Genomic DNA, 57,671 nt, shown 5'->3' with positions numbered 1-57,671 from the left:
CATTAAACTATCTGAGTATTTTGCTTATCAACAAAATAAAATGGTCACTTACCGAATCGTCCCTCACACGTCAGTGACCAATAACAGCAATTCAAAAATGTGGAGAGTCCTCCATAATATGTACGAAATTTATGATAAAATGCCATCGAGAATCAGCAGACAAGGATTCAAATATACGTATCGAGAAAAAGATACCGTTTGGTTTGACGTGATATTCAAACAGGAGAAAGATGAAAAACGCATTGAATTCTATGTTAGTACTACAGAAATATGGGTAAAAAAATTCCGTGAAATTCTTGGAAATTACATGAAAGTTACTGTCGAAGAAGTGGAAACAAAAGTATTGGAAATACCAAATAGTGATAAAGTTGTGCTCCAAGAGATTCGTCTTTCTAGGCATGATATATTTTCCCTCAGAGTAAATTCTACCGAACAAACTTCACCAATTGCCTCACTACTAACCGCACTAGATGATATTTCAATGGATGGAGACTTTGCAAGATTATCGATTTGTACAGAAACCTACGACCGAAAACAGTGGGCCCAGAACAGTCATTGGGCCAATGAAAAATTACAGAAGGGGGTAATTCCTGTTCGCTCCAGAATTACCTCCAGTAAATTTCAAAAAGCATTTAAGAAAGGTATAGGGACCTTTGCTAATGAAATTTATGACGTTCTAAACGATGTTATGAATGCTGTTGGCAATACCTTCTTCAAAAGCGACAAACCATTTGAGAAAAAGAAGATCATTGATAAGAAATCAGCTCTTATCGATGAGCTAAATTCAGGTAAGCTTAGCACTAAAACATTAGATAAGTTGAACGAGCCTGTATGGAAGACTTGGGTTCGAGTTGCAGCATATTCTGAAATGAAACTTCGGGCAGATCTCCAGGTAAATACGATTAGCAGCTCCTTCACAGAAATTGCGGGCGACAATGAATTATTACCTTATAAGGTACGCACAAAATGGAGGAGACGTGAAATCATTCAGGAGTTGAACACACTTCATTTATCTAAAACCACAAAAGCTGATGGAGACGTATCTTTATTATCCTGCGATGAGATCGCAAAGGTAGCCTTACAGATGCCTACTTCTATCATCCAGCAACGGTATGAAAATGAATTGTCTGTAAACAAAAAAGTGGAGACTGAAATCCCATCAATTTTTATCCACAAATTGTCCCCAGCTCATGTGAATATCAATGGTATTAAAGTAAGTATCGGAAGTAACAATATAAAACTGCTTTGTAAACCGTTAAAAATCAAAGCCCAGATGAGCAGCGGAATCTTAGTTGGTCATGCAGAATTAAAAGGCGAGGAAAAACCAATTCAAATTCCTCTCAATAATCCCGAGGAGACATATAAAGGGTACGTCGCCATGGGAGGTATGGGTAGTGGTAAAGATACCTTTATTCAAAATTTCGTGACAGAGGCTTCTTTAAATCACAATATTAGCTTTGTGGTGATTGACCAGGTGAATAAAGATGGATTACAAGGCATGGCAAACGGTATCCGAGATAGCCTTCCACCTGAAAGGATTATTGATATCGACTTATCAGATGAGAATTATTTACCACCACTAGATCTAACCGAGGTCATGGCTAAAATTGGCCGTAAAGGTGCAGATCGTTTTGCCAATGAGCTTATAGACTTTTTTGGAGATGTGGAATCGATGGGGCAAAGCCGGAAGATTTTAAGAGCCTTTGCCCAGGCATCGAACGGCAGCTTATACAATATTAAACGATTGCTGGAAGAAGAATCATTTAGAGAAGAAACAGCCAAACGATTACGGTTAGAAGGTAAGCCGAGGATCGCAGAAGAGATTGAAATTTATTTAAGCAAATATGAGTTAGTAGAAAAGAAAAATAACAAAGGGGAAATCACGTCGACCGAAATGAAATGCACGAAAGATGGCCAAAAGTCACTCGATGGAAAAGCGGGATCCATTCTGAATAGGCTAGATGAGTTTATGGGCGACTCCACTTTATTCGAAATATTTGCACAGCCCCCTAAAGCGGAAATGAACCTGGAGCAATGGATGAAGGAAGGCAAAGTTGTTATCTTTAGAGTGCCAGATCGGATTCTATCCACTGTTGCTGTACGGACTTTAGTACACTGGATTACCTTAAAAGTACTAATGACAAGGATGTTAATGACGGTAGAAGACCAAGGAAATGGTGCATTTATTGTTTATAACGAGCCTCAGACGTATCTCTCTGAAAATCCAGGTCTTGCTAAGCTGCTCTCGAGAATTGCCGTACAGGGTAGAAAGGAGCGTTTAGGGAGCATCTTTGCCTGCCATCATTTGGGTCAGTTAAAAGAGATATCGGAGGACTTAATTTCGGGCGGGGTGAATTGGCTGCTGTTTAAAAATGACAACGAAAATACCTTTAAAAAATTAGAGACTCAGCTGCAGCCGATCTCTATTGAATCTGCCTTAAATATCCCGAACACGAAAACCACGAGGCACGCGATCTGCGTCTTAAATTTTGGAGGAGAGCGCAAGCCAGCCTTTATGGTCCGAATGCTAAAACCGTCTTATGAAAGATACAAACCTTATGACAATTCATTTATCACTAAACATCACTCGAGGTTATACGGAAGGCATTTTGAAGAAATTGAAAGGATACTAGAAACAGCTTAATACAAGATTTACCGCATAAAATCCTTTTTTCAGCGCAAAATAGGGAGCTATTTTATTTGCATGTTTCGCTTTCCTAAAGTAATATAAACTTAATTGAATAATTAAACGACCGCATCGGTTAAGATACGGTCGCCTTCGGGGTCAGGTGAAATTCCTAACCGGCGGTGATGAAGCGATGCTTCTTAGTCCGTGACCCGGTTAACATATTATTGTTAAACGGTGGATCTGGTGAAACTCCAGAGCCGACAGTTAAAGTCTGGATGGGAGAAGGAAAAGACGGGATTAATTGTAGGGTGTAGTGTACCTATTTTTAACCCTTTATTTTCTATTGTCTTTTATAGGACCCTGAGGACTTATTGTCTTCAGGGTCTTTTTCATTTTAGGGTAAGAATTTAAGTGGAACCATAGTAAGGAGAAGGAAATTATGTTTACTGGAATTATTGAGGAAATTGGGGTAGTCGCGAACATCCAGCGGACTGGCGAGTCGTTTGTTTTAGCCATTGAGGCAAAAAAAATACTTAATGATGTTCACCTTGGCGACAGTATTGCGGTCAACGGGGTATGTCTTACGGTGACATCCTTTACGGGTAAGCTGTTTACGGTAGATGTTATGCCCGAAACGGTCAAAGCTTCAAGTTTAAATATGATAAAGCGAGGTTCCAAAGTAAATCTTGAGCGGGCGATGGCAGCAGGTGGAAGGTTTGGCGGCCATTTTGTCTCAGGACATATCGATGGAACAGGCATAATTAAAAGTAAACAGTCCTTCGAAAATGCCGTCTACTATGAGATTGAAGCAGAGCAGGATATATTAAAATATGTAATCTTAAGAGGGTCTATAACGGTAGATGGGACAAGTTTGACTGTTTTTGCGGTAACGGAAAATAGTTTTACACTATCGATCATCCCCCATACATTGTCGGAAACGATTTTGGGACTAAAGGGGTCAGGGGATATCGTTAATCTAGAATGCGATATGATTGGTAAATACGTTGGCCATTTTATCAATAACCTTTCAAGTGATACAGCGCAAAAGCGTAAGACAGGGATAACGGCACAATTTTTAGCAGACAATGGCTTTAATTAAATTTTGGTTGGAAAAGTCTAGTTTTAATTGGTATGTAATTTTGAAAGGAGAGATGTGGCGTGTTTAATACGATTGACGAAGCTCTTGCTGATTTAAAAGAAGGAAAGGTTGTTATTGCCTGCGATGATGAGAACAGGGAAAATGAAGGGGACTTTATTTCTCTTGCTGAAAAAGCAACGCCTGAGGTTATAAATCTTATGGCCACTCACGGAAGAGGTCTAATCTGTGTTCCTATTGACGAGGCATTAGCTCAAAAGCTCGACTTACATCCAATGGTTTCCAAGAACACGGATCCAAATCGAACAGCTTTTACCGTAAGCATTGACCATAAATTTTCTACCACGGGCATTTCTGCATTTGAACGTTCAGCAACGGTGTTGAGTATGGTTGACCCGGAATCAAAAGCATCTGATTTTTTAAGACCAGGGCATATGTTTCCATTAATTGCTAAAAAAGGCGGAGTCTTGAGCAGAACAGGGCATACAGAAGCAGCTGTAGACCTTGCAATTTTATGCGGTGCCAAGCCTGCTGGTGTCATTTGTGAAATCATGAATGACGATGGCACGATGGCACGTGTCCCACAGCTGCGCAAAATTGCTGATAAGCTAAACATTAAAATGATAACGATTAAAGATTTAGTAGAATACCGAAACAACAAGGAAAATTTAGTTAAGCGGGAAGTTTAAAACAAATTTAGGAGGCATACTCATGGGTAATATTTTTGAAGGAAATTTAGTTGGCTCAGGATTAAAAGTTGGAATCGTGGTTGGACGTTTTAATGAATTCATTACAAGTAAACTATTAGGCGGTGCACAGGATGCACTTAAAAGACATGGCGTCAGTGAGACAGACGTAGATATTGCCTGGGTACCAGGTGCATTTGAGATTTCATTAATCGCCCAAAAAATGGCTAATAGTAAAAAATATGATGCAGTTATCACGCTTGGCACAGTCATTCGCGGCTCTACTCCTCATTTTGACTTTGTTTGTAATGAAGTGGCAAAAGGGGTTTCCGCAATTAATTTAAGTAGTGGTATTCCGGTTATTTTTGGTGTGTTAACCACGGATTCTATTGAACAGGCAATTGAGCGTGCTGGGACTAAGGCGGGTAATAAGGGATGGGATGCCGCTTCGGCTGCAATTGAAATGGCCAATTTGTGCAGAACGATTGAACTATAAAATTATAGCAAAAAAACATGTACAATTCATGTCAACTTTTCTATAATGAATTTAACAAAAAATATTTTTAAAAATTAGGTGCTAAAATCTTTTCGAGAGATTTTCAGCTTAAAAGGGAAGTTTGGTATAAGCCAACGCGGTCCCGCCACTGTAAATGAGAGCAACCTATATGGTGCCACTGTCGACTACGATGGGAAGGCATAGGAAGCGATGATCATGAGCCAGGAAACCTGCCTAATACTTGTGCGCCAATAAACCTACGAGGATGGGACGGTGTTGAAGGCTAGACTCCCTTTACTTATTGCTAGTAACCTGAATCTAATCATACCAACATCTCCATTACTTAGTGGAGATGTTTTTTGTTTTTATCCAAGCCATTTTGTTTTTGCACAAGAAGATTTATTTTTTGTTACATAATATTTATTACACTGAAAGTAGGGAGAAAAATGAAGAAATTGTATTCATTGCTGTTAGTAGTATTATTAACAGTAGGAGTTTTAGCAGGTTGTGCTGAAAAGAAAGACCAAGTTAAGGAAGAGAATAAATCCAGCGTTGAGAAGAAAACAGCGGAAATAACCTATCCAGTTACACTTACAGATGCTACCAAAACTAAAGTTATTATCGAAAAGAAACCTGAAAAGATCGTTTCATTAATTCCAAGTAATACAGAAATTGCATTTGCATTAGGACTTGACAAAGAAGTGGTGGGCGTGTCTGATTTCGATAATTATCCGGAAGCCGCGACGAAAAAAGAAAAAATCGGCGGACAGGAAATAAACTTAGAAAAAATCATTTCCTTAAAACCAGATTTAGTGCTAGCACATGCATCGTCTGCTCATAATTCTGAAGCAGGGCTTCAGCAGCTTAAAGATGCCGGAATTACCGTTTTGGTTGTTAATGATGCGCAAAATTTTGACCAAGTTTATGATTCCATTGATATGATTGGGAAAGCTACCGGTGAAACAGCGAAAGCCGATGAAATGATTACAGGGATGAAGGATAAATTGGCTGAAATTAAAGCAAAGGCTGGGGAAATAAAAGAAAAGAAAAAGGTATTAGTTGAGGTTTCACCGGCTCCAGAAATTTATACACCTGGAAAGAATACCTTTATGGATCAAATGCTAAGTTCGATTAATGCTGAAAACCTTGCAAATGATCAAGAAGGCTGGATTAAAATTGATCAAGAAGCGATGATTAAACGGAATCCTGATGTTATCGTCACAACATACGGGTACTATGTTAAAAATCCGGCAGAACAAGTTTTAAGCAGAAAGGGCTGGGAAACGGTCAACGCTGTAAAAAATAAGCATGTAGTCGATGTGGATTCTGATCGCGTGACTCGCTCAGGCCCTCGGATCGTTGAAGGAGTAGAAGATCTTGCAAAGGCTGTCTATCCTGAGATTTTTAAATAATAAGTATTTAGCCTATATAATAGCTGGAATGTTCCTTGTTCTAGCTTTTTTATTAGGGATTTCAATTGGAACAGTTTCGGTTCCAATCTTAACAATTATTAAGATTATCAGTGCGAAAGTTTTTGGGGTTATTTCATTGGAGACAATTGACCCTATGTATTCAAGTATTGTCCTTAACATTCGCTTACCTAGAGTGATTTTATCAGGTCTTGTCGGGGCTTCTCTTGCAATTGCAGGGGCAGCCTTTCAAGGACTGTTAAGAAACCCGTTAGCAGATCCTTATACACTAGGTGTATCCTCCGGGGCGTCTGTTGGAGCGGTGTTGACACTGTTTTTCCATCTATCGATTCCTTTTATTGGTTCCTTCACATTACCATTGCTAAGTATTTTATTTTCCTTTTTAACCATCTTTTTAGTCCTTTCTTTCGCCAGTAAAATAGAGCGCTCGATGAGAGTGGAAACGATTATTTTAACAGGGATAATTTTTAGCTCCTTCTTAGGGGCAATTATTTCGCTGATGATTGCACTGACTGGGGATGAGCTCCGGCAAATTATTGGCTGGCTATTAGGAAGTGTATCGATGAGAGGCTGGGAGTACATAAAGATCATTTTGCCATTTTTTATCATTGGCTCAGGCCTGCTGATTTTTAATGCAAAGGAACTAAACGCCATGTCGTTTGGGGAAGAGCGGGCACAGCATTTAGGAGTCAATGTTCAAAAAAGAAAGCTAATTATTTTAACAGCTGGCTCCATCTTAACAGGAGCGGCGGTTGCGGTGTCAGGCACCATTGGCTTTGTCGGGTTAGTGATTCCTCATTTATCTAGATTATTATGGGGACCCGATCATCGGCATCTCCTTCCTTTATCGATCATAACAGGAAGCGGTTTTTTAATCTTAGCTGACTTAATTTCAAGGACAATCATATCTCCTACTGAATTACCGATTGGTGTCATCACTGCTTTAATTGGTGCACCTGTATTTGCAATAATCCTGCTCCAAAGAAAAAGGATGGAAAGAAGTGGTTAGAGAATGCTTAGTGTTCAACAGGTTTCCGGTGGATACTCGGGTGAAGCCGTTCTGAAAGACATTTCTTTTGATGTGAAAAAGGGAGAATTATTTGGGATATTGGGGCCAAATGGAAGTGGAAAGACAACCCTTTTGAAAATGCTTAGTGGAATTTTGCCTATCCAAAAAGGTGAGATTTTTATCAATCGGAAACGGCTGCAGGAATACAAAACAAAACAACTGGCCCAAATGCTTGCCGTTCTTTCACAACATTCATCACAATCATTCTCTTACACAGTAAAAGAAACGGTCTCGCTTGGCCGTTATGCACATCAAAAGGGGTTATTTCAAACCTGGAATAAAGCCGATGAAGAGGTTGTCCAGCGAGTAATGAAGCAAATTGGTGTTTCCAGATTCCAAAATAAAAATATTCAAGAATTATCAGGCGGTGAAAAACAAAGAGTATTTCTTGCCCAAGCTTTGGCCCAAGAGCCTGAAATACTTTTGTTAGATGAACCCACGAACCATTTGGATTTGTCGTATCAAAAGGAATTATTAGATTTCTTAAAACAATGGACGTCAGAAAATGGATTAACAGTCATCTCTATTTTTCACGATTTAAACCTTGCCGGGCTTTATTGTGATCGATTGCTCCTTCTCGAAAATGGAAGAATTAATATCGATCATATTCCGAATGAGGTGCTTCGGGAAGAACGAATAAGGGATGTGTATCATACAGACATTCAAAAACATCCCCATCCTAAAGTAGCTGCACCGCAAATGGTTTTACTGCCAAAAGTGAATAAGGAAGTTGTCGATTTTGAACTAGATGAGTCGATGCTGCATATTTCAGAAGAATATATTGAGTTAACATCCCCCCTGCCATTAAGGACGATGTCATCTGGAGTGATTGGTTCGGGAACAGGCTGGCACCAAACATTTGTCAACCGTCATGTTCACAAGGGTTACAGCTGTAGTGACCATCGCTCAGAAATGGCTTCATTTTTAAAATCAAACGGGTTTGAACCCTCGGAAACTGTTGGCATGATGACCGCAGTTGTCCTCGAAGATGTAGTATACAAGCGGTTTGAACATAATAGTTTCTCGATATTTGCAGTTGTGACAGCAGGAGTAGGAAATGCGATTGATGCTTCGAAAAGTGAACAGCATACATTTGAAATGACACCCGGAACAATCAATACCTGGATTTTTGTGAGCGGAGAGCTGACAGAGGAAGCTTTTATTCAAAGTATCATGACCGCAACTGAAGCGAAGGTTAAGGCATTGAATGATCTAAAGGTAATCGATGAAGTCACCGGAACGATCGCCACCGGTACATCGACAGATAGTATCTTAATTGCTGCTACTCAAACGGGTGAAGTATTAGAATTTGCGGGTACGATTACCCCGTTAGGCAAGCTTATTAGCAAGGCAGTTTATCAGTGCACGATCGAAGCGATTCAAAAATCCAGCAAGAGGAAATGCAAATGATCGTCCATCATTTAATCTCAATCACAGTTGCCTATATTATTGACCTGTTTATTGGGGATCCACCCGATTGGCCCCACCCTGTAAGATGGATTGGAACGATGATAACATTTTTTGAAAAACGTTGGAATAATGGCAAGTCTAAGCGGTGGAAAGGGGTGGCCATGCTCCTTTTTATATTACTCTTAGTTTTTTTCATCGTTTTGGTATTAGTTCTAATTGGATATAGGCTTCATCCTGTTGTTGGTGTTTTAGTGGAAAGTATGATTATTTCTACTTGCATTGCTCAAAAAAGCTTGAAGGTGGCTTCTCTAGAAGTCTATCGTCCATTAATAGAAGGGGACCTTCCTGAAGCAAGGAAAAAACTATCCTATATTGTTGGCCGTGATACAGATTCCTTGGATGAGAGTGAAATCGCTCGCGGCACGATTGAGACTGTGGCCGAAAATACTAGTGATGGAGTGACGGCCCCCTTGTTTTGGGCACTGATTGGCGGAGCCCCGCTGGCGATGGTTTATCGCGCAGCCAATACTTGTGATTCGATGGTGGGTCACATGAGCGCTAGATATAAAGAGTTTGGCTGGGCGTCTGCAAAATGGGATGATGTGATGAACTGGGTTCCAAGTCGATTAACTGGGATCATCATGCTGATAGGAAAACGTCCCGTAAGGATGCCTTATAGAAAAGCTTGGGCGATTTTATTCCGTGATGCGAAAAAGCACCCGAGCCCGAACAGCGGCTGGGGGGAAGCGGCTGTCGCAGCTATTTTAGGGATACAGCTTGGCGGAATCAATTATTATAAAGGATTGATATCGAACCGGGCAAAAATGGGTGAACCCATTCAGACCATCCAAGCGGAACATATCATCACGGCCAATCAAATTCTTAGCAAAACGGTCTTTTTATTTTTACTATTTTTATGGATAGGGGGAATAGTCCTTGAATTGGCCGTCACATGGCTCGAATCCTCAATATTTATATGAGGCAATGGGCCTTGCACTCCCGTTGCAGTTTATTGATTTTAGCGCAAATATCAATCCACTTGGTCCGCCATCTGTGTTAAAAGAAAAATGGCCGGATTTTTTTCAAGAAATTAATGTTTATCCAGATCCCTATGCAACACAGCTGAAGGAAAGGATTGCAAAATCGGAGCAGACCCCGATCGATACAATCCTAATTGGAAATGGAGGAGCAGAGCTTATTACGCTGCTTGCCCGTATGCTTGCCGGCAAAAAAGTCGGCATCGTGGAACCCACTTTTTCGGAATATGAACAAGCATGTCGGGCAAACAAATGTGAAATTGTCTACCATCAACTAGTGGAGCCCAACTTTGAATTGAATTCGGTCAATTTACACTCGAATTTGATGGATGCAGATGCTTTGTTTTTGTGTAATCCAAACAATCCAACAGGTATTTACTATCCGGCCTCTAAGATTATTTCGATCATAGAGGAATGTGAAAAGCGGGATTGCCTTGTCATCTTGGATGAAGCATTTTTTGATTTTTTAATAGAATATGAATCATTGGTTCCATACATAAACAAGTTTTCAAATTTAATTATTATTCGCTCACTGACAAAAATGTTTGCGATTCCAGGAATACGCTTGGGATATTTAATCGCTCAGCCAGCGATTGTTTCGAGCCTTAGCCAGTTGCAATCACATTGGAGTACCAATACCATTGCGTTATTAGCAGGGGAACTTTGTCTGCAAAATGAATTTTTTATTAAAGAGACACAGGCATATATTAGTCATGAGCGGAAAAGGCTGTTTGCCTTTTTTACACAGAAAGAATTTGTGGTTTCGTCTTCCAACGTGAATTTCTATTTATTGAAGGATCCGCATTTCAAAGATCAGTTTGCGTTGTTTGAGTTTCTTCTACATCAAGGCATCATTCCAAGGCATACCTTTAATTTTCCTGGTCTAGAGGGAAGATGGCTTCGGTTTGCCATAAAAAGTAATCAAGAAAATAATCAACTAATGGAAGTGTTGGCGAAATGGCGTCATCATCATTAATCTTCATAACAGGCGGAGTAAGAAGTGGGAAGAGCAACTTTGCTGAGAGGAAAGCAGTAGAGATCGCTCGTAAGACAGGCTGCAAGCTTACCTATCTGGCAACCGGTGTTCCTTCTGATCAAGAAATGAAGGAACGAATTGAAAAGCACCAACGCGATCGAGATTCAGCGAATTACCGGTGGAAAACGTTTGAACAGTCTGTTCAAATTGGGAAAATTGCTGATGACTTTCATGGCGAGGATGTTATTTTGTTGGATTGTGTCACAACTCTATTAAATAATGAATTGTTTTCTTCTGAGCAAGCGTGGGATGAACGTTTTTTAGAAACGGTTAAAGAAAATGTGATTACAGGGATTACTTTGATAAAAAATCGTGCTCGGACAATAATTGTCGTCAGTAATGAAGTATTAAACGAGCCGTTACTTGGCAATGATCTGGTGTTTACCTATGGCCGCTTGCTGGGCCAAATCCATCAATATTTAGTCAAGGAAGCGGAGTTAGTGTTTTTAGTGGAGGCAGGGATTCCTATTGTAATGAAGGGAGTAACGCAATGAAAGGAATCATGATTCAGGGTACGGCTTCAGATGTGGGCAAAAGTCTAATCGTAACGGCGTTGTGCCGAATACTTGCCAATGAGGGAGTAAAGGTCGCTCCATTTAAATCTCAAAACATGTCCAATAACTCATACGTGACACAAGACGGTAAAGAAATTGGCAGAGCACAAGGGATTCAGGCGGAAGCAGCTAGAGTGGAGCCAACCGTTTGGATGAACCCTATTCTATTAAAGCCAAAGTCAGATCAGCATGCAGAAATTGTTTATCTAGGAAAAGCGATCGAAACCCTTTCGGGACGAGGATATCGGGATCATTTTTATGAAAAAGGGGTAGAGGTAATTAAGAATTCTCTACATCAGCTGGCCGATGAATATGATGTAGTGGTGATTGAGGGAGCAGGCAGCCCGGTTGAAATCAATTTAAAGGACCGCGAGTTGGTCAATATGAAGGTAGCCGAACTAGCCGATGTACCAGTTATACTGGTTGCTGATATTGATCGCGGCGGGGTCTTTGCTAGTATTGTTGGCACACTTGAATTATTGGAGCCTTACGAAAGGCAACGAGTTGTCGGTGTAATTATCAATAAATTCCGCGGAGATATCAACCTATTTGAAGATGGAGTTCAGTGGCTGGAAGAGAAAACGGGTGTACCTGTATTAGGTGTATTACCGTTTGTGGAAAATCATATGATTGATGGTGAGGACTCATTATCGATTCGCAGCCAATTTTCTAATCGGAATGAAGGGACAATTGATATTGCCGTCATCCACCTGCCGTTTATTTCAAATTACAGTGATCTGGAACCATTTTTATTTGAAAAAGATGTTTCGCTCCGTTTGGTCCATCATGCGAGTGAGTTTGGACAGCCAGATGCCGTTATTATTCCGGGTACAAAAAGTACGATTAGCGACTTGAAAAATTTAAGAGATAAACAGTTAGATATCTTAGTCCAAGCATACGTAGCAAATGGCGGCTATATTGTTGGGATTTGTGGCGGGTATCAAATCCTTGGCGGATATTTGATCGATGAAGTTGGTTCCGACACTGGGATACGGAACCACAAGGTGAAGGGGTTAGGAGTGATTCCTGCTGCAACCACTTTTTATAAAGAAAAGGAAACAAATCGAGTCACTGCCCAGTATCACAAGCGGATAGAATTACCAATTCACCAGCCAATCGTAGGGTATGAAATCCATTTAGGAAAGACTATCTTTTCTAAAAAAGGATGTCCATTTTTAACATTAGCAAACGGGGAAGACGAAGGCTATTTCGCAAATGACGGTCAAATCATTGGAACGTACCTTCACCATCTATTTCATAATGATGAGTGGAGAAATCACTGGTTAAACATGATTCGGAAAAGGAAAGGACACCCTGCTAAAGAAATCCATTCAATTAGCGAGTTTAAAGACAAAAGATTTGATTCTATCGCTGCCGAAATGAAAAGTCATCTAAAATGGGATCTGATTAAAAAGATTATCAATCAATGGGGTTCAAAAACATGAAGTTCTTGAAAGGTTTCTTGATTAATATTCAATTCTTTACAGCAATCCCTATCACACTCGAGTTACCAATGGATAAAGACCATCTTAAAAAGGCAGTCCAAGCCTTCCCACTCGTTGGATTAATACAAGGGATCATTTATTCAGCGGTATTTTATCTGAGTCTTGAATTTACTCCTTTTTCCCATCTTGCCTGTGCATTCTTGCTTTGGCTGGCAACGATTCTCCTGACCGGAGGAATTCATCTGGATGGCTGGATGGATGCAAGTGATGCTTATTTTTCCTATCAAGATCAAGGGAAAAGGCTGGAAATTATGAAGGATCCAAGAACGGGTGCATTTGGTGTTCTCTCCATCCTTGTTTTATTAAGCTGTCGGTTTCTATTTATGTATGAGAGTACAGCAAAGGTCGAAAACACACTATTTATCATGATTGCTGTCATCCCTTTTTTAAGTAAAACCGTCATGGGTGTTCTGTTGTTAACGGTAAAGTCCGCCAAGAATGAGGGGCTGGGCGCGTTATTCCAGAGTGCGGCGAAACCGCAGGCCCTTTGGCCGTATCCTATTATTTTAGTTGGTGTTCTAATTCTGGTTAGTTTATTCATAAAAGGATTCTTCTTAATAGGTTTATTGATTTTGGCTGCAGCCTGCTGTTTATTCCTTTTTCGTCGGAAAGCTGTGAAATGGTTCGGTGGAATTACGGGGGATGTATTAGGTGCGGCTGTTGAAGGGACTGAGTTAATCCTGTGGATGACGGTGTGGTTATTGCATTATTTCGTCATGGTGTAACAGAAGAAAATAGACGAAAAGCCTATCTAGGGTGGAACGATTCGCCGTTATGTCCGGAATCAAAACCTATATCGGTAACAAACAGCTATCAGCGCTATTTTTCTAGTGATTTGCAAAGATGTACTGATACAGCAGAAATATTATTTCCAAACTCTAGCCCCTATTTATTAAAAGAATTACGAGAAATGAATTTCGGTCAATGGGAAGGGAATACGTACGAAGACTTGAAAGAAAATAGACATTATCGGCAATGGCTGGCAGATCCTGTTACGCATTGTCCGCCCGACGGTGAATCATTTGATGAGTTCACCAAGAGAGTTGATGCTGGCTGGGCTAGGATGATTGAAGAGGTTCTCTCTTCCAGATTGCAGAGTTGTGCAATGATCACTCATGGCGGGGTGATTAGATATCTTTTATCTAGGTTTGCCCCACACCAAAAAGAATTTTGGGAGTGGCAGGTTAATCATGATCAGGGGTTCGAACTCATATTTGAAAAAGAATCTTTAAGGAGGGGGACGCGGTGCACTTTATTATTGGAGGTGCCTTTAACGGCAAACGGGCTTGGGTAAAGAATACCTACACTGTTTACGAGAATAAACAGTGGGTCTCAGCTTATGATAACCATTCTCTCCCGATAAATTTAATTGATTTTGGCAAGGATGTGATGATCCTTGAGGGTGTAGAAATATGGTTGAAAGATTTAACTGTGACATATGATGCCGACAAGTGTCGAGAGATTTGGAATAAATGTCTCGAGAATTGGCTTTCTTGGGAGCAGGAAGCTCTACATCGCCAATTAATTGTGATTGGGACGGATATTACAAAAGGAATTGTGCCATTGGAAGTAGAAAATAGATTGTGGCGGGATGTAACAGGATGGGCCTATCAAGATATCGCCGCAAAATCAGCTAAGGTTGACGTCATTTGGTATGGATTAAATCAAACGATTAAGTAAAGGGGAGAAGTTTCAATGAAAATTTACACAAGAACAGGTGACAAAGGAAAAACAAGCATAATTGGTGGCAGGGTAGACAAAGATGATACCCGTGTGGAAGCCTATGGAACGGTAGATGAAGTGAATTGTTTTGTCGGTCAGGCGATTCAAGAGCTTAACCCCAAATTATTTAAGGACGTGCTTGATGATCTGGAGAAAATTCAACATGAATTATTTGATTGTGGGGGCGATCTTGCTAATGTGACTGAGAAGCGTGTAATAAAGCTGCAGCAAGAATCGATTGATTACCTTGAAAAGAAAATAGATGAATATATTAAAGAGGCACCAGAGCTTGAACGGTTTATTTTACCGGGTGGTACCAAGCCATCGGCATCGATTCATATTGCTAGAACGGTGACTAGAAGAGCGGAAAGATTAGTTGTTAAGCTAGTCAAGGCTGATTCGAAAACACCTGAATTAGCCTTAATGTACTTAAACCGCTTATCAGATTATTTCTTTGCATTGGCTAGAGTTATAAACTTTCGATTAAATGTCAACGACGTTGAGTATGTGCGCAGTGCAAAAGTATTCAGGGATGGGAAGCGTAAGGAGGAAAAGTAGTATGAAGGGAAAAGTGGTGAGCGGGCTGGCCATGTTAACAGCATTGTCAGTTGTCGGAGCAATGATTAAAATTCCAGCCATTGTCGGCAGTGTCGCATTGGATGTTTTTCCTGCGCTATTGGCAGCAGTCCTGTTTGGAGCGAGGGCTGGAGCAGTTGTGGCTGCATTTGGTCATCTGCTATCCGCTCTAATAGGTGGTTTCCCATTGGGTCCAATGCACTTTTTAATTGCTGTCGAAATGGCAGTGCTCGTTTGGATGTTTGGACGTCTTTATAAAAACAATAAGGTTTTAGCAAGTGTGCTCTTCATTATTGGGAATGCATTTGTTGCTCCCTTACCATTTATGTTTTTAATGAATGTCGGTTTTTATTTAGGAATTGTCCCTTCATTGCTAATCGGTTCGGTCATCAATATTGTAATCGCATTGGCAGCAATTCCACGGCTTTCTTCATTGGACACTTTTGGCTTAGCGAAGCGGGAAGAAAAATTATGAGAGATATTATAACCATTCCTTTTAACGATACGGACTCCCTCATGATTGCTTGTGATAATAGCGGAGCCATTGGGATGAAAGAAAAAGACCTTGTTCATGTCACATACGAAACAGTAGCTTATTATTCGTTTAGAGTTGCTGCTATGGAATGTATGGCAGCAGGCGGGGAGCCCGTTTCAGTGGTGCTCCACAACTTCTGCGGAAATGAACCATGGGACGAGTTAGTTTCAGGAATACAAAAAGGGCTGCATGAACTAAATTTATCGGATGTACGGATAACTGGTAGTACAGAAAGTAACTTTTCACTCATGCAATCTGCTCTTGGTTTAGTCGTTCTAGGGAAAAAGTCTATTGCTCGAACGACAGAGCTAGCTTACTCTAACCAATTGAAAGTTGCAGTGGTAGGCAGGCCTCTTGTTGGAAACGAAGTGATTGAACAAAAGGATCAAGTTGCCCCTCTTTCGGTTTTTCAGGAGGTCAGCATGATTCATGATGTAATGGTCTGGCCGGTTGGATCCAGAGGGATTTTATATGAGATCAATCAGATGTTCCCTATTGAAGGATTTTCACAGGAAATGATCATCTCAAACGTGGATATTATAAAATCTGCTGGTCCAGCTACCTGTTTTTTGGCCGTGTATGATCCAGGACAAGAAGAAACAGTAATGAAAACAGCAGGAAGATTTTTCAATCTATTGGAAATAAAAAAATAGCACGCATCGATTGCGTGCTATTCACCACTATTCTTAACTTTTTCAGCTAATGAATTTACGGCCTCGCCGAGCTTATATAAAGCTTTATCCAAGCCCTTTTTCCATCCTGGGGCTTGTTCTTTTATGGTTTCACCTAGTTTTTGTGCATTTTCATTTAGTTCCTTGCTAATCTTCTTCGCCTGTTCATTGAATTTTAAATTAGGCGGAGCTTCACCGGCAAGCTGTGCATTAATTGAAGAAACTTCGAATCGTTCTTTCGGAAGATGCTGAATAGATTCTTTCATCATCTCTTTAAAAATCGGCACCACATTGGCCGAACTCGCACTTGGCAGGTAATGCTGCCGGTCGGTTTGGTCAAATCCTAACCAGATTGCCCCGACAAGATTTGGAGTATATCCAACCATCCATTGATCCTTTGTTCCACTGACATCCTTAAATGGTAATTGGGTAGATCCAGTTTTTCCGGCGAGTTGCACTCCGGAGATTCGGGCGCGTCTACCCGTCCCGGATTCTACTACATTTAAGAGCATCGAAGTCATTTCATCCGTGACCTCTTCTGACGTCACTTTTGTGGTTTTCGCTTCCCGCTCTGCTAAAACATTTCCAGTCGGCCCAACAATTTTAGTAATGAAGTGGCTATCTTCACGCTTCCCGCCATTTGGGAAAGCTGAAAAAGCGTTTGCCATTTGAAGGGGGGAGACCCCTTGACTCATCCCTCCCAGTGCGATTGCCAGGTTTTTATCTTCTTTTGTAACAGGGATGCCAAACCTTTTTAATGAATCGATCCCTTTATCTAGGCCAATCTTATTTAACAGCCACACAGCCGGGATATTCAGCGATTTCTCAAGTGCCTTATACATTTCAACCTTTCCTTCATATGTTTTTGAAAAATTTTCTGGTTTGTAATTTCCGAAGGTGGTTGGTTCATCGACAAGCTTGGATGAATAGTTGTATCCTTCTTCAAGAGCAGGTGTATATACTGCCAATGGTTTGATCGTTGACCCAGGCTGTGCACGTAATTGTGTTGCTCGGTTAAAGCCTCGGAATACATGCTCACCGCGGCCTCCAACAAGGGCTAGTACTCCCCCTGATGCTGGGTCCATTAGGACGGAACCGCTTTGAACTAATTTACCCCCTTGGCTCCTTGGGAACAAGTAGTTTTTACTATAGACCTTTTCAAGTCCAGACTGAAGATCTTGATCCAAAGCAGTATATATTCGATAACCTCTTGTTAATATTTCTTCCTGTGTTATACCGTATTTATTGATAGCTTCATTTAAAACAGCATCGACATAATAAGGGTATTTTCGTTCAACAAAGCTCCCACCGCCATCGTGAAGACGAATCTTTTCTTTTTTAGCCTCGGTATACTGTGAATTATTAATCATACCTAGTTCTTTCATTTTTGCTAAAACAGTATTTCGTCTCTTCATGGCTAAATCATAGTTATTATAAGGGTCCAGATAATTTGGTGAATGCAATAGTCCGGCTAGCATTGCTGCCTCACTGACCGTGACATCCTCGATATTTTTATTAAAATACTTTTTTGATGCATTGCTAATACCCCAGGCACCGCTCCCGAAGTAAACCTGATTGATATACATTTGCAGAATCTCGTTTTTGGTATAAACCTTTTCGATTTTTACCGCTAAAAATAATTCCTCAGCTTTTCGTTTATAGGTACGTTCTGGTGAAAGAAGGGCATTCTTCGTTAGCTGTTGCGTTAAAGTACTTCCACCACCCGTAATTCTTCCCGCAAACAAATTACTGAAAAAGGCACGGGCAATTCCTTTGATATCAAAACCACCATGCTGATAGAAGCGTTCGTCCTCAATGGCAACGACAGCATTGGGTACATACTTTGGCAAGTCCTCAATTTTTACGCCTTTTGTCCGATTAGTAGCGACATTGCTAGCTACTTTTCCATTTTTATCATAAATAACTGTCGGTTGACTGAGACCCTGCTTTAATGATTGAACATTTGCTCTCATCGCGAGCCAGCCGAAATAGAGGATGGTCGCTAAAACAACCACTAAGATCATTAATAAGAATATTTGTGTTAAATGTTTCTTTTTCCAGAAACGAACGATTTTTTCCCAAAATGGATGCAATTTCTCCATGTGATCTCCTTACTTTAAAAGAGTAATTTTTAATTCTTTTATTATAAATTTTATCGAATTAAAAGACTAGTAAAAACCATTTGGCTATTATTATTCCCCCTTGGAACAAATAAAACTTAATTACGTCTAACAAGTAGATAAAAAAATATTTTAAATTTGTGTAGGGTTCATTAAAAAAACTTCGTCTATTAGGTGTAATGAATGGGAAACAGGAGGAAATAATGATTACGATAAAAAATTTAAGCCATGATTTTGTGATTGGAAAAAAAGGAAGACAAACAATTATTCCGGTACTTAGAGATATTTCTTTGACGGTCGAAAAAGGTGAAATTGTTACGATTGTTGGCAGGAGTGGTTCTGGGAAATCGACGCTTCTTAATTTAGTGAGTGGCTTCATTCATCCGAAAGAGGGTGAAATTTGGATCAGCGGGGAAAAGGTATCAGATCTGAATGAAACGAAATTTGCAGATTTTCGGATTAATAATCTAGGATTTATTTTTCAAAGCTTTCAATTGATTCCGAGCATGACTGCCTTTCAAAACGTGGAGCTGCCGCTAATATTAAAAGGTATTAACGAAAAGGAACGAAAAATCCAAACGGATGAAATGCTTAAAAAAGTTGGTCTGCTAGATTACCAGGATCATTATCCAGGAGAATTATCAGGCGGGCAGCAGCAGCGGGTAAGTATCGCCCGTGCCTTAATTGTTAATCCCCCGATTATTCTTGCCGATGAACCGACCGGCAGCCTTGATAGTGAAACAGAGGAAGAGTTATTGAAATTCATTAAGGAATTAAATACGGATTTAGGAATCACCTTTTTGATTATCACCCATGATGATAGGGTGGCCGATATCGGCAACCGAAAGATTGAGTTAAAAGATGGCCGCATTGTCGAGGGGGTGCTGTTATGAAGTTAAAAGATCAATTCCGCTTCGTCCGCCAGAATATGAAGAAAAATAGAACGAGAGTATTTATGACGATTCTTGCGACAGCAATGGGTTGTGCCTTCTTAATTGTTCTCGCCTCCGTCGGGTTTGGCTTACAGAAATCAGTGGTAAAGGAAATTACAGAACGCAGGGTAATCACCCAAATCGATGTTCACGGCAAAGAAACAAAAGATCAAGGGGTTTTTCGTCCTTTAAACGATAAAGATATTCAAATTTTTGAAAAAGTTAAAGATGTTAAAGCAGTCACAAGAAGGAAAATGTTACAACAGGAAAGCACCTATACGATTGGGAATTATCAAGAAGGAACGCAAACCTTTGTGGCAAATTTTCCGGCAGAGATTAAAGCTGGTTTTGAATTATCCGCAGGCAGGCTGCCAAAGGGGAAAGATGAAGTGGCTGTAGGCTATAATTTCCTAACTAATCTTGCAGATAAGGATGCTGGCGATGATTTGTACGATGAAAAGGGAAAAGTTAAAGCAGAGTATATCTATAAAGGCGAATTGCTTGGCAAGGAAATTAAGTTAACGATCAGGCAGTTTAAAGAGGGCAAACAAGTAGAAAAAACGATTCCATTGAAGGTTGTTGGCATCTCTAAAAAGCCAACGAAAGAATGGGCAGAAGACCGAAGTGTCTTTATTTCGGATGACATGTTAACAGAAATTGAGACGTTTACTGGAACACCAAAAGGGTTTCTCCTTGATGCAAATAGTGAAGTTCCTGGCGACCTCAATGATCATAAAAATTCTTATGATGAAGTAAAAATCTATGCCAAAAACATGGAAGCTGTCCAAAGTATCTCTGATCAATTAAAAGAAAAGAACTATGCTTCGTATTCTGTCGTAAATGAACTAAAAGAGGTAAATATCGTCTTCATGATTGCAAAAGCAGGACTCATATTTATTGGAACGATTGCCATTTTAATCGCTTCTATCGGAATTTATAATACGATGACGATGGCGGTGACCGAGCGGGCCCCTGACATTGGAATTATGAAAGCAATCGGTGCGAATCCAAAAACGATTAAACGAATTTTTCTGCTTGAAAGCAGTTATATTGGGTTAATCGGTGCACTCATTGGTACAGTCGTTTCCTATGGGATTAGCTATGCGGTGAATTTTGCGATTCCATTAATTATCAAACAGGCATTTGGTCAAGAATCGGACTTAGACTTAATCTTTAGCGACATCCCGCTTATTTTACCAATCATTTGTATTGTAATTTGTTATGGTGTTACGATTATCTCAGGATTTCGACCAGCACAGCGGGCAACAAAAGTTGATGTATTAAAAGCAATGCGGAGAGAAGTTTAGTTACGAGGTTATCCAATGAAATTCCGCACCATTCGTGGACAACCAATTCCTAGTCCAAGCATATGTTAATAGAAAGATTGTTTAACATAAAGGAAAGGGCTGGGGAAGATGATTAACTGGAAGGTCCGATTAAGAAACCGAAACTGGGTTATCGCGTTTGTATCTCAAATTATGATTGTTGCTCAAATGGTGTTTGCCTGTTTAAATTCCTTTGGGATCATTGATTTTCAACTCACTGATGCTATTCAAAATTCTGTGTTAACCTTTTTAAATGCTGTATTTGTATTGCTGTCTATGTTAGGAATCGTACAGGATCCAACCACCAAGGGCTATGGGGACAGTGAACGGGCATTAAAATACAAGGACCCAAATTAATCTAATGAAAACAGGCTACCTGCATAGCCAAAAAGATAAAAAATGCCTCTGGTGATGAAAACCAGAGGCATTTTTCATATCTTCACTTCTGGACTCTTGACCCAAATGCTACATTTATTACCAAAATATCTACAATTTGCTAAATATTTGTTAAAATAAGAATTAGAGATATGGTAAGGAGGAAAACTTAGGTTTGACCCTTGGTAGTACTTCTTTGTTGTTTTTGGAATAGAATTAATGATCCATTGGGAAAGGGGTCCTTAAAATGTGGTTTTGGATTACTATTTCTGCTTTATGTTTCGTCCTATTGCTGATTGTAGAGGAATTCATCTACTATTTTTGGAACCGTTATGTGTATGGTGCAAATTATGATAGAAAGAGGAGATGGTGGAGTAGACTGTCTGTTGCAGTTGTTATATTTAAACGGTTGTTTCATAAAAGAGAAAAAGAAAGATCGAATACTAATTCAGATAAGGGCTTGCCATTATAAGGTAAGCTCTTATCTTTTTTATATTTCCAAGAAATATGAAACCCTTCTTATTTTTACGTTTTAGTTAGATGAATTCCCTTTTTTCTTATTTAAATATGCACCGAAGGAATCAATGACGAAAAACAATATAAATAATAAAACAATGATATATTCAGCTGCCTCCATTACCCTAAAAGGGTTAATGGCCTTCCAAATAATTCCTGAAATACTTACGCCCATCAAAAGATCCAACGAAATAATTAGTATTAAGCTGCCAACCGCCAGCAGGGTCGTTACAAACAATATTTTCAACCTCACCACACCCTTAGGAATTATCTTGTTTTTATTGTTCTTTTCTAAGCTGTTCCTTATTCTAACCTGTATATTTTAATTATGGTTGTATAAAAACCACTTTCAATGGGATAAAGTGATATACCTTGGGCAATATATCCAGTATTGGGAGAAAAGTGTTCAAATAATTTTTAAGGAGGCCGGTATTGTGTCGATTTTGTCTAAGATGCTTAAAAATAAACAAAAAAAGAGACAGGATGATAATTATAGGCAAAAACAAGATCCGCAAAAACCGGAGGACTTGCCGATTTTAAGAGACTATCAAGAGAATATATCTCGTCTAAAAGAGGAAGTTGGCAATAGTACAGACATTAATGTTCGCGAGTTTAAGATTGGTGCATATAAAGGTGCTCTTGTTTATGTTGACGGATTGGCTAGTGTTATCGCAATAGCCGACTATATTTTAGAAACAGTTATGGAGACAGAAGTACCCGAAGTACCAGTCGATATATTTCAATTCATGTTGGATAAAACAATGGCACTAGGAAGTGTCAAGACCATTGAGAATTGGAACCAAGTATATGATTCATTGTTCTCAGGAGATACGGTCATCTTTTTACAGGGATGCAATAAAGCTATCAGTGGTGAAACAAAAGGATGGGAAAGGCGTTCGATTACGGAGCCTACCACACAATTATCAATTCGAGGTCCAAAAGATTCGTTTACGGAAACACTCCGTACGAATACGGCTTTAATTCGCCGCCGTATAAAAAGTCCAAATTTACGGGTGGATTCCATGAAACTAGGGTCTGTTTCCCAAACTGATATCGCCATTATGTATTTGGAAGGAATTGCCAATGAAAAAATTGTTGGAGAGGTCAAAGAAAGGCTTCAACGAATCAATATCGATTCCATCCTTGCTTCTGGATATATAGAGCAATTGATTGAAGATCAAACTTGGACAACATTTCCAACCACATATCACTCAGAAAGGCCAGATGTCGTGACATCACATTTACTAGAAGGGAGAATTGCCATAGTAGTCGATGGGACTCCGTTTGTTGTTACAGTTCCAGCTATTTTTATTCAATTTTTCCAAGCACCGGATGATTACTATTCACGATTTGACATATCAACAGGAGTTCGATTGTTAAGAATTTTAGCATTTCTTATCGCAGTTATTGGACCTTCTGTTTATATTGCTGCGACCACCTTTCATCAAGAGATGATCCCGACGACGATGGCGATTGCTATTGCCGCTCAACGGGAGAATGTTCCCTTTCCTGCTTTTGTTGAGGCATTAATCATGGAGGTTACATTTGAAATTTTAAGGGAGGCGGGGCTTAGGCTTCCAAGGGCTGTTGGTCAGGCCGTATCCATTGTCGGGGCCCTCGTAATTGGTCAGGCAGCCGTACAGGCTGGTTTCGTCTCTCCTGTAATGGTTATTGTCGTTTCAATTACTGCAATCGCAAATTTTTCCACACCCGTATTTGCTATGGCGATTGCGGCAAGATTAGTCCGCTTTGTCCTGATGGGATTAGCAACAATGTTGGGCTTTTATGGAATCATGTTAGGGCTGATGTTCATGTCACTTCATTTATGTTCGCTGCGCTCGTTTGGAATTCCATACATGATGCCGCTCGCACCTTTCAACATCCATAATCAACAAGACGCATTTGTTCGCTTTCCAGTCTGGGCTATGAAAAATAGACCGATGTTTATTAGCAAAGGCAATATGAAGAGGACAGGAGATCATCAAAAGCCTGGTCCACCTAAACCAACAGAAAATCAACCTAAAAATGGTGAAGAATGATGAAAAAATGGTTCATTATTATTTTGATCTTAATCATGTCTCTGCCGATACTGAGTGCTTGCTGGAATCAGAAAGAGTTAACTGATTTGGCCTTTGTGATGGCACTTGGTATTGATAAAGGAGAGGACGAATTGTACCATGTTTCGTTTCAGTTGGTTAACCCCGGGAACGTTACAGCTGGGCAAGGTGGAGGAGGAGGCCAGGGGCTGCCGATAGCCGTTTATAAAAGCACTGGTAGAACCATTACTGAAGCATCTAGAAATGCAACTAAAAAGGTTTCGCGCCGTTTATATTATGCGCACACAAATGTAGTCGTTGTTAGTGAAGAAGTGGCAAGTGATAGAACTCTAATGCTTAATATGTTAGATGCCTTTGCAAGGGATCCTGAGTTTAGAACAACTACAGAGTTCGTTATCGCAAGAGATTCGACGGCAGAGGAGATTGTCACTACTCTGACTATTCTCGATAAACTGCCTGTTACCCTGATTACAAAAGAAATCGAATCTACTGAAGCTATGAAAGGAGAAAATATAAGTATAAATATAGATGATATCATTGATGGAATTGTCGGCAGTGGGAAAGAGCCTATTGCAAACGGTTATCGACTAATTGGTATGAAAGAAGAAGCCAATAAAGCAGCTAATTTACAAAAAACAACAACCGATGCTTACCTCTCAGCTGATGGCTTAGCGGTTATTAAAGACGGTGAATTGATCGGTTGGATTGAAAGTAACAAGGCACGTGGAGTGATCTGGGTCTTGGATAAAGCGAAGAGCACAGATATAACTCTTAATTGGAAAGGGAAAAAAAATGCCATTAGTATGGTGCCTATTAGGTCAAAAACCAAAGTTTCAACTATCGTTAAAAATGGAAAACCTGTAATAAATATTAAAATTGAGAATGAGGGCTGGATTAGTGAAGCGAATATAGCAATTGAATTGATGGATCCAAAAACAATTGGAAAAATTGAAAAGTTAGTTGAAAAAGAGATTAAAAAGGAAATACAGTCTTCAGTAAAGGAAGCCCAGAAACTAAAATGCGATATATTCGGGTTTGGTGATGGTGTTCATAAAGCTAACCCTGAATTATGGAAGAAGCTAAAGGGGAATTGGAACGATTATTTTGCAGACCTGGAAGTGAATGTTAAGGTAGATTCTTACGTGCGGCGTGAAGGGGTTCGGACAAATCCTTTTTGGTCAGATATTAATAAATAACCCTTAAAAAGGGGGGACAAAAGTAAATGGAAAAGGCAAAAATAAGTGGCTACCAATTGTTCGTGCTGATTGTTTTGTTCGAAATGGGTAGCGCGATTCTTCTTGGTCTCGGATCAGAAGTGAAACAGGACGCCTGGATAGCTATATTGTTCGGTTTAGCTGGGGGAATCATTGTCTTTTTTATTTATTACCGCTTATATATGTACTATCCTGACCTGCCCTTAACTAGTTATCTTCAAAAAATTTTAGGAAAATGGCTTGGCCGGTTTATTGGGGTATTATATATTGTCTATTTTATTTATCTTGCATCAAGGGTATTGCGAGATTTTGGAGAGTTATTAACCACAACGATTTATAATAGCACTCCGCTATTTGTTGTCAATACCTTAATGATCATTACTATTATCTATGGGATCCATAAGGGGTTTGAAGTTTTAGCCCGAGTTGGAGAAATTTACTTTGGAGTTATCTACCTGACGGCGATTTTAGGCATGCTGCTAATTACCTTTTCGGGTTTAATTCATTTGAGTAATCTAACCCCGATCTTAGAGCATGGATTGAAACCTGTTATTAAAACATTTTTAACCACAACCATCACCTTTCCCTTTGGGGAAATGGTGGTCTTTACGATGCTGCTCCCATTTTTAAATGATAAAAAGAAGGCTAAAATAGTTTGTTTGGGTGGGATGATATTAGCGGGTATAAATATTACAATAACTGCTGTAATAAATATTTCTGTTTTGGGGGTGGATCTCTTTCATCGGTCCACTTTCCCCTTATTAAGCACAGTAGCAAGAATCCAAATTGCCGATTTTATCGAACGTTTAGATGTATTATTTATGCTCTATTTAATCATTGGAGGTTTCTTTAAAATTGCCATTTATTATTATGCTGCAGTGGCCGGGGCTGCTGATATCTTTCAATTTAAAAACCAACGTAAGCTGGGGTTTCCAATTGGAATGATCGTTTTATTTTCATCAATAACGATTGCATCTAATATTGCAGAATTTATAAAGGAGGGGCTCCTTGTTGTGCCGATTTATTTGTCTTGGCCTTTTCAAATATTCATCCCCTGTATCTTACTAATCATTGCTTTTTTTCTTAATAGGAAGAAACAAACTAGCTCCGCTTAAATAAATAACCCTTTTTAAGGGGGGATCAATCGTATATGGAAAAGGCGAAAATAAGTGCAACCCAATTGTTCGTCCTGGTCGTTTTGTTTGAAATGGGAAGTGCTATTCTTGTTGGGATTGCATCAGATGCAAAACAGGATGCTTGGATAGCCATTTTGTTCGGTTTAACTGGCGGTATCATGATCTTTTTTATTTATTACAAATTATATATGTACTATCCTGACCTTCCCTTAACGAGTTATGTTCAAGAAATAACTGGAAAATGGCTTGGACGGTTGATTGGGTTCTTATATATTGTCTATTTTATGTATCTTGCAGCAAGGGTATTGCGAGATTTTGGCGAGTTATTAACAACGACAATTTATAATAGTACTCCGTTATTTGTTATCAATACCTTGATGATCATTACTATTATCTATGGGATTCATAAGGGGTTTGAAGTAATAGCCCGAGTTGGCGAAATTTACTTTGGGGTTGTTTACCTGACTGCGATATTAGGAATGCTGTTAATTACCTTTTCTGGCTTAATTCATTTGGGAAATTTAAAACCGATTTTAGAGAATGGGTTGAAACCGGTAATAAAGACATTTTTAACCCAAACCATCAACTTTCCTTTTGGAGAAATGGTTGTCTTTACAATGCTGCTCCCGTTTGTAAATGATAAAAAGAAGGTTAAAATAGTCTGTTTAAGTGGCATGATATTAAGCGGAATAAATATTACCATTACAGTAATAGTAAATATTTCAGTATTAGGGGTAAATCTCTTTAGTCAATCCACTTTCCCACTATTAACGACCGTAGGGAAAATTCAAATTGCCGATTTTATCGAACGTCTCGATGTCTTGTTTATGCTCTATCTAATCATTGGAGGTTTTTTTAAGATTGCGATCTACTATTATGCTGCAGTTGCTGGTGCCGCTGATATCTTTCAATTAAAAAACCAACGAAAGCTCGGGTTCCCACTCGGAATTATCGTCTTATTTGCATCCGTTACGATTGCATCTAATTATTCGGAACATATAAAGGAAGGGCTGGTTGTTGTACCCACTTATTTACATTGGCCCTTTCAAATTATCATTCCTTCCATGTTATTAATTATTGCTTTTTTCCGAAATCGGAAGAAAAAGAAAAGCCCGTCGTAGTGGACGGGCTAATCACTTATTCATTTTACACTCCTTCAGGAATCGAGCGCTGGTTGTTTTTAGGGTCTTTTTGCTTGATCGGTAATGAAATTTGAACAGATGTCCCTTGATTTTTCTGACTATCAAAATGGATATTGCCTTGATGGGATTGAACAATCTTGAAACTAACCGTTAAACCTAACCCAGTCCCTTTTTCTTTAGAAGAGTAGAAGGGTTCGCCAATTTTCTCTAATCTTTCTTTAGAAATACCGCAGCCATTGTCTTTAATGGAAATTAACACATGACTATTTTCTATTTGCTCTAGAATAATGGAAACTTTTCCGCCATTTTGGCTTGCTTCAATCGAATTTTTAATCAAATTGATAAACAATTGCTTGAGTTGATTTGGTTCGCATTCAATCCATATGTCGTTTTCTGGAAAAAGAGATTCAATTTGAACATTATATAAACTGGCTTCGGTGTTTAATAATGATATGACGTCCATTAATAGCTTCTGAAGATCTGCTTTGGTATATTTTAAAAGCTGAGGCTTTGCCAATAACAAAAGCTCACCAACAATGTCATTGATACGATTTAATTCGTCGAGCATAATTTGATAAAAAAATTGATGCTTCTCATCTTCCATTTGTAAAAGTTGGACAAATCCTTTTAATGACGTCAGCGGATTCCGAATTTCATGGGCAACGCTGGCAGATAATTCACCAACGATTGATAGCTTTTCTGTCCTGCGAAGACGTTCTTCTGCATCCCTTAAGGTGGTCACATCACTGCCATAGCCAATAATTCCAGCGATATTTCCATTAATAATGATCGGAAGGGAAGTACATTGTAAGATAATCCGATTCCCGTTTGCATGTGGTATATACAGCTCATACATGACCGGTTTTATTTCTTCCACAACAGTGGAAATGAACTTTGGAAGATATCGTTTATACCTTTTCGGTAATAATTGTTTTACATTTTTCCCAATCGCTTCTTCCCGTTTGAAGCCTGTAATGACATCATACTGTGGGTTTAAGTTGGTAATAGTTCCGCCTAAATCCATCATATAAACAATATCTGGACTATATTCAAATAATGACTTATATTGTTGCTGACTCTCTGCTAATTTTAATGCCATTTCCTTTTTTTCGGTAATATCACGTCCAATGATAACCAAACCTTGTCGACTGCCATCTTCGTGAAATAGTGGTACTTTAATGGTGTCAAATATTTTTACTGATCCATCTGGAACAGGAAGGACTTCCTCTATTCGAGTGATTTCTCGATTATTCCAAGCTTCTTCATCAGAAGTTTCACAAAATCTGAGAGCATCACCGTAAAAGTCTGTATACTCGGCTAATTCCGAATCCTTTTTCCCCCGATAATCCACATTCTCAAGCTGGAACAATTGTAAACCAAATTCATTTGCTTCAATCCATCTGCCCTCGCCGTCTTTAAAGTTAACAAAATCAACCATTGAATTGATTAAAGTAGATAGACGTTTCTGATCTTCCTGGGAAACATCTAACTCCTCTTTTTTACTAATGAAGAAATAAATGAACCCTCCAGTCATGGCAACATAAAAGATCTCTTTTGACCTTAACACCAGCTCAATAAGTGAAGAAGGCACATATTGTTCGATTACATAATTGGACCCATATATCCAAATAATACTTGTAAAAAAGTAGAGGATGATGATCTTTATTTTATTCATGGAAATCTCCAGTTCTCTTCAAGGAATAAAGTTTATTAAAAACAAGGAGTAGTGAGTATTTATTACTCCTTAGTCTATAGTACTAGATAATCCATTATTTTGGAATAATGCAACGCTTGAAATATTAATAACTATAAAAACTTTTGCTACATTATTATCTGATTGCCTACATGGAAAAGGCTTATGGAGTGTATTCCATAAGCTATCTGTTCTTCGATTTCAAGATTTTTAGAAGAGTCTTTTTCCAAGGATAATTAAATCACGTTCAATGCCATCGAGCTCAGCCACATTCGGAAGCTGTGCCCATTTTTCAAATCCAAAACTTGAGAAAAGTTTAATGCTAGGTTCATTATGACCAAAAATAAAACCTAGTAAGGTTTTGATTTGTAGACTTGGACAGGCATCCATGGCTTTTTGGATTAAATATTTACCAAGTTTCCTGCCTCGAAAATCGGGATGAATATAGATACTAATTTCTGCAGTCGCATTATAGGCAGGCCTGCCGTAAAAAGATTGGAAACTAACCCATGCGCAAATTACTCCTTGATTTTCTACAACCCATAATGGACGAAAGGTTGATGAATGTTCGTTAAACCATTGAACTCTGTTTTCTACTGATATTGGTTCAAGATCGGCTGTAACCATCCTACTTGCTATGGTTGTATTGTATATATCAACAATTACAGGCAAATCACACATATCGGCATCTCTAATCGTAAAGTCATCAAACATGTCATGCACCACTCCTGTTTTTATTCCTAATAGATTTTATGATATCTTTTGGAACAAACATTATCAATATTGAAATAACAAATTACTTAGAAAAAGAAAAACCTTTTCTCGAAATTGCTATTCGAGAAAAGGTCATTTCTAATGACAGTAATTGTTTATGCTGCCATTACTCGTTTCTTTTCCTAAGCCTTACCAACGGTGGGCCTTGGCATTGCTCCTTAAGATGATCGTGTTATGCGTCACTTGAGTTTGCCCATTCACTTGTGAATTTTGACGTTTTGGACGCGTCGTATGTTGGTGAAAGAGCTCTGAGTGCGGATCTAAATGGTCTTTATAACTCATCTAAAATCACCTCATCAAAGGATTTGAAACGACGATATTCTAATGAATATCACCATTATCTTTTGTAAAATGACAGGAAAATAGTCATCAAACTTGAATTTAATGAGAAATCTCTTCAAAAACGTTAATAAAACGTTGACATGGCATAGTCATAGAAATGAGTTAAAATGAATACATCGAATTATTGTGATTCAATTCACAAAGAAAATTATTTTTAACAGCATGTCAAAACAATAAAAGAGGCGAATTTAAAATGGTTAGTTTATTACTTGGCGGACTGCTTCTTCGATTCCTATTGGGAGGTCTAGCTGTAGTTGCCTGTACTGTCGTAGCAAAGAAGTTAGGGGAGAAAGCCGGTGGAATATTTGTGCATTTCCTGCTTTTAGTATCATTCTAGGTCTCCTATTTTGGCTTGGAAGTTCACTTACTATTTCCACCTTGAGAGAGCGGGCAGCATGAAAAGTAGTTAGTCATGTATATAGTTAACAAAAAATTCTTTGGCGCCATAGCTAGAGAATTTTTTTTAGGAAAATATTAACTTGTATTATCTGAAAGTTCGGAATAAAATAAAGGTAACATACCAACCGGTAGGTATGCCTACAAACGGTTCAGCATATTATATTTTAACGGCATTAAATTTGATGTTAAGAATAAGAATGGAGTGAATGGTATGTATTTACGATTGACTGATGAACAAAAAATGGTACAAAAAACAATTAGAAGATTCGTAGAAAAAGAACTTATTCCCCTTGAAAACGATGTACTCCGCAATGAACGAGAAGGTAAACCGAGTCTACCTGCAAGTAAACTAAAAGAGCTGCAACTTAAAGCGAAGGAAGCTGGTTTTTGGGGAATTAACACTCCAGAGGAATATGGTGGTGCAGATCTTGGTCAAATGATGATGGCAATTGTGTTAATGGAAGTGTCAAAAACCTTTGTCCCATTCCAGTTCGGCGGTGGTGCAGATAATATTCTTTACTATGGTAATGAAGAACAAAAGAAAAAATACTTACTTCCGACGATTAATGGCGAGAAAAAGTCTTGTTTTGCAATGACCGAGCCAGGTGCTGGTTCTGATACCAGAAATATTAAAATGACAGCAGTGAAAGACGGCAGTGAATGGGTTCTAAATGGTGAAAAAACATTTATTACTGGAGGAAACGAAGCGGACTTCGTTATGGCGATAGCGATTACCGATAAGGAACGACATCAATCAACACAAGGCCGCGAAGGGGTTACATGCTTTATTGTCGATCGCGATATGGGCTGGAAATCAGAATATATCCATACAATGGGAGAATGGGGTCCAGCCGGCTTAGTTTTTGATAATGTCCGTGTTCCGGAGGAAAATATCCTGGGTGAATTACACAAGGGCTATAATCTTGGTCTCGAGTGGATTGGGTTTGCACGCTGGGTTGTTGGGGCAAGAGCAGTCGGTGCCGCTGAACGCTTGCTGCAAATGGCGATTGATTATGCCAAGGAACGGGTCACATTTGGGAAACCGATTGCTGAAAGACAAGCAATCCAATGGCAAATCGCAGATTCTGCGGTTGAAATTGAAGCGGCAAGATGGCTAGTCTTGAACGCTGCCTTTACTCTAGATCATGGGGAAGATAATCGACACGTAGCATCGATGGCAAAATTATATGGTGCAAATATGGGCAACAATGTCGTCGACCGTGTCCTTCAAATTCACGGGGGGATGGGGTATACAAGAGAATTACCAATAGAGCGCTGGTATCGTGAAGCAAGACTATGGAGAATTTACGATGGCACAGACGAAATCCAACGAATGATTATCGCACGTAACCTGATTAAAGGTCATGTGAAGATCGGTCAATACGTGTAATAAATTAATGTAAGCGCAATCTAAAAATTTATTAAACTCAGGAGGAATAGAAATGGCAGGCAGATTCACGGGAAAAGTTGCTTTTGTTACGGGTGGAAGCCGTGGAATCGGCAAAGGGATTGTCGAGCTTTTTGCACAAGAAGGAGCAAAGGTAGCTTTAATAGATTTGAACGAAGAGGCGTTAAGTGAAACAACCAGTGAATTAAAAGAAAAAGGTTATGACGTTTATTCAAAAGTTGCAAACGTCGTTGATGCCGAGCAGGTTGAAGATGCCATGAAAGAGGTTTATGAGAAATTTGGCTCCGTAGATATCCTCGTGAATAATGCCGGGGTAATCCGCGATAATCTATTTTTTAAAATGACCGATTCAGATTGGCAGACCGTTATGGATGTGCACTTAAAAGGATCATTCAATGCGGCCCGCGCTGCTCAAAAATATATGGTCGAAAATAAATATGGGCGTATCATCAATATTTCTTCGACATCAGCACTTGGAAATCGCGGTCAAGCTAATTATGCGGCGGCAAAGGCCGGCTTGCAGGGCTTTACAAAAACACTCGCAATTGAGTTGGGAAGATATGGGATTACAGCAAACTCAGTGGCGCCTGGATTTATTGAAACGGAGATGACGAAGGAAACCGCTGCCAGAATGGGCATTCCATTTGAGCAATTAATTCAAGCGAGTGTGGCACATATTCCAGTCGGTAGAAGTGGCAAGCCAGAAGACATTGCCAATACAGTTGCCTTCTTTGCTGATGAAAAATCGTCTTTCGTGAATGGCCAAGTAATTTATGTTGCCGGCGGACCAAAATGTTAATTAGGTGAGGTGAAGATGAATTGTTTAAAGACCAGATAGGCAAACAATCAAACAAGGTTAAAAATGAAGTTGAAAGAGGAGCCGTCAAAAAATTTGCGGAGGCGATTGGTGACCTTCATCCCATTTATTTTGATGAAGAAACTGGAAGAAATTCAAGAAACAAAGCCAACATTGCACCTCCTACCTTTCCAAGAACTTTTGATTATGGAGTCATCGAAGGATTAAATCTTCCCAATAAAGGTTTAATCCACGGGGAACAAACATTTCATTACGAGCGGCCATTAAGGGTTGGCGAAACAATTTACTGTTATACCAAAGTAAAAAGCTACTTTGAGAAAAAAGGAAACTTTGGGGAGATGGGATTCCTGGTTGTGGAAAATTACGGTGAGGATCTATCCGGCGCTTTAATTTTTAGCTCATCCTCAACGATTGTCATCTCTGAAGCTGTGAGGAAGGTGTTGGCACGATGAGTACTCTTACTGAATTACAAGTTGGAGAATCGGTCAAAGAAATTCAATTGGAGCCTGTTTCGCGTCTTGACTTAATCAAGTATGCGGGTGCTTCAGGAGACTTTAACCCAATACACACGATTGATGATGAGGCGAAAAAAGCGGGATTACCAGGAATTATTGCTCATGGAATGTGGACAATGGGGAACCTTGCAAAGCTTTTTACTGCATATTATGAAGAAGGCTTCGTACAGGATTACTCGATCCGTTTTAAAGGAATGGTATTTTTGAATGATGTAATTACGCTGAAAGCGACTCTGAAAGAGAATGAGGAACAAAATCTGCGCTTTACGGTCCAAGCAGTCAATCAACAAGGAAATGAAGTATTAAAAGGTGAGGTAGTCTATAGACAATATTAATTTCATGAAGTTTATTTAGACCCGGCACCAAGAAGAAAAAAACCTTCTTGCTGCTGGGTTTATTGTTATTAAGTTGGATGTTGAATATTATGAAAATTTTGATATTATATGAAATATCTACATACTAACTGGTTAGTATTTAGTGGTTGTTTATAAAATTGAGGGACGTTTAGGAAGATTTCACCGGATTCGGTGGTAACGGGCTCAATGAACAATGATGCTTAATAATAGGGGGAATGATTAATGAATGTGAAAGAGTTGTTTGATTTAACGGGAAAAGTAGCTATTGTCACAGGCGGCGGCAGGGGACTTGGCCAGCAAATAGCTGAAGGCTTTGCAGAAGCAGGTGCAAATGTAGTGGTTTGTTCAAGAAAATTGGAAGCGTGTGAGGAAGTAAGTGAAGGTTTAAAAAGACTTGGTGTGGAGAGTTTTGCCTTAAAATGTGATGTTACCAGCCCGGAAGATATCAAGAATGTCGTCGAGCGGACGATTAAACGATTTGGGAGAATTGATATTCTCGTAAATAATAGCGGCGCCTCTTGGGGAGCACCGGTCGAGGAAATGCCGCTCGAAGCTTGGAAAAAGGTCATGGATGTCAATGTTACTGGTACCTTCTTAATGTCACAGGCGGTTGGAAAAGTGATGCTCGAACAAAAATCAGGGAAAATAATTAATATTGCATCAGTGGCTGGTTTAAAGGGCAGTAATCCAAAGTATATGAATGCAATTGGCTACAACTCTAGTAAAGGGGCTGTGATTACTTTTACTAAAGATTTGGCTGTCAAATGGGGTCCAAGCGGCATTTATGTAAATGCCATCGCTCCAGGATTTTTTCCAACGAAAATGTCAAAAGGGTTGCTGGATCAGGGGGGAGAAGCAATTCTTGAAGGCACCCCATTAAGAAAATTTGGTACTGATAATGACCTTAAAGGCGTTGCCTTATTCCTAGCTGCACCAGCTTCGGACTTTGTGACGGGAGATATCGTTGTTGTCGATGGAGGGGCACATGCGATGTAGATATTGTCACCAAAATGAGATTCGCTGATTGAATTAGCAGATTCGCTGATAGAAGTATGAAAATCGCCGATTGGAACTAGAAAATCGCTGATAGAAGTATGAAATTCGCTGATTGAATACAATAATCTACTGATAGAATCCTATTTAAGGTAATAAATAGCACATAAATGAGTTTTGCCTACGGAAAAAGCAAAACTTTTCCTGAAGAATAATAATATTCAAATCCTAGGGGTGAATAGGGGGAGTGAGCCAATCTCGGAAAGCTCCCTGCAACTTAATCATATTTCTTGTGAAAAAGAAATATAGTTTTGATAGTGCTTAGGTCGTTCCTCCTGTCAAAAAGTGATAGTTAAATAATGTTTTAGTTGGGAGGGATATTAAATTGTTTAGAATAGTACCGCTTGAATTAGAAACCCATTTTGCTGAGGGAACGGTCAATGCATTTTTGGCGATTGGTGATTCAGTTACGTTAATCGACACGGGTAACCTAGGTAAAGCGTCCTTTCAACAACTCAAAAGTAAACTACAAATGCATGGCGTTACATTGAAGGATATTGATCAGATTGACCCACATCCATATCGACCATGCAGGAGCAATTCCATACCTTCAGGAAGAAAAAGATTTGCCGATCTATGTCTATGAACAGGCAAGAGGTTCCATTAATGCAGGAGTAGTCGAGTATAACCAAGTGCAGGCTTTTTTTCATCAGTTTTTAACGCGCTGCGGTGCCGACCCATTCAATCACATCATCGAACGGCCATTTAACGAGGAAAGGTGGCGGAATGTTACCTTTCTAAATGAAGGTGATGTTATCCCGTTAGGTGGGAAGGAGTTTGAAGTGGTTCACGTCCCCGGTCACAGCCAATCTGATATTTTATTATGGAACCAGGAAACTGGCGATACCTTTGCCGGCGACCATTTATTAAAGGCTTTTTCCGTGAACGCCTTCATCGAACCACCTAATCCGGGCGAGGTCAATCGTCCGAGGCCGTTAATGCAATATCGAAACTCGCTTGAAAAAGTAAGACGACTGCCGTTGGAAATGATTTACCCAGGTCACGGCGAGGCATTTAGTGATCATTTATCCTTGATCAAAACAAGATTACTAGAACAGGAAAAGCGCTGTGAACAGATTCTAGCGATTCTTGCAACCGGAGGAAAGTGTATCTATGAAATCTGCACGCAAATGTATCCACGATTGCAGGGGAATACAGTGTTCTTAGGATTATCACAAATTCAAGGCCATTTGGATTTACTTGAAGAAAGACAGCAGGTAATCTATGAGCAAAAAGGTTCGATTGTCATTTATCATTCAATTTAAAAATAGTCTGAGTCCTGTACAATCTGGCTTTCTATTAGGATTTTAAAAAAGGGAGCGGATGGTGTGAAGTTGAAAGACCCGTTAGAAACAAAGATCTTCGCATCTCCGATATCAGGCATCAGAAATTGTAATCAAACCGTAAAAGAAAAAAGGAGGAGAACATATATGGAGAAAAGAACCATATTAACAACTAGCAGTCGAGGTTTGCTTGAAGATTCTTTCCCGTACCGCTTATTCCAAAAAGCAAAACGGTTAGGAACTTGGAACCCAGCAGATATTGATTTCAGTCAGGACCAAAAGGACTGGAAAACACTAAATGCGGAACAACAAGCAGATATCTTGCGGCTCATTTCTCAATTTCAAGCTGGCGAAGAAGCGGTTACATTAGATCTTCTTCCACTGATCATGGCGATTGCGAAAGAAGGGCGCCTTGAGGAAGAAATGTTTTTAACTACCTTTTTATACGAGGAAGCAAAACATACCGAATTCTTCCGGTTAGTATTGAATGCGATCGGGGAGCGAGGGGACCTATCCCACTTTCATACCGAAACCTATCAGAAGATTTTCTATGAGATTCTCCCAACAACAATGGAACGGCTGATTTCCGACCAATCCCCAGAAGCGATCGCCGAGGCATCCGTGGTGTACAACATGTTTGTTGAAGGAGTATTAGCAGAAACCGGTTATTATTCTTTCTATCAAACATTAGAAACCGCTGGGATCATGCCAGGATTGCTTGAAGGTGTCGGTAATTTAAAAAAGGATGAGTCCAGGCATATCGGCTATGGGACATTCCTTTTGCAACGGTTAATTTGTGAACATCCACATCTCTTTGATTTTGTGGCAGCCAAGATGGGCGAGCTGACCCCATTAGCGATTAGGCTAAATCAAGAAGGCATCGCGGGAAGGGAGGTAAGTGCATTCGGCGGGGATCCTGCAGATATCATGAACTTTACCTTAAAACAACTCTCAGTCCGAATGGAAATCTTAGCACGTGCACAAGGCAAAAAAATCGAAGAGATTTATAGATACACAGATAGTGACTTAGGAGTGCTGTAATAAGAAAAGCGGAAGCGCCTTGTCCAGGGGCGACAGGCATAGGCGAGCCGGCGTGAAGGTTGCTTTTTAACCTTCAGGACGGATTGGCTTATGACCCCGAGCCCCTAGGCGCTGGAGCCAGACAAGTAAGAAATTTTAGAAAAGGAGGAATTATCATGACAGTAAAGGTTGATGTTCAAACATTTCCCCACTTTATTAACGGAAAGTGGGAGCCAGCTTCCAGTCAAGAAACGTTTGATGTATTGAACCCAGCAAATGGTGAACTTGTAGCTAGAGTAGCAAAAGGAACTACGGAAGATGTTGACCGTGCTGTACATGCGGCCCGTGAGGCATTTGATCAGGGTGACTGGAAAGACATGAAGCCAAAAGACCGAGCCAAGGTGTTAAATGCGATTTCCTATCAAATCGCCGAACATGCCGAGGAACTAGCATACTTAGAAGCGATTAGCTCAGGTGGAACAGTACGCCGAATTGGCAATAGTGATATTTTGCAAATGGTTGACTTGTTCCAAACATTGGCCAATTTTACGGTTGAGTATCCATTCTCGGAGACACTGCCAGTGCCGCCATTCCCAGGACCAGCACATAATTTTATTTGGCGTGAACCAATCGGTGTATGTGCAGCGATTACTCCTTGGAACTTGCCAATGGTGATTGCTACCTGGAAGATTGCACCGGCACTGGCGATGGGGAATACAATTGTGATCAAGCCTGCCAGCTACACGCCACTGTCCACTTTGAAGCTAGCAGAAATTATTTCAACCGTGGTCCCTCCAGGTGTAATTAACGTTGTCTCAGGTTCTGGTGCAGAAGTGGGCGAAGCTTTAGTTAACCACCCAAAGGTCGATAAAGTGGCATTCACTGGTTCGACTGAGGTTGGCAGACGAATTATGGGAATTGCTGCTGGGACGATCAAGAAAACCACACTAGAGCTAGGGGGGAAATCACCTAATATCCTTTTAGAGGATGCCGATCTTAGTATTGCTCTGCCTGGAAGTCTATTTGGAGTATTTCTCCATTCCGGTCAGCTTTGTGAATCAGGGACGCGTTTATTTGTACCAGATAAGCTGTATGACCAAGTGGTTGCAGGTTTAGTTGCTCTCACAAGTAAATTAAAGCTTGGGAATCCACTTGATCCGACCACCGATGTTGGTCCAGTAATCTCGAAAAAGCAAAAGGAAACCATCCTTTCCTATATTGAAGCAGGTAAACAAGAAGGCGCGACCCTTGTCTGTGGTGGCAAGGAAGTTAAGGTTGATGGCTGTGAGGAAGGACATTTCATCGAACCAACGATTTTTACAAATGTCACCAATGATATGAAAATTGCCCAAGAAGAAATTTTCGGCCCAGTCCTCTGTGTGATTCGTTATTCTGATCTGGACGATGCGATTCGAATGGCCAATGATACGATTTATGGCTTAGCTGCAGGAGTTTGGACACGTGATGTCAATAAAGCCTACGCAGTGGCTAGAAAACTGCAGGCGGGCGTGGTCTGGATTAATGAATGGCATATGCTCAGAAGTGATGCCCCGTTTGGCGGGTACAAACAAAGCGGAATTGGCAGAGAAATGGGACAGCATTCACTCGATGCCTATACCCAGGTAAAGCATGTCCACACATCGATGTCGCCTGAACTAGATCGACGCAATTGGTATGGAATTCTGTTTGGCAAAAACTAATGAAAAGGGGAGGATGAAAATGAAAACAACCTTATCACAGTTTATGTTACGTACGGGTATATACAGCGGTTCAAACTCAAGGGCGATGGTCCCAAGTCTTTTTGCTGGTCTGGGTGCCAAACGGGTGCTCCTTTTAAGTGATAGAGGACTAGAAGCAGCAGGAATTGTTGAAAAAGTGGCCGATATTTTTTCGCTGACAGGTCATGGCTCTGGCCCAGAACTTGTCGGTCAATTCCTTGATATCAAACAAGATGCCGAAAGCAACTGCATCAATGAAGCTGTCCGCTATGCAAGAGAAATAGGTGCAGATTCGTTAATTGCAGTTGGCGGGGGCAGTGTCCTGGATACCGTAAAAGGGGTAAAGTATGCGCTCCACAAAGGATTGACAGATATAAAAGAGGCGATCCCTGGCGGTTTGTTGTACGAGTCATTCCCAAAAGCAAATTACATGTCGATTCCCCATATTGCCATTCCGACTACCGCGGGAACCGGTTCAGAGGTATCACCGATTGCCGTTATTTTTAATGAAGAAATTCAAATGAAGACGAATATCATCAATCCGTTTATTAATGCCGATATGGCGATCTTGGATCCAGATTTAACCGTCGGACTACCACCAGTCATTACGGCATTTACTGGATTTGATGCCTTAACGCATGCCATCGAGGCGCTCGCATCACCAACCGCAACAGGTCTAACCGATGCCTATGCCCTCCATGCAATTCGCCTTATTGAAAAAAATCTACCAGTTGCCGTTGTTGATGGTTCGAACCTTGATGCCCGCATGGATTTATTGCAAGCTAGCTTAATGGGAATCACCGCTTTCAGTTTCGCCTTAAATGCGATTCCTGTTCACAATATGGCTCACGCGTACGGGGCCTTGTTCCGAATTCCACATGGCTTAGCAAATGCTGTCTTTTTACCGGTGGTCATGGAATTGGTTCCTGATTTATATCTGCCAAAGGCTGCTGAATTGGCACAAGCCTTGAACGTGGATGTAAAGGGAGATACCCCGCAAACGGCATTAGCAAAAGTGATTGGGAAAATTAAATTGCTTCAGTATAAGGTAGGATTACCGGCTGATTTCAAGCAATTCAACATTAGCGAAGAGGCACTCCAGATGGCGATTCCAGCGGTCATAAAGGACCCAGCTGCATTAAGCTTCCCAATGCCAAAAGAATTAATTGCGGCAATTGGGCAAAAGGTTGTTCCCTTGCCAGTGAAATAGATTTTTAATGTGACCCAGTCAGCGCGAAAACAAGCTGGCTGGGTCACATTAAATGCTGAATTTAGCTATACATACCAAAGGAAGAACCTAGTCGCCAGTAAAAGGAGGTTATCGCCAGTAAAAGGAAGCCATCCGCCAGAAAGGGTTGAAAATATGAAAATTACATTTAAAAGATTAACAGAATGCACCATCCAAGATACGATAACGGCTTGGAATCAGGGGTTTGAAGGTTATTTTGTGCAAATGGAAATGACAGCCGAATTGTTTTTTAACCGATTGGTTAATGAAGGATTATCTTTGAAGCACTCTTTAGTTGCTTTTGATGGAGAAGACCCTGTAGCGATTGTATTAAATGGATTTCGTGTGGTCGACGGAAAAAAAACTGCATGGAATGGCGGGACAGGAATCGCCCCTAAATACCGTGGAATGGGTGTTTCAAATCTTTTAATGGAGGCAGCCATAAAAGTTTACTCCGAAGAAGAGGTCGAGGTTGCCACACTTGAAGCCATTAAGGAAAATGAAAGGGCCATTCGATTATATAAAAGTCATGGCTATGAAATAATTAATTCACTTGTTTATTTAAATGGGACCATAGCGTTTGATCACACTCCCATTGCCTTTAAATCTATCCGGCCCGAGCAACTGCCAACTTTCCATTTTTATAATGAAAAGGTTCCATGGCAATGTCAGTGGCAGAGTGTTAAGTCGGGTGAATCACAGATTTATTTCGACAGTAAACAAAAGCCGTTAGGATATTCATTATTTAAAAGAGTGTGGAACCAGGACGGGCAACTGGAAAAAGTAATTTTATATCAGCTTGAACTACTCAATGACAATAAAAAGGAAACGATAAAGTCTATTTTCACTTCTATATCTGGAGAACATCAAAAGCCCGTCAGCTTCATGACAATTAATTCCATATTATCAAATCCTGTTATCCCATTCTTACTAGATTTAGGCTTAGAGAAAAAAACGGAGCAAGTCCAAATGATAAAAAAAATGTAATTAATAAAAATTTTTTGAATCCTAATTCATAATATTATATAATTTTCGTTAGGGCCATTCTCAGGTAGATTGGGCTTGACCTACATAAATTCATCGGATTAGGAGAAATAAAATGGAAAAAGTACTTATTTTCGGTCATAAAAATCCTGACACAGATACGATTTGTTCTGCAATTGCCTATGCAGACTTAAAAAAACAATTGGGGATGGATGTTGAACCAGTGCGCTTAGGACAAGTAAATGGTGAAACACAATATGCACTTGACCAGTTTAATGCAGTGGCTCCCCGCCTTGTTGAAGCAGTTTCAAGTGAAGTAAACGCGGTCATCCTAGTTGATCACAATGAGCGCCAGCAAAGTGCAAATGATATCGCTGATGTTCGTGTATTAGAAGTAATCGATCACCACCGGATTGCTAACTTTGAAACAAGTGATCCGTTATATTACCGCTGCGAGCCTGTTGGGTGTACAGCAACGATCTTAAATAAAATGTACAAAGAGAACAATAAAGAAATAAGCAAAGAAATTGCCGGATTAATGCTTTCTGCGATTATTTCTGACTCATTATTATTTAAGTCCCCAACTTGTACGCCTGAAGACGTAGCAGCAGCACGTGAGTTAGCTGAAATTGCTGGCGTGAATGCAGATGAATATGGACTTGAAATGTTGAAAGCTGGAGCAGACGTTCGCGACAAATCAATTAACGAACTGCTAAGCCTAGATGCTAAAGGATTTGAAATGGGCTCTAGTAAAGTAGAAATTGCTCAAGTCAATGTTGTTGACACGGCAGATGTTCTTGCTCGCCAAGAAGAATTGGAAGCAGCGATCACTACGATTATCGAAGAAAAGAACTTAGATTTATTCCTGTTTGTGGTAACTGACATTTTAACAAACGATTCAGTTGGTTTAGCACTAGGAAGCAAAACAGCTGCAGTTGAAAAAGCTTATAATGTTACACTTGCTAATAACACGGCTACCTTAAAAGGTGTCGTTTCTCGCAAAAAGCAAATCGTACCTGTGTTGACTGATATTTTTACTAAAGGGTTATAAGATAGACCGTCCATGGACATTTTCATGGACGGTTTTTTCTATCCCTATAAATACTCAAAATTAATTCCTTCTTTCCATCAACTGACTTTTGTTGTAATCTATTAAATATTTAGAAAATCGAAATTCTCTAATATTTTAATTGAGAGGAAGGAATATTCGAATGCTGTTTTTGTCACTGATCAGTTCTTTTTTTAATGCACTGAATGCACTTTATGCAAAGAAAATTGTTGGAGAAATGAAGGATAATAATAGTTTCATCGTTACATCATTTGCATATATAGGTTTGTTTCTTGGACTTACATTACCGTGGCTTTATTTATTTAAACCGAACGCGATCTCGATTTCCTTGTTAATTTTGGTTGTCCTGCTAGATATGTTAGGAAATTTACTATTCTTTAAAGCAATGAACAAAATCGAGGTATCAGTCCTTTCCGTTTACATGGCATTAACACCATTATTCACATTTATTCCGAATAGCGTCTTATATGGATTTCATCCATTTGTACTTGTGTCTGTTTTATTTATCATGGTCGGTGTTTATTTTTTAAATTTGAAAGGTCGGAACCCGCTGACTCCATTTCTTGAATTAAAAAAACCTGGGAATTTATTGGGGATCGCATCAGCAGTTGTGTTTGGAGTTAGTATGGTGCCTTCGCAGCAGTTACTTGTACATGGGTGGGTAAATCCAGTGACGCTTTATTTCTATCGAGCCTGCGGTATTGCCCTAATTACCTATCTAGTTTACCGTCCAAAGGTGTGGTTTCCGAGCCTGCATAAACATCTAAGTTTACGCGGAATTACGGTTATCATCCAATGGATTTGTCTTTTTACTGCCTTAAAATTTGCCGATGGAACACTTGTTGTGTCACTCGCTTTCACTTCACCGTTATTTGCTGTTTTCCTAGCATGGTATTATTTTAAGGAGCAAATTACGCCCGCTAAGCTAACTGCTTGTGTGATTACGATCTTAGGTATTATTATTACAGTCGTATAAAGGGAACAATGAACAAAGGAGGGATGAACAGTGAACCGAATGAACTCGACCACCATATTCTTGGCTGGTCTGCAATGGTTATTTTTCATGTTTGCAAATACTGTGGTCATCCCGTTAACTATCGGGGATGCCTTTGACTTATCAGCTGTTGAAGTGGCTAGTGCACTGCAAAGATCATTTATCTATACAGGGATAGCCTGTATCCTGCAAGCTGTTTTTGGGCATAAGTATCCACTTATGGAAGGACAATCTGGTTTGTGGTGGGGTGCCATCCTAAGTCTTTGTGCTTCAGCTTCTTCAGCGGGAATCAGTTTGACTGAACTAGGGGGTGGTCTTGCGCTTGGTATTATTATTTCAGGCGCTTTAGTTATCATTCTCGGAGCTTTAGGAATGGGACAGGTGTTAGAGCGGTTATTTACACCCGTAGTTATGGGTACCGTGCTATTTCTGCTTGCGAGCCAGCTTATTGTCATTTTTACAAAAGGGATGCTCGGATTGGGAACTGCAACTCAGATTGATATACCAACAGCAGGATTATCGGTCCTGTTAATTATACTCGTTGTATGGATTAATCTTAAGGGGCCTGGAGTGATTCGGAATTTTTCCATCCTAATTGGGATTGTAACAGGGTGGGTGGTTTACGCACTATTTTTTCCATCAACCCCAACTAATCCGAGTACATCAACGGAACTTTTTCAGTTATTTCCTTGGGGGAAACCTAGTTTTAGCTTTGGTCTAATTCTAATGGCAGTCATCACTGGTTTGGTTAATACAACGAATACTATGGCTTCCATAAAAGGGATTGAGCCAATCATAAAGACGAAAACCACAAATAATCAATACCGCCGCTCATTTGTTTTAACAGGGATTAATTCGATCGTATCGGGCCTATTTGGTTTGGTACCGTATGCACCCTATATTTCTTCACTGGGCTTTTTACAGTCAACGCTCATTTTTGATCGGGCACCAATCGTCATTGGAGGTGCTTTGTTTATATTACTTGGTTCGGTGCCTGCGCTGAGTCAACTGTTTTCTACTTTGCCCATCAGTGTCGGGGATGCAGTTTTATTTGTAGCCTATTTGCAATTATTTAGCGGAGCACTTACAAATTTGAATGGAATTCGCTTTAACCAAAGAACAATTTATCGAATCGCTGCACCTGTTCTACTAGGAATTGCGATCATGAATATTCCTGCTGAAATGTTTGGTTCCATCCCGATGCTTGTTCGACCGCTATTAAGCAGCGGCTTACTTGTAGGAATTTTGCTTGCGATTGTGCTTGAAAATACAATTGATTGGTCCAAACTAGAGAAATCGATAACAAGTCCCAAAAAAAAGATCAGTTGAATAAATAAAAAGGCGCCCCGTTTAAATTAGGAGCGCCCTGTTTTTTAATATCGGTATTAAGCGAGTGGAGTAAGTTTTTCTTTTATAAAAGGATAAAGGCTTACTGCTAGATGAATATTCAAAAATTGTTGACTATCAGATAAATCAGTGGAAAGAATTTCTTCAATCCTTTTTAACCGATACATCAATGTATTGGTATGAACATGGATGGATTCTGCTGCTTCTTTCGCATTTTGATTGTGTTCAAGATATGCAAACAACGAAGGTAGCAGTTCGCCTTTACGGGATTGGTCATATTCAAACAGAGGCCCCAGTACTTCCATGATAAAATCAATAAGTTCTTCTTCGGTATTTTGTAGCAAAAGTCTTTGAACACCAAGTTCTTTATAACTAATCACTTGGTTTTTCCCTCCATAACTTTGAAGGAATTGAAGACATTTCGCTGCCTCCTGCATCGATTTAGTAACTTTTAATAAGCTGGAATGAATTCTCCCAATACCTATCGAAACATTAGTGCCCCAATTTTTAACTTGGATTTCCTGTTGAAATTTAGACACCAGCTCTTTAACTTGATGGTGTGCATAGGCAGGTGAAACCTTTTGTTGAAAAGTAAGCAGTACAACGATTTGGTTGTGATTTCTAACAGCCATCCCTTTTAAAGAATTTTTTAAAAATACCCGGTTGGCCAACTGAACAAGGTGGCGAATGATGCTGTTCCTTTTATGTGTATTGTCCATTTCGTCTAACCGGATAATAACAGCTAAATAATCACCCATCGGATCGAAATCCATCTGTTTCGCTTTTTGAAGAATGGTACCGTCTACTTTTCCAGAAAATAGAACATCAATGAGCTCCCCATTTATTTTTTCCTGTGCATCAAAAATAGCTTGATCCTTTACAAGTTCGAGTGAGATAACGGTACATGCATGCTCCAATGCTGCGATATCAACATCACGCATTTTTTCAGGAGAAACGATAATTAGTGAGCCATAAAGCGTTGGCTTGGCCCCAATTGGAAGGACGGTTATACACTGATTTGCTTTATTCATGTTGGTTTCAATGAATGAACGGACGTTTCCAGGTGTTTTTATCGCATTCTGTGCCAATTCCCTTATTGTATATAACTCATCATCGGATAACCTATCTTTATATGCATAGGAGATCAGTTCTCCAAGATCATCGTATAACAAAACATTGTGTCCGGTTGTTTCGTTCAAATAAGTGATAATCGAATCGAGCCCTTCACCGTGTAAAACAAGGGCAGCCAATCGATTATGGATATCCACAGACCGTGATAGCATCTCATTTTGTTTGGAAATCGTGTTATTTAATTCCTCCAGCTGTCTTACCGTCTCTTCTTGCTCACTGTAAAGGTTTGCTTTCTCAAGTGCTACAGCAGCTTGATGGGCAATAGCAGTTAGAAGATTAATATCCTCAGGGATAAAGTGAAGGGACTGATCAAAAGAATCAAGTGTAATAACTCCAATACATTCTCCTTTTAATAGGATTGGTGCACAAATAGATGAATAAGGAAGTGTGGGGATCGATTGATCCATGAGCATATGATTCGTTTCTGACAGGGTTGCTGTTGCTTTTTCCACTTCCGTTCTGTTATGAAAAATCAAGCATTTTTGGGCGGTGAAAGCCAGGCCCGTCATTGATTCACCTGGTTTTAACCTTACCCTTGTAATTTCTGACTTAAAATTGCTGTCAGACTTTGGAATAAGCAAATCTTGTTTAGGGTCATAAATGAATAAAACCCCACCGTGGGCTGCATCAATGACTGAGACCGTTTGTACCATAATTGAGTCTATAATCGTATCGATATCTAAGGATGAGTTTAATACATTGGAGACGTGTATTAATGACTGCAGCTGGCGATGACTAAGAGTTTCCTTCATGGTGCACCTCACAATCTAATGATAGGAATAATGAAAAAATTAAATTTCTTTTGTCTATTGTAACAAACTCTTCTCGACAATGTGTGATTTTTATCAGGGATTATTAGGTGAAAGTGAGATTTTTGTGATTTTTTTGTGTTTTTACACAAATTGTTTATTAAAAATTTTGTAGAAAACAACATAACAAATATTCTGATAAGTTTTATAATTATAAATAAATAAAAAACTACTTGCCATTCCATTAAAGCACAAAATAATCGGGAGTGTGGCAGAAAGGATAGGGCATTGATTAACAAAGAAAGATTATGGAGTCGGTTGAATCTTCTAAGCGAAATTGGGAAAACAGACACAAACGGAGTAACTCGCTTATCTTTCACTCCTGAAGAAAGAGCAGCAAAGGATCTTGTAGCTGCATTTATGATCGAAGCAGGGCTGAAAGTTCGTGAGGATGAAGTTGGAAACCTAATTGGCAGGAAAGATGGAGGAAATCCAAATGCGTCTGTGGTTTTAACTGGTTCCCATATAGATTCTGTCCTTAACGGTGGGAATTTTGATGGACCACTTGGTGTTCTTGCAGCGGTTGAAGCACTTCAAGTTATGAATGAGCAGAATATTGAGACAGAGCATCCCATTGAAGTCATTGCTTTTACGGATGAAGAGGGGGCAAGATTTAGTTTTGGGATGATTGGAAGCCGGGGGATCGCGGGCACTCTTACGCAAGAGGAATTGCTTAATAAGGATAAGCAGGGGACCTCGATAGCAGAAGCGTTCATCGCAACTGGTCTAGAGCCAAAAGAAATCGGAAAAGCAGCACGTAAGCCTGAGGATGTTAAGGCATATATCGAGCTTCATATTGAACAAGGGAAAGTCCTTGAAGGTCAAAACCTCTCAACTGGGATTGTTTCAGGGTTAGCAGGTCCGTTATGGCTCAAGTTTATTTTAGAAGGAGAAGTCGGTCATGCAGGTGCGACCCCGATGTCCATTAGGCATGACGCGTTGACTACTGCTGCAAGAGTGATGCTTGTGATTGAAGCAGAAGCAGCTAAAACTGGAACTACAGTTGGAACAGTGGGACAAGTTCAGGTGCAGCCAGGTGGAATTAACATCATTCCGGGTCGGGTTGAATTCTCTTTAGATCTTCGGGACATAAGTGAAGTGGTCCGTGATGAAGTAGAGCAGAATATTAGGGAACAGGCCAGACAGATTTGTGAAGCACAAGGTGTGAAGTTAACCATTGATGACTTACAGCGGGTCGCACCAGCTCCGTGTTCCGTCATTGTAAAGAATGCAGCAAGAGACGCTTTTGAAAAATTAGGTCTAGAAAGCTATTATCTCCCAAGTGGAGCAGGACATGATGGGATGCAATTGTTGGATTTATGTCCGATGGGAATGATATTCATCCGCTCTAAGAATGGAATTAGTCATGACCCGGCTGAATGGAGTTCAAAAGAGGACTGTGCAGACGGTGCGAATGTTCTTTATCATACGGTTCTTAATTTAGCGGTTCAAAAATTGAATGTAACAACAAACTAATAGGAGATGACAAGCATGGGTGTTAGCACAACTGTAAACCTTAACCAATTAGCAGAAGAAACAAAAGAGCAAGTCATTGCCTGGAGAAGGCATTTGCATCAAAATCCGGAACTATCCTTCCAGGAGGAAAAAACCTCGCAATTTATTTATGGTACGTTACAATCGTTTGGAAACTTGGAGATTTCTCGTCCAACTAAAACTAGTGTCGTAGCACGCTTAATTGGACCAGAACCAGGAAAAACGCTCGCGATTCGTGCCGATATGGATGCACTGCCAATCCAAGAAGAGAACACATTCGAATTTGCTTCCCAAAACCCTGGTGTGATGCATGCTTGTGGTCATGACGGTCATACAGCGATGCTGCTTGGTACAGCTAAAATTCTTTCAGGCTTGAAGGATCAAATTAAAGGCGAAGTTCGTTTCTTGTTCCAGCACGCGGAAGAGTTATTCCCAGGTGGAGCAGAGGAAATGGTGCAAGCAGGAGTAATGGACGGGGTAGACCTTGTAATCGGTACACACCTCTGGTCACCAATTGAAAAAGGCAAAGTTGGGGTTGTCTACGGTTCGATGATGGCTTCTCCAGATACCTTCTGGATCACTGTGAATGGAAAAGGTGGACATGCAGCACTTCCTCACCAAACAATCGATTCAATCGCCGTTGCTGCACAGGTTGTAACCAACCTTCAGCATATTGTCTCAAGGAATACAGACCCGCTAGATAGTTTGGTTATTTCTGTAACCCAATTTATTGGTGGGACAACACACAATGTGATTCCTGGACAAGTTAAAATCTGGGGGACTGTTCGCAGCTTTGATCCAACACTTCGTGAATCCATTCCTGCAAAAATGGAGCGCGTCGTCAAGGGAATAACCGAAGCACATGAAGCCACTTACGACTTTAAATATGAATTTGGCTACCGTCCTGTCATCAATGATAATGAAGTGACAGCTGTGATTGAAGAAACGGTTCGAGAAGTATTTGGTGAAGAAGCACTTGATATGATGAGGCCCAATATGGGTGGAGAAGATTTCTCTGCATTCATGGAAAAAGCTCCAGGCTGCTACTTCTATGTTGGAGCCGGTAATGAGGAACAAGGTATTAACTACCCGCATCATCACGAACGCTTCACAATCGATGAGGATGCACTAGAAATTGGTGTAAAAACATTCCTTCATGCGACATTTAAGTTTTTAGCATAAGTTAATCATCAGGATCTTCGTGAAATAAAAGAGACAAGCGAAGATCCCGTTTAATAAAAAAGGCATGATTATTATCAATTAAAATTGGGGGGTTATTTTATGAAATTACATCAGCTAATCGCAATCATCCCGTTCATTGGTTTACTCGGCGGAGTTCCTTTCGCCAATAAAGTCACTCCCTATATATTCGGGATGCCTTTTGTGCTCTTTTACATTGTTTTGTGGGTAGTGATTACTTCCGGAATTATGGCGATTGTTTTCAAAATGGACCCAGCAAATAAGGAGGAGGAAATCTAATGAATACAGCATTAATTATCATTTTCGGATTTTTAGCATTATCCATCTTCCTTGGTGTCCAAGCTCAAAAGGGTAAGGACATGAGCCTTGAACAGTGGTCAGTAGGGGGACGGGGGTTCGGAACAATCTTCGTATTCTTGTTAATGGCAGGGGAGATTTATACTACATTTACGTTCCTTGGCGGAAGCGGATGGGCTTACGGTAAAGGGGGCCCAACTTATTATATTTTAGGCTATGGTTGTTTAGCTTATATCATGTCCTATTGGTTACTTCCTGCCATTTGGAAATATGCAAAAGATAATAAATTAATGTCTCAATCCGATTTCTTTGTTAGTAAATATAAAAGTCCATTACTTGGTGTTTTTGTATCTATAGTTGGTGTAGTTGCATTGATTCCATATCTTGTCCTACAATTAAAAGGACTAGGAATCATTGTTTCTGAAGCTTCTGGTGGTTCGATTTCATCTACTGCAGCTATCTGGATTGGAGTTATTGCTGTAACGGTTTACGTAATGATTTCAGGAATTCACGGTTCTGCTTGGACAGCTGTTATTAAAGATATCATGATTTTAGGTATTGTTTTATTCTTAGGTATTTATTTACCAATTCATTATTACGGCGGCTTCCAGCCAATGTTTGAAGCAATTGAGGCTGCTAAACCAGGTTTCCTTGCTCTTCCTGAGACTGGTTTAAGTGTATCTTGGTTTATTTCTACAGTATTATTAACTGCACTTGGATTTTATATGTGGCCACACACTTTCGGTTCCATTTATTCAGCACAAAGTGCAAAGGTATTCCGTAAGAATGCGATTATCATGCCGCTTTATCAACTCGTGTTATTATTTGTATTCTTCGTAGGCTTTGCCGCCATCCTTCAGGTTAAGGGTTTGGAGGGTCCAGCGGGTGACTTGGCATTATTAAAACTATCGATGCAGACATTTGATCCATGGGTAGTTGGATTAATCGGAGCAGCTGGCTTACTGACGGCAATTGTTCCAGGTTCCATGATTATGATGGCTGCTGCTACTTTATTAGCGAAAAACGTCTATAAGGTATTTGTGCCAAAGGCATCTGACCAACAAGTATCTAAATTAGCGAAGAACTTAGTACCAGTTGTTGCACTCATCGCTCTATACTTTACTTTTAAAGGTGGAGATACTCTAGTAACATTGTTATTAATGGGCTACAGCCTTGTAACACAATTGTTCCCAGCATTGGTATTCAGCTTAGCTAAAAAGAACGTGGTGACAAAAGCTGGTGCATTCGCGGGTATTGCAGTAGGGGTGTTTACAGTTGCCTACATTACAATTAGTGCTTCTACTGTTGGTACAATATTCCCAGCGCTTCCACAATTCATTAAAGACCTCAATGTGGGTGTTATCGCATTAGTAATTAATCTTGTTGTTACATTTGTTGTAAGTTTTGTAACGAAATCTGCAAGTGCTGCCAATAACACGAATGAGCATGTGGCATAATTTTATAATGAATAACTAAAACACCTCCAAGTCGTTAAAAAGTATTGACGACTGGGGTGTTTTATTTTTGTAACGTTTAAATCAGTGAAGTTAATCAGTATGTTTTTGAATTTCTTCTTTCTTATGATTCATCAAGAAAAATGTTAATGGATGGTCGGAACCCGTCATTAATTTATACACATAGGAAGAAGTCATCTTATAACCGTCGTCTATCTTCGTGGCCAAATAATTCGTCCGTTCAAACAGAATGGAACGGATATGATTGATTTGACGGGAAATTTTGTCCATTAGGGCTTCTTGATTGTCCAAGCGCTGTAAAACTCCGCCTTGAAACGCCTCTTGTTTCGCCATTTTTTCTGCAACCTTTTTTTGTAATTCGAGCTGTTCATTCAATTGGAGGACAAGCTGATGATTCGCATCCTCGTACCTCTCCAATCGGGTTTGTAAATCATTTAGTTGATTGCCAACATGGTTCCATTGGTTGAAGTGTGTTTCTTCTTGATGCTGGGATTGCATACCTAATTCAGATAAGGCTTTTTTGAGTGCAGTATTCGCTATTTGCTGTTCAGAAATTAATTGAGACAGGAAATCCTGTCTTGATATGACTTGATTGGTCGCTTGTGGATTTTGTTTGTTTTTATAAACATCTGGATGGTCACTGTTATTAATGAATAATCCCATACCTCTCTCCACCTTTTTTTGTATTTGGTTGGAATATTTTATGCTTGAAAAACTGAAGAGGGGACATGATTGGGCTGTTGGAAAGGAAAGAGTGCAAAAAAAAACAACGCTCGGAAAAATTCCATGCATTGTTTCGATAAAATTTTATTTTCAAACAAGAGTCGGTGTTTTCAATACGAATTTTTCTACGACCTTTGCGACACCATCATTCATATTGCTGTCGGTGACAAAGTTAGCTTTTTCTTTAATATCGTCTGGAGCATTCCCCATAGCAACACCTAAGCCTGCAAACTCAATCATTGCAAGGTCATTATAGCTGTCACCCATTGCGATGACTTCTTCGCGCTTAATCCCCAGCTGTTGAATTAAATGGCTAAGGCTTGTACCTTTCGTGACGCCATGCTCCGTAAATTCTAGAAAGAATGGTTTGGAACGCATGACACTTAGCTGACCAGCTAACTCTCGCTGCAGTTTTTCTTCTACATCCGCAAGTTTTGTTTCATCTTCAAGCATCAGCACTTTTACCACAGGTTCCGATACAGCCTCCACGAAACTACCAACTTCAATTATTTCTAGGCCAGTAATTTCTCCTTCAATATTTGTGAATTGGTTTCCAGCCTCAGTAACAATCTGATCCCCAACATACGTATGAATCCAAACATTTTCACGACGACTTACTTCATATAAATAGTGAACCACATCAGGCGATAAAGTGCTGCTAAACAGTTCTTCACCAGTCTGACAGTTAGTAATTTTAGCGCCATTAAAAGAAAGAATAAAGCTGCCGAAATCATTCAACTTCAGTTCTTCAGCAATAGCATACATGGCTGACGTAGGACGGCCAGAAGCTAAAACCACTTTCACTCCTAATTCTTGTGCATCCATAAGTGCACACTTTGTGCGGTCAGATATCGTGTGGTCGTCCTGCAATAGTGTATCGTCTAAATCAAGTACAATCATTTTATAAGGCATTTTTGAAGTCTCCTTTAAACATATGTCATCTAACTATCTTACTATAAATCTAGTGAAATTACGTCTTACAATTGAATCCAATTCCTAGTTATCGAATAATAAATGGAGGTTCTTATTTTTATAAAATTATGTCATACTTAAGTGAACGTAAGTTATGAAATCAACGGAAGTACTGGAGGCTTTTCAAAGATGAATCGATGCGGTTGGGTAAATCAGGATCCACTATATATTGATTATCACGATTATGAATGGGGAGTTCCGGCCTATGATGATCGCCTGCTATTTGAGTACTTAAATCTCGAAGGGGCCCAGGCAGGACTGAGTTGGTACACCATTTTAAAAAAGAGAGAGAACTACCGGAAAGCTTTTGATAACTTTGAAGCCGAAAAAATTATCCGCTATGATGAAAAGAAAATCGAAGAATTGATCCATAATGAAGGAATTGTCCGAAATAAGCTAAAAATCAAAGCAGTTATTACCAACGCACATGCATTTTTGAAGGTTGTGGAGGAGTTTGGCTCATTTAGTAAGTACATATGGTCCTTTGTTGGCGGGAAGCCCATTCAAAACCACTTCCGTGAAATGAAAGATGTTCCTGCAATCACGGATATTAGTGATCAATTAAGTAAGGATTTAAAAAAGCGCGGCTTCAAATTTGTTGGCTCGACCATCTGTTATGCCTTCATGCAAGCGACCGGAATGGTGAATGACCATATCGTGACCTGTGAATGTTATCAAAAAACACATCAAATAACGAACTAATGAAAAAAAGCGACTATCTCAATGTAGAGACATCGCTTTCCTTAGGTTGTGTAAAGAAAAATATAAAGATAGCAATTGACAGTAAAAATAGAAATATTTCTGCTTTGGAGGGTTCGAATGTTGGGAGGTCTGTTAAGGACAACATGACCACTTCCTTCTTAATTAGATTTGATTAAAATTTCAGGATCGATTTCAAAATGATCAGAAACAATCCAGCGAAATTGCGTAAAGACTTTTTCTAAATCAGGCAATGTAGGTTCGTGTTTAGGAACTCCAAAAATAGGTCCTGTAATATTAAAGCTAAACCTGCCTGGACCTATAAAGATACCTGACGCATTTGTCTGATCGCTAATCAATAGTATCGCTAAAAGGATATCCCCAATGTCCAAAAACAAACTAAATGTTTTATTTCCTGATTTACCTTCTAAACGCGCTCTTCCAGTTAGCGGCCCACCAACAGATAGGGCAAATCCTCCTGGTTCTATAACAAGTCTAACAACTGTCACTTGACCTGTTAATAATAAAAATGCCGTTATAATATCAATAGTTCGTTGGATAGATATAACTGTTTGTAGGCCATTTTCTAAGGCACAACTAATTTTCAACGATTTCACAACCTACTCAAATTAAACTCTTCATGTACAACGATAATGACAAGGACAGAAATCAGTGCAGCCAAAGCATATCTTTTGTATATTATGAAATGAATCGAAGGATGCTACTCATTTTACAAAATGAAAGCCCATCACAAAAGTGATGGGCTTTCTTGGCAATTAAAAAGGTTTGTTTATGACTGAGCAGGTTTATCAAGCGAGAAATCTGATGTGGGCAATGTAATGATCTTGCCGCCAATTTGGACATGAATGGTGTCGTTGAAAATGGCTTTCACAATTCCCTTTAAGGAGATTGTTGAATTGACAGAGATTTTTTTGGATTCAGCTTGGTTTGCCACAATATCAACGCCTTTCGAAAATTGGTAGAAATATAGGATCTTATAAAAATTAAAATAAAGATACATTAAATTATTCGGAAAAATATTAGAAACTCCTGCTTTGGCAAGGGGATTTTTATAAAAAAATCGGTCATGTTTTGATCTATCTATTTTGCAAAGGGGTGTTTAAACAATAATAGCGACTTAACATGAACCGTAGGTCAAGTATCGCACTTTCGGGGTTGTCTGTCAACGGAAACATGAACTATGGTTCAAATTTTGATAACGTGGTATGATAAAGGTGAGGTGATAAAATGCCAGACAGTGATGACCTATTAATTGGTGAATTCCCTTTTCTCCCAAAACAGGAACGGGCGCAACAAAAAAGAAATGCACTGCTCGAAAGTGGACAAACTTTGTTTATTTCTAAGGGGTACGAGCAAACTACTGCTAAGGAAATAGCTGCCCATGCAGGTGTTGCTACCGGTACCTTTTATCGTTATTTTTCAGATAAGCGCCAACTTTTAATGTCATTATTAGAAGACAAATTAGACAAGCTTCTCCCACCTGAACCTAGTTGGATTTCCCATGATCCAGTATCATTATTAGCATCGCTTTTAGAAGCCCATAATAAACGCCTTAATGAGTTAGGGATACAGCGTGTGTTGCCTGAGTTAGTGATGAAAGATCCTAGTCTTGCTGAATTTTTGGGTGACGCACGAAGGAAAATTCATTCGAGAATTTTGTTAGGGCTAAAACAAGCGGAGGAAAAAGGATTAACCTGGGAGGATCTCGATTTAGAAACTGTCGCGTGGGCAATTTTAGTCTTAGTGGAAAATGGCCATGGGAAAGAAGGACAAACTGGGAAAAGAGCGGATTTTCTAGAAATTTCTAAAGTAATGTGCCGGATGGTTTTTCCACCAGATGTGTTACAGCAATTGAAAAATACGGATGAAACGAATAATCCAATATCCAAAAAATGAAGGTGATGTCGATATGATAAATGTTCAGGTAAAGGACTTTATGGTTAAGGATGTTATATCAGCTAGTCCAAGTGCTTCCATTAAAGATGTAATGACATTGTTTGTTGGGAAAAAAATTGGCGGTTTACCGATTATCGATGAGAATGGTGTGCTACGTGGATTTGTAACAGATGGAGACGTTTTACGGGCAATCAGTCCAGTCGATCGTCGGATTCATGATTATTTCTCTCTTATCACATATGTTGCAGAAGAAGACATGGAGAATCGATTGAGAGAATTGGCTGACAGGGAAGTCATTCGGATTGCAAAAACCCACGGAATCGTAGCCGTCCATCCTGAAGATGAAATGAAAAAGGTTGTCTCTCTATTGTCTAAGCATCACTTTAAAAAACTACCTGTTGTTGATGAGTCAAATCATGTGGTTGGTGTAATTAGCAGGGGAGATGTCATTCGCAGCATACAAGAAACGATTATTAATGATTGGCAATGATAGTCATGCAACTGAGACAGCCCTTCACTTTAAAGGGAAGGGCTGTCTTTGGAAAGAATATACTCCTATTGTTGCATTATAATAACCTTTGTAAGACTAAACTATTGAAGTGGTTTTTCAAGCAGGAGCTCAGATGCTGGGAGTGTTATGATTTTCCCGCCAATTTGCACATGAACGGTATCGTTGAAAATGGCTTTTACAATTCCTTTTAATGAAATTGTCGAATTAACAGAGATTTTTTTCGCTTCAGCTTTGTTTGCCAAATTAACCAACACCCTTCGAAATAGTTATGAAAATATTATATATGAAGATAAGGAAATAAAGCTAGAATAAATAATCAGAAAAGTTAAAAAATATTTTACATTTTGTGAACTCAAAAATAATTTATCTTCTATTCTTATGTGGGATGCAAATGATTAGTGAGTAATTTACGCTATTCCCTTTTTAAAAAGGTAAGATGTATTTGCATGATTTCAGAACGACTGCCAATCCGAAGTGGAGGACCCCAAAAACCAAAACCGGAAGAAACAATGGAATGAAGTTGACTTTTCTGAAGATAGCCCCAATCATTTTCAAATATCCTTTTTGTAATCAGATGATTCGGTGCCATTTGCCCTCTGTGCGTATGGCCTGATAAAAGTAAGTCGACTCGATTTTCTTGCGCTTGAGTTATTTCAGCAGGCTGATGATCCATCATTATAATTGGCAGGGATGGATCAATATCAGTTAGTATAGCTTCAATCGGTAGCCGATTTCGATCAGTTTTGTCTTTTCGACCTGCAAGATAAAAGCTGTCGGCTATTTTGAGTACTTGATCCAATAGGATAGTTATCCCGATTCGTTCCATTTCCTGCAAAAACTTTGGAATCTCACCACCATAATATTCATGATTTCCTAGGACTCCATAAACACCTAAGGGAGCCGATAACTCCTTCATTACATCACCCATTTTCTTTTGAGTAAATGGCTCGGGATCGTCGTCAATGATATCGCCTGGCAGTAAAATGATATCCGGCTTTAGAGCATTTACATTACGGACAAGCCGGCGAATATGTCGGATGCCTGAAAGTCTGCCAAAATGCATATCAGAGGCCATGGCAATTCGAAGCTCAGTTAGATTGCCCACCTGTTTTGGAATGATAATTGAAAAAGTACGAACGACAGGGCTATATGCATTAAACGTTCCGTATATAAATAGAATAACAAACGATATAAACACCGTGCCTCCTACCCAATTGATGACTGATGTTGTGGAAAGATCAGTAGAAATGAGAACAAAGGCAACAAGATTGGAAGGAGGCAGGAAAAGGATGGCATATTGGAATAATCCAACCCAATAAGAGCCAATCATTTTAAATAGAGGAACTTTTTTTGCAAAATGCCCAATGATGTACGAATAGGAAATGAGACTAACGACTAAACCGTATATCCATTTATCCTGCAAATCGAATACTGAATGCAGCCAAACCCAGCCGTTCCAACCGATATAAAATGTTATGGCAGAATATACAATTATGATGGTCATGAAATTTATCAAGTAGCGCGGTTTCATCGATTGCTCCTTTATTGAGGGAATATTCCTTAAAACATGAAATGTAGTTCAAGTATTGCATGGGCATGCAAGGGCTGTCAATTAATCCAACCCATGCGGTCAGTTTGGGTTTTATGTCTTTCATAAATCTTTTGTAGCAACCGTTCCCGTCACTTTCCTGAGGTATGATATAATATTCCCAAAAAGGAGATGGACCAATGTCTAATGAAGTAGGGAAGGTAGATGAACTTTTTGATAATACCTGCTGTTCAGATGAAGGCAGCGATCGGAAGAGTCATCATCCGGATAAAGTAAAAAATAATCTTGTTACGAGACTAAACCGGATTGAAGGGCAAATTCGCGGCATAAAAGGCTTAATTGAAAAAGATACGTATTGTGATGATGTCATTAACCAGATATCGGCCACACAATCCGCTTTAAATAGTGTAGCCAAAATCCTACTTGAAGGTCATATGAAAAGCTGTGTTGTCGAAAGAATTCAAGAAGGAGATTTTGAAGTCTTGGATGAAGTTCTCGTCACCATCCAAAAATTAATGAAAAAATAATCTAGTCTATTGGTGTTCTAAGGACAATCAAAAAATAATATTTTTCGACGGAGAATGTACCCAGGTACGTTCTTTTTTATTTTGCGTGCCCAGCAAGC

Annotated in this window: 59 protein-coding genes, 1 pseudogene and 2 riboswitches (1 of these 62 running past the window's edge); of the genes and pseudogenes, 48 read left to right on the top strand and 12 right to left on the bottom strand. The window is 39.6% G+C overall.

The genetic code is table 11. The features are described from left to right. From J7E63_RS12640 to J7E63_RS12560, 17 genes and pseudogenes are all read left to right on the top strand, one after another. Positions 1-2,644, top strand: partial view of an ATP-binding protein gene (locus J7E63_RS12640; RefSeq protein ID WP_215012662.1) — the 3' portion only. 26 nt of this gene lie to the left of the window's left edge; the window shows 2,644 of its 2,670 coding nt (coding positions 27-2,670); its start codon lies beyond the left edge, outside the window; it ends in the stop codon at positions 2,642-2,644. Between the two features lie 127 nt (positions 2,645-2,771). Then, positions 2,772-2,920: riboswitch (FMN riboswitch) on the top strand. A 148-nt stretch (positions 2,921-3,068) separates the two neighbouring features. Beyond that, positions 3,069-3,728: a riboflavin synthase gene (ribE, locus tag J7E63_RS12635; RefSeq protein ID WP_215012660.1), complete on the top strand. Its 660-nt coding sequence runs from the start codon at positions 3,069-3,071 to the stop codon at positions 3,726-3,728. Between the two features lie 59 nt (positions 3,729-3,787). Beyond that, positions 3,788-4,411: pseudogene (gene ribB / locus J7E63_RS12630) on the top strand (3,4-dihydroxy-2-butanone-4-phosphate synthase); the annotation flags it as partial. A gap of 25 nt (positions 4,412-4,436) precedes the next feature. After that, positions 4,437-4,907 carry a 6,7-dimethyl-8-ribityllumazine synthase gene (gene ribH / locus J7E63_RS12625; protein ID WP_214716906.1) on the top strand — a complete coding sequence of 157 codons (471 nt, stop codon included), beginning with the start codon at positions 4,437-4,439 and terminating at the stop codon, positions 4,905-4,907. 59 nt (positions 4,908-4,966) lie between these two features. After that, a riboswitch (cobalamin riboswitch) is annotated at positions 4,967-5,159 on the top strand. Positions 5,160-5,353: 194 nt separating this feature from the next. Beyond that, positions 5,354-6,319 (top strand): ABC transporter substrate-binding protein, encoded by a 966-nt coding sequence (locus J7E63_RS12620; protein WP_215012658.1) that lies wholly within the window; start codon positions 5,354-5,356, stop codon positions 6,317-6,319. After that, positions 6,285-7,346, top strand: a complete 1,062-nt coding sequence (locus J7E63_RS12615; RefSeq protein ID WP_215012656.1) for a FecCD family ABC transporter permease — start codon at positions 6,285-6,287, stop codon at positions 7,344-7,346. Before J7E63_RS12620 ends, J7E63_RS12615 begins: the two co-directional genes overlap by 35 nt. A 3-nt stretch (positions 7,347-7,349) precedes the next feature. Then, positions 7,350-8,816 (top strand): heme ABC transporter ATP-binding protein, encoded by a 1,467-nt coding sequence (locus J7E63_RS12610; RefSeq protein WP_215012654.1) that lies wholly within the window; start codon positions 7,350-7,352, stop codon positions 8,814-8,816. Next, entirely contained in the window at positions 8,813-9,796 is a 984-nt protein-coding gene (gene cbiB, locus J7E63_RS12605; protein WP_215012946.1) for an adenosylcobinamide-phosphate synthase CbiB, read from the top strand. Before J7E63_RS12610 ends, cbiB begins: the two co-directional genes overlap by 4 nt. Then, complete coding sequence (gene cobD, locus J7E63_RS12600; RefSeq protein ID WP_215012652.1) at positions 9,753-10,829, top strand: threonine-phosphate decarboxylase CobD; 1,077 nt, start codon at positions 9,753-9,755, stop codon at positions 10,827-10,829. The genes cbiB and cobD overlap by 44 nt, the downstream gene beginning before the upstream one ends. Beyond that, entirely contained in the window at positions 10,811-11,383 is a 573-nt protein-coding gene (locus J7E63_RS12595; protein WP_215012644.1) for a bifunctional adenosylcobinamide kinase/adenosylcobinamide-phosphate guanylyltransferase, read from the top strand. Before cobD ends, J7E63_RS12595 begins: the two co-directional genes overlap by 19 nt. Next, positions 11,380-12,888, top strand: coding sequence for a cobyric acid synthase (locus tag J7E63_RS12590; protein ID WP_215012642.1), 1,509 nt, complete (start codon positions 11,380-11,382; stop codon positions 12,886-12,888). The genes J7E63_RS12595 and J7E63_RS12590 overlap by 4 nt, the downstream gene beginning before the upstream one ends. After that, positions 12,885-13,673: an adenosylcobinamide-GDP ribazoletransferase gene (gene cobS, locus J7E63_RS12585; protein ID WP_215012640.1), complete on the top strand. Its 789-nt coding sequence runs from the start codon at positions 12,885-12,887 to the stop codon at positions 13,671-13,673. Before J7E63_RS12590 ends, cobS begins: the two co-directional genes overlap by 4 nt. Continuing rightward, the gene (locus J7E63_RS12580) at positions 13,643-14,242 is read left to right on the top strand and encodes a histidine phosphatase family protein (RefSeq protein WP_308161948.1); all 600 of its coding nucleotides are present in this window, start codon (positions 13,643-13,645) and stop codon (positions 14,240-14,242) included. The genes cobS and J7E63_RS12580 overlap by 31 nt, the downstream gene beginning before the upstream one ends. Further along, complete coding sequence (locus tag J7E63_RS12575) at positions 14,194-14,628, top strand: bifunctional adenosylcobinamide kinase/adenosylcobinamide-phosphate guanylyltransferase (protein WP_215012636.1); 435 nt, start codon at positions 14,194-14,196, stop codon at positions 14,626-14,628. Before J7E63_RS12580 ends, J7E63_RS12575 begins: the two co-directional genes overlap by 49 nt. 15 nt (positions 14,629-14,643) lie before the next feature. Next, positions 14,644-15,228 (top strand): cob(I)yrinic acid a,c-diamide adenosyltransferase, encoded by a 585-nt coding sequence (locus tag J7E63_RS12570; protein ID WP_215012634.1) that lies wholly within the window; start codon positions 14,644-14,646, stop codon positions 15,226-15,228. 1 nt (position 15,229) lies between these two features. Next, positions 15,230-15,721 (top strand): ECF transporter S component, encoded by a 492-nt coding sequence (locus tag J7E63_RS12565; RefSeq protein ID WP_215012626.1) that lies wholly within the window; start codon positions 15,230-15,232, stop codon positions 15,719-15,721. Beyond that, a complete protein-coding gene (locus J7E63_RS12560; RefSeq protein WP_215012624.1) occupies positions 15,718-16,434 on the top strand; it encodes an ATP-binding protein in 717 nt (238 codons plus the stop codon). The genes J7E63_RS12565 and J7E63_RS12560 overlap by 4 nt, the downstream gene beginning before the upstream one ends. A gap of 17 nt (positions 16,435-16,451) precedes the next feature. Here the strand turns inward: J7E63_RS12560 and J7E63_RS12555 are convergent, their stop codons facing one another. Beyond that, positions 16,452-18,554: a transglycosylase domain-containing protein gene (locus J7E63_RS12555; protein WP_215012623.1), complete on the bottom strand. Its 2,103-nt coding sequence runs from the start codon at positions 18,552-18,554 to the stop codon at positions 16,452-16,454. A 221-nt stretch (positions 18,555-18,775) separates the two neighbouring features. On the opposite strand from J7E63_RS12555, the gene J7E63_RS12550 reads away from it, so the two are divergent. From J7E63_RS12550 to J7E63_RS12535, 4 genes are all read left to right on the top strand, one after another. Next, positions 18,776-19,465 (top strand): ABC transporter ATP-binding protein, encoded by a 690-nt coding sequence (locus tag J7E63_RS12550; protein ID WP_215012621.1) that lies wholly within the window; start codon positions 18,776-18,778, stop codon positions 19,463-19,465. After that, positions 19,462-20,811, top strand: coding sequence for an ABC transporter permease (locus tag J7E63_RS12545; protein ID WP_215012619.1), 1,350 nt, complete (start codon positions 19,462-19,464; stop codon positions 20,809-20,811). Before J7E63_RS12550 ends, J7E63_RS12545 begins: the two co-directional genes overlap by 4 nt. Before the next feature lie 108 nt (positions 20,812-20,919). Further along, on the top strand, positions 20,920-21,186 hold the full coding sequence (locus tag J7E63_RS12540) for a phage holin (RefSeq protein ID WP_088086936.1): 267 nt from the start codon (positions 20,920-20,922) through the stop codon (positions 21,184-21,186). Between the two features lie 265 nt (positions 21,187-21,451). Beyond that, positions 21,452-21,676 carry a hypothetical protein gene (locus J7E63_RS12535; RefSeq protein WP_215012617.1) on the top strand — a complete coding sequence of 75 codons (225 nt, stop codon included), beginning with the start codon at positions 21,452-21,454 and terminating at the stop codon, positions 21,674-21,676. A gap of 60 nt (positions 21,677-21,736) precedes the next feature. Here J7E63_RS12535 and J7E63_RS12530 read toward each other — a convergent pair whose 3' ends face one another. Then, complete coding sequence (locus J7E63_RS12530; RefSeq protein WP_168243242.1) at positions 21,737-21,967, bottom strand: YczF family membrane protein; 231 nt, start codon at positions 21,965-21,967, stop codon at positions 21,737-21,739. 205 nt (positions 21,968-22,172) lie between these two features. Between J7E63_RS12530 and J7E63_RS12525 the strand changes: the two genes are divergently transcribed. Genes J7E63_RS12525 through J7E63_RS12510 form a run of 4 tightly spaced genes read left to right on the top strand, consistent with a single transcriptional unit; the run spans position 22,173 to position 27,248 of the window. After that, positions 22,173-23,759, top strand: a complete 1,587-nt coding sequence (locus tag J7E63_RS12525) for a spore germination protein (protein ID WP_215012939.1) — start codon at positions 22,173-22,175, stop codon at positions 23,757-23,759. Beyond that, positions 23,756-24,973, top strand: coding sequence for a Ger(x)C family spore germination protein (locus J7E63_RS12520; protein ID WP_215012615.1), 1,218 nt, complete (start codon positions 23,756-23,758; stop codon positions 24,971-24,973). Before J7E63_RS12525 ends, J7E63_RS12520 begins: the two co-directional genes overlap by 4 nt. A 26-nt stretch (positions 24,974-24,999) precedes the next feature. Beyond that, positions 25,000-26,106 carry a GerAB/ArcD/ProY family transporter gene (locus tag J7E63_RS12515; RefSeq protein WP_215012614.1) on the top strand — a complete coding sequence of 369 codons (1,107 nt, stop codon included), beginning with the start codon at positions 25,000-25,002 and terminating at the stop codon, positions 26,104-26,106. A gap of 35 nt (positions 26,107-26,141) precedes the next feature. After that, positions 26,142-27,248 carry a GerAB/ArcD/ProY family transporter gene (locus J7E63_RS12510; RefSeq protein ID WP_215012612.1) on the top strand — a complete coding sequence of 369 codons (1,107 nt, stop codon included), beginning with the start codon at positions 26,142-26,144 and terminating at the stop codon, positions 27,246-27,248. A gap of 25 nt (positions 27,249-27,273) precedes the next feature. On the opposite strand, the gene J7E63_RS12505 is transcribed toward J7E63_RS12510, so the two are convergent. The 3 genes from J7E63_RS12505 to J7E63_RS12495 all read right to left on the bottom strand — a co-directional run bounded on the left by J7E63_RS12505 (position 27,274) and on the right by J7E63_RS12495 (position 30,018). After that, complete coding sequence (locus J7E63_RS12505; protein WP_215012610.1) at positions 27,274-28,944, bottom strand: PAS domain S-box protein; 1,671 nt, start codon at positions 28,942-28,944, stop codon at positions 27,274-27,276. A 228-nt stretch (positions 28,945-29,172) separates the two neighbouring features. Next, the gene (locus tag J7E63_RS12500) at positions 29,173-29,676 is read right to left on the bottom strand and encodes a GNAT family N-acetyltransferase (protein WP_215012608.1); all 504 of its coding nucleotides are present in this window, start codon (positions 29,674-29,676) and stop codon (positions 29,173-29,175) included. Positions 29,677-29,865: 189 nt separating this feature from the next. Further along, positions 29,866-30,018 (bottom strand): YpzG family protein, encoded by a 153-nt coding sequence (locus tag J7E63_RS12495; protein ID WP_215012606.1) that lies wholly within the window; start codon positions 30,016-30,018, stop codon positions 29,866-29,868. Positions 30,019-30,271: 253 nt separating this feature from the next. Here J7E63_RS12495 and J7E63_RS12490 point away from each other — a divergent pair, with 253 nt between their 5' ends. The 15 genes from J7E63_RS12490 to J7E63_RS12420 all read left to right on the top strand — a co-directional run bounded on the left by J7E63_RS12490 (position 30,272) and on the right by J7E63_RS12420 (position 44,251). Beyond that, on the top strand, positions 30,272-30,415 hold the full coding sequence (locus J7E63_RS12490; protein WP_215012604.1) for a DUF3147 family protein: 144 nt from the start codon (positions 30,272-30,274) through the stop codon (positions 30,413-30,415). 273 nt (positions 30,416-30,688) lie between these two features. After that, positions 30,689-31,867, top strand: a complete 1,179-nt coding sequence (locus J7E63_RS12485) for an acyl-CoA dehydrogenase family protein (protein WP_088086948.1) — start codon at positions 30,689-30,691, stop codon at positions 31,865-31,867. Between the two features lie 52 nt (positions 31,868-31,919). Next, complete coding sequence (locus tag J7E63_RS12480; protein WP_215012602.1) at positions 31,920-32,684, top strand: beta-ketoacyl-ACP reductase; 765 nt, start codon at positions 31,920-31,922, stop codon at positions 32,682-32,684. 20 nt (positions 32,685-32,704) lie between these two features. Continuing rightward, positions 32,705-33,154: a MaoC family dehydratase N-terminal domain-containing protein gene (locus tag J7E63_RS12475; protein WP_215012600.1), complete on the top strand. Its 450-nt coding sequence runs from the start codon at positions 32,705-32,707 to the stop codon at positions 33,152-33,154. Next, positions 33,151-33,552: a MaoC family dehydratase gene (locus J7E63_RS12470; RefSeq protein WP_215012598.1), complete on the top strand. Its 402-nt coding sequence runs from the start codon at positions 33,151-33,153 to the stop codon at positions 33,550-33,552. The genes J7E63_RS12475 and J7E63_RS12470 overlap by 4 nt, the downstream gene beginning before the upstream one ends. Before the next feature lie 243 nt (positions 33,553-33,795). Next, a complete protein-coding gene (locus tag J7E63_RS12465; protein WP_215012596.1) occupies positions 33,796-34,569 on the top strand; it encodes an SDR family oxidoreductase in 774 nt (257 codons plus the stop codon). Between the two features lie 382 nt (positions 34,570-34,951). Continuing rightward, positions 34,952-35,212, top strand: coding sequence for an MBL fold metallo-hydrolase (locus J7E63_RS12460; protein WP_215012594.1), 261 nt, complete (start codon positions 34,952-34,954; stop codon positions 35,210-35,212). Beyond that, entirely contained in the window at positions 35,193-35,891 is a 699-nt protein-coding gene (locus J7E63_RS12455; RefSeq protein ID WP_251033511.1) for an MBL fold metallo-hydrolase, read from the top strand. The genes J7E63_RS12460 and J7E63_RS12455 overlap by 20 nt, the downstream gene beginning before the upstream one ends. A 165-nt stretch (positions 35,892-36,056) precedes the next feature. Next, positions 36,057-36,950: a R2-like ligand-binding oxidase gene (locus J7E63_RS12450; protein WP_215012589.1), complete on the top strand. Its 894-nt coding sequence runs from the start codon at positions 36,057-36,059 to the stop codon at positions 36,948-36,950. 155 nt (positions 36,951-37,105) lie between these two features. Beyond that, complete coding sequence (locus J7E63_RS12445; RefSeq protein WP_215012587.1) at positions 37,106-38,629, top strand: aldehyde dehydrogenase family protein; 1,524 nt, start codon at positions 37,106-37,108, stop codon at positions 38,627-38,629. Between the two features lie 19 nt (positions 38,630-38,648). Beyond that, positions 38,649-39,857 carry an iron-containing alcohol dehydrogenase gene (locus tag J7E63_RS12440; RefSeq protein WP_215012585.1) on the top strand — a complete coding sequence of 403 codons (1,209 nt, stop codon included), beginning with the start codon at positions 38,649-38,651 and terminating at the stop codon, positions 39,855-39,857. A 153-nt stretch (positions 39,858-40,010) separates the two neighbouring features. After that, positions 40,011-40,862, top strand: coding sequence for a GNAT family N-acetyltransferase (locus J7E63_RS12435; protein WP_215012583.1), 852 nt, complete (start codon positions 40,011-40,013; stop codon positions 40,860-40,862). Positions 40,863-40,974: 112 nt separating this feature from the next. Continuing rightward, positions 40,975-41,910: a manganese-dependent inorganic pyrophosphatase gene (locus J7E63_RS12430; protein ID WP_215012580.1), complete on the top strand. Its 936-nt coding sequence runs from the start codon at positions 40,975-40,977 to the stop codon at positions 41,908-41,910. 160 nt (positions 41,911-42,070) lie between these two features. Next, positions 42,071-42,904, top strand: a complete 834-nt coding sequence (locus tag J7E63_RS12425; protein WP_215012578.1) for a DMT family transporter — start codon at positions 42,071-42,073, stop codon at positions 42,902-42,904. A gap of 39 nt (positions 42,905-42,943) precedes the next feature. After that, positions 42,944-44,251 carry a uracil/xanthine transporter gene (locus J7E63_RS12420; RefSeq protein ID WP_215012937.1) on the top strand — a complete coding sequence of 436 codons (1,308 nt, stop codon included), beginning with the start codon at positions 42,944-42,946 and terminating at the stop codon, positions 44,249-44,251. Between the two features lie 56 nt (positions 44,252-44,307). Here the strand turns inward: J7E63_RS12420 and J7E63_RS12415 are convergent, their stop codons facing one another. After that, entirely contained in the window at positions 44,308-46,152 is a 1,845-nt protein-coding gene (locus tag J7E63_RS12415) for a helix-turn-helix domain-containing protein (protein WP_215012576.1), read from the bottom strand. Positions 46,153-46,437: 285 nt separating this feature from the next. Between J7E63_RS12415 and J7E63_RS12410 the strand changes: the two genes are divergently transcribed. The 4 genes from J7E63_RS12410 to J7E63_RS12395 all read left to right on the top strand — a co-directional run bounded on the left by J7E63_RS12410 (position 46,438) and on the right by J7E63_RS12395 (position 50,657). Further along, the gene (locus J7E63_RS12410; protein ID WP_215012574.1) at positions 46,438-47,685 is read left to right on the top strand and encodes a Zn-dependent hydrolase; all 1,248 of its coding nucleotides are present in this window, start codon (positions 46,438-46,440) and stop codon (positions 47,683-47,685) included. Between the two features lie 15 nt (positions 47,686-47,700). Beyond that, a complete protein-coding gene (locus J7E63_RS12405) occupies positions 47,701-48,885 on the top strand; it encodes a M20 family metallopeptidase (protein WP_215012572.1) in 1,185 nt (394 codons plus the stop codon). 99 nt (positions 48,886-48,984) lie between these two features. Further along, a complete protein-coding gene (locus J7E63_RS12400) occupies positions 48,985-49,182 on the top strand; it encodes a DUF3311 domain-containing protein (RefSeq protein WP_215012570.1) in 198 nt (65 codons plus the stop codon). Continuing rightward, complete coding sequence (locus J7E63_RS12395) at positions 49,182-50,657, top strand: sodium:solute symporter family protein (RefSeq protein WP_214716860.1); 1,476 nt, start codon at positions 49,182-49,184, stop codon at positions 50,655-50,657. The genes J7E63_RS12400 and J7E63_RS12395 overlap by 1 nt, the downstream gene beginning before the upstream one ends. A gap of 90 nt (positions 50,658-50,747) precedes the next feature. Here the strand turns inward: J7E63_RS12395 and J7E63_RS12390 are convergent, their stop codons facing one another. Then, the gene (locus J7E63_RS12390) at positions 50,748-51,338 is read right to left on the bottom strand and encodes a hypothetical protein (RefSeq protein WP_215012568.1); all 591 of its coding nucleotides are present in this window, start codon (positions 51,336-51,338) and stop codon (positions 50,748-50,750) included. Positions 51,339-51,488: 150 nt separating this feature from the next. Further along, complete coding sequence (locus J7E63_RS12385) at positions 51,489-52,310, bottom strand: Cof-type HAD-IIB family hydrolase (RefSeq protein WP_215012566.1); 822 nt, start codon at positions 52,308-52,310, stop codon at positions 51,489-51,491. Positions 52,311-52,499: 189 nt separating this feature from the next. Between J7E63_RS12385 and J7E63_RS12380 the strand changes: the two genes are divergently transcribed. Further along, positions 52,500-53,072, top strand: a complete 573-nt coding sequence (locus J7E63_RS12380; RefSeq protein WP_215012564.1) for a DNA-3-methyladenine glycosylase I — start codon at positions 52,500-52,502, stop codon at positions 53,070-53,072. A 158-nt stretch (positions 53,073-53,230) separates the two neighbouring features. On the opposite strand, the gene J7E63_RS12375 is transcribed toward J7E63_RS12380, so the two are convergent. Together J7E63_RS12375 and J7E63_RS12370 are read right to left on the bottom strand one after the other, a co-directional pair. After that, entirely contained in the window at positions 53,231-53,677 is a 447-nt protein-coding gene (locus J7E63_RS12375) for a hypothetical protein (protein WP_215012562.1), read from the bottom strand. A 182-nt stretch (positions 53,678-53,859) separates the two neighbouring features. Continuing rightward, positions 53,860-54,024, bottom strand: a complete 165-nt coding sequence (locus tag J7E63_RS12370; protein ID WP_168243272.1) for a hypothetical protein — start codon at positions 54,022-54,024, stop codon at positions 53,860-53,862. 293 nt (positions 54,025-54,317) lie between these two features. Between J7E63_RS12370 and J7E63_RS12365 the strand changes: the two genes are divergently transcribed. Further along, positions 54,318-54,986, top strand: a complete 669-nt coding sequence (locus J7E63_RS12365; RefSeq protein WP_215012560.1) for a TetR/AcrR family transcriptional regulator — start codon at positions 54,318-54,320, stop codon at positions 54,984-54,986. Between the two features lie 13 nt (positions 54,987-54,999). Further along, entirely contained in the window at positions 55,000-55,476 is a 477-nt protein-coding gene (locus tag J7E63_RS12360) for a CBS domain-containing protein (RefSeq protein ID WP_215012558.1), read from the top strand. A 101-nt stretch (positions 55,477-55,577) separates the two neighbouring features. On the opposite strand, the gene J7E63_RS12355 is transcribed toward J7E63_RS12360, so the two are convergent. Together J7E63_RS12355 and J7E63_RS12350 are read right to left on the bottom strand one after the other, a co-directional pair. Then, positions 55,578-55,739, bottom strand: coding sequence for a hypothetical protein (locus J7E63_RS12355; RefSeq protein ID WP_215001880.1), 162 nt, complete (start codon positions 55,737-55,739; stop codon positions 55,578-55,580). 170 nt (positions 55,740-55,909) lie between these two features. Beyond that, entirely contained in the window at positions 55,910-57,028 is a 1,119-nt protein-coding gene (locus tag J7E63_RS12350; protein WP_215012549.1) for a metallophosphoesterase, read from the bottom strand. A gap of 197 nt (positions 57,029-57,225) precedes the next feature. Here J7E63_RS12350 and J7E63_RS12345 point away from each other — a divergent pair, with 197 nt between their 5' ends. Continuing rightward, positions 57,226-57,573, top strand: coding sequence for a metal-sensitive transcriptional regulator (locus J7E63_RS12345; RefSeq protein WP_215012547.1), 348 nt, complete (start codon positions 57,226-57,228; stop codon positions 57,571-57,573). The last annotated feature ends 98 nt before the right edge of the window (positions 57,574-57,671 follow it).

The organism is Bacillus sp. ISL-75 (assembly GCF_018613095.1).
The sequence above is the reverse complement of the archived record's forward strand: the minus strand, read 5'-3'. Positions and strand labels throughout refer to the sequence as shown.

Coding starts and splice junctions, on each gene's coding strand:
- ribH (WP_214716906.1), top strand. CDS start 4,437: ATGGGTAATATTTTTGAAGGAAATTTAGTTGGCTCAGGATTAAAAGTT.
- cobS (WP_215012640.1), top strand. CDS start 12,885: ATGAAGTTCTTGAAAGGTTTCTTGATTAATATTCAATTCTTTACAGCA.
- J7E63_RS12385 (WP_215012566.1), bottom strand. CDS start 52,310: ATGCCTTATAAAATGATTGTACTTGATTTAGACGATACACTATTGCAG.
- J7E63_RS12595 (WP_215012644.1), top strand. CDS start 10,811: ATGGCGTCATCATCATTAATCTTCATAACAGGCGGAGTAAGAAGTGGG.
- J7E63_RS12430 (WP_215012580.1), top strand. CDS start 40,975: ATGGAAAAAGTACTTATTTTCGGTCATAAAAATCCTGACACAGATACG.
- J7E63_RS12425 (WP_215012578.1), top strand. CDS start 42,071: ATGCTGTTTTTGTCACTGATCAGTTCTTTTTTTAATGCACTGAATGCA.
- cbiB (WP_215012946.1), top strand. CDS start 8,813: ATGATCGTCCATCATTTAATCTCAATCACAGTTGCCTATATTATTGAC.
- J7E63_RS12485 (WP_088086948.1), top strand. CDS start 30,689: ATGTATTTACGATTGACTGATGAACAAAAAATGGTACAAAAAACAATT.
- J7E63_RS12490 (WP_215012604.1), top strand. CDS start 30,272: ATGGTTAGTTTATTACTTGGCGGACTGCTTCTTCGATTCCTATTGGGA.
- J7E63_RS12540 (WP_088086936.1), top strand. CDS start 20,920: ATGATTAACTGGAAGGTCCGATTAAGAAACCGAAACTGGGTTATCGCG.
- J7E63_RS12505 (WP_215012610.1), bottom strand. CDS start 28,944: ATGAATAAAATAAAGATCATCATCCTCTACTTTTTTACAAGTATTATT.
- J7E63_RS12365 (WP_215012560.1), top strand. CDS start 54,318: ATGCCAGACAGTGATGACCTATTAATTGGTGAATTCCCTTTTCTCCCA.
- J7E63_RS12480 (WP_215012602.1), top strand. CDS start 31,920: ATGGCAGGCAGATTCACGGGAAAAGTTGCTTTTGTTACGGGTGGAAGC.
- J7E63_RS12525 (WP_215012939.1), top strand. CDS start 22,173: ATGCTTAAAAATAAACAAAAAAAGAGACAGGATGATAATTATAGGCAA.
- ribE (WP_215012660.1), top strand. CDS start 3,069: ATGTTTACTGGAATTATTGAGGAAATTGGGGTAGTCGCGAACATCCAG.
- J7E63_RS12420 (WP_215012937.1), top strand. CDS start 42,944: ATGAACTCGACCACCATATTCTTGGCTGGTCTGCAATGGTTATTTTTC.
- J7E63_RS12560 (WP_215012624.1), top strand. CDS start 15,718: ATGAGAGATATTATAACCATTCCTTTTAACGATACGGACTCCCTCATG.
- J7E63_RS12570 (WP_215012634.1), top strand. CDS start 14,644: ATGAAAATTTACACAAGAACAGGTGACAAAGGAAAAACAAGCATAATT.
- J7E63_RS12380 (WP_215012564.1), top strand. CDS start 52,500: ATGAATCGATGCGGTTGGGTAAATCAGGATCCACTATATATTGATTAT.
- J7E63_RS12435 (WP_215012583.1), top strand. CDS start 40,011: ATGAAAATTACATTTAAAAGATTAACAGAATGCACCATCCAAGATACG.
- J7E63_RS12360 (WP_215012558.1), top strand. CDS start 55,000: ATGATAAATGTTCAGGTAAAGGACTTTATGGTTAAGGATGTTATATCA.
- J7E63_RS12345 (WP_215012547.1), top strand. CDS start 57,226: ATGTCTAATGAAGTAGGGAAGGTAGATGAACTTTTTGATAATACCTGC.
- J7E63_RS12350 (WP_215012549.1), bottom strand. CDS start 57,028: ATGAAACCGCGCTACTTGATAAATTTCATGACCATCATAATTGTATAT.
- J7E63_RS12495 (WP_215012606.1), bottom strand. CDS start 30,018: ATGAGTTATAAAGACCATTTAGATCCGCACTCAGAGCTCTTTCACCAA.
- J7E63_RS12535 (WP_215012617.1), top strand. CDS start 21,452: ATGTGGTTTTGGATTACTATTTCTGCTTTATGTTTCGTCCTATTGCTG.
- J7E63_RS12500 (WP_215012608.1), bottom strand. CDS start 29,676: ATGTTTGATGACTTTACGATTAGAGATGCCGATATGTGTGATTTGCCT.
- J7E63_RS12545 (WP_215012619.1), top strand. CDS start 19,462: ATGAAGTTAAAAGATCAATTCCGCTTCGTCCGCCAGAATATGAAGAAA.
- J7E63_RS12390 (WP_215012568.1), bottom strand. CDS start 51,338: ATGGGATTATTCATTAATAACAGTGACCATCCAGATGTTTATAAAAAC.
- J7E63_RS12550 (WP_215012621.1), top strand. CDS start 18,776: ATGATTACGATAAAAAATTTAAGCCATGATTTTGTGATTGGAAAAAAA.
- J7E63_RS12510 (WP_215012612.1), top strand. CDS start 26,142: ATGGAAAAGGCGAAAATAAGTGCAACCCAATTGTTCGTCCTGGTCGTT.
- J7E63_RS12590 (WP_215012642.1), top strand. CDS start 11,380: ATGAAAGGAATCATGATTCAGGGTACGGCTTCAGATGTGGGCAAAAGT.
- J7E63_RS12520 (WP_215012615.1), top strand. CDS start 23,756: ATGATGAAAAAATGGTTCATTATTATTTTGATCTTAATCATGTCTCTG.
- J7E63_RS12445 (WP_215012587.1), top strand. CDS start 37,106: ATGACAGTAAAGGTTGATGTTCAAACATTTCCCCACTTTATTAACGGA.
- J7E63_RS12470 (WP_215012598.1), top strand. CDS start 33,151: ATGAGTACTCTTACTGAATTACAAGTTGGAGAATCGGTCAAAGAAATT.
- J7E63_RS12565 (WP_215012626.1), top strand. CDS start 15,230: ATGAAGGGAAAAGTGGTGAGCGGGCTGGCCATGTTAACAGCATTGTCA.
- J7E63_RS12610 (WP_215012654.1), top strand. CDS start 7,350: ATGCTTAGTGTTCAACAGGTTTCCGGTGGATACTCGGGTGAAGCCGTT.
- J7E63_RS12450 (WP_215012589.1), top strand. CDS start 36,057: ATGGAGAAAAGAACCATATTAACAACTAGCAGTCGAGGTTTGCTTGAA.
- J7E63_RS12395 (WP_214716860.1), top strand. CDS start 49,182: ATGAATACAGCATTAATTATCATTTTCGGATTTTTAGCATTATCCATC.
- J7E63_RS12465 (WP_215012596.1), top strand. CDS start 33,796: ATGAATGTGAAAGAGTTGTTTGATTTAACGGGAAAAGTAGCTATTGTC.
- J7E63_RS12515 (WP_215012614.1), top strand. CDS start 25,000: ATGGAAAAGGCAAAAATAAGTGGCTACCAATTGTTCGTGCTGATTGTT.
- J7E63_RS12400 (WP_215012570.1), top strand. CDS start 48,985: ATGAAATTACATCAGCTAATCGCAATCATCCCGTTCATTGGTTTACTC.
- J7E63_RS12440 (WP_215012585.1), top strand. CDS start 38,649: ATGAAAACAACCTTATCACAGTTTATGTTACGTACGGGTATATACAGC.
- J7E63_RS12415 (WP_215012576.1), bottom strand. CDS start 46,152: ATGAAGGAAACTCTTAGTCATCGCCAGCTGCAGTCATTAATACACGTC.
- J7E63_RS12620 (WP_215012658.1), top strand. CDS start 5,354: ATGAAGAAATTGTATTCATTGCTGTTAGTAGTATTATTAACAGTAGGA.
- J7E63_RS12555 (WP_215012623.1), bottom strand. CDS start 18,554: ATGGAGAAATTGCATCCATTTTGGGAAAAAATCGTTCGTTTCTGGAAA.
- J7E63_RS12405 (WP_215012572.1), top strand. CDS start 47,701: ATGGGTGTTAGCACAACTGTAAACCTTAACCAATTAGCAGAAGAAACA.